Origin of the sequence: Streptomyces sp. NPDC059248, from assembly GCF_042753905.1 — a bacterium.
In the GTDB taxonomy this organism is placed as follows: domain Bacteria; phylum Actinomycetota; class Actinomycetes; order Streptomycetales; family Streptomycetaceae; genus Streptomyces.
The window spans coordinates 1-57,671 of record NZ_JBHYZV010000044.1 but is presented as its reverse complement, the minus strand read 5'-3'; the positions used below and the strand labels follow the sequence as shown (position 1 = coordinate 57,671).

45 protein-coding genes and 1 riboswitch (1 of these 46 running past the window's edge) are annotated in these 57,671 nt (G+C 73.5%); of the genes, 23 read left to right on the top strand and 22 right to left on the bottom strand.

Annotated elements, in window-relative coordinates:
• From ACFXG1_RS20115 to ACFXG1_RS20100, 4 genes are all read right to left on the bottom strand, one after another.
• On the bottom strand, window positions 1-521 hold the 5' portion of the coding sequence (locus ACFXG1_RS20115) for an ABC transporter ATP-binding protein (RefSeq protein ID WP_384716075.1). The gene continues 466 nt to the left of window position 1, outside the view; only the first 521 of its 987 coding nucleotides appear in the window; it begins with the start codon at window positions 519-521; the stop codon falls past the left edge of the window.
• On the bottom strand, window positions 518-1,000 hold the full coding sequence (locus ACFXG1_RS20110; protein WP_384716078.1) for a septum formation family protein: 483 nt from the start codon (window positions 998-1,000) through the stop codon (window positions 518-520). Before ACFXG1_RS20110 ends, ACFXG1_RS20115 begins: the two co-directional genes overlap by 4 nt.
• A 110-nt stretch (window positions 1,001-1,110) precedes the next feature.
• Window positions 1,111-1,428, bottom strand: coding sequence for a hypothetical protein (locus tag ACFXG1_RS20105; RefSeq protein WP_384716080.1), 318 nt, complete (start codon window positions 1,426-1,428; stop codon window positions 1,111-1,113).
• Window positions 1,429-1,955: 527 nt separating this feature from the next.
• Window positions 1,956-2,297 (bottom strand): hypothetical protein, encoded by a 342-nt coding sequence (locus ACFXG1_RS20100; protein ID WP_384716083.1) that lies wholly within the window; start codon window positions 2,295-2,297, stop codon window positions 1,956-1,958.
• Between the two features lie 452 nt (window positions 2,298-2,749).
• Here ACFXG1_RS20100 and ACFXG1_RS20095 point away from each other — a divergent pair, with 452 nt between their 5' ends.
• Together ACFXG1_RS20095 and ACFXG1_RS20090 are read left to right on the top strand one after the other, a co-directional pair.
• Window positions 2,750-3,577: an MOSC domain-containing protein gene (locus tag ACFXG1_RS20095; RefSeq protein ID WP_384716086.1), complete on the top strand. Its 828-nt coding sequence runs from the start codon at window positions 2,750-2,752 to the stop codon at window positions 3,575-3,577.
• A 245-nt stretch (window positions 3,578-3,822) separates the two neighbouring features.
• Window positions 3,823-4,170: a PRC-barrel domain containing protein gene (locus ACFXG1_RS20090; RefSeq protein ID WP_384716089.1), complete on the top strand. Its 348-nt coding sequence runs from the start codon at window positions 3,823-3,825 to the stop codon at window positions 4,168-4,170.
• A gap of 61 nt (window positions 4,171-4,231) precedes the next feature.
• Here the strand turns inward: ACFXG1_RS20090 and ACFXG1_RS20085 are convergent, their stop codons facing one another.
• A complete protein-coding gene (locus tag ACFXG1_RS20085; protein WP_384743882.1) occupies window positions 4,232-5,422 on the bottom strand; it encodes an erythromycin esterase family protein in 1,191 nt (396 codons plus the stop codon).
• 58 nt (window positions 5,423-5,480) lie between these two features.
• On the opposite strand from ACFXG1_RS20085, the gene ACFXG1_RS20080 reads away from it, so the two are divergent.
• Window positions 5,481-6,212, top strand: coding sequence for a TioE family transcriptional regulator (locus ACFXG1_RS20080; RefSeq protein WP_384743880.1), 732 nt, complete (start codon window positions 5,481-5,483; stop codon window positions 6,210-6,212).
• Between the two features lie 47 nt (window positions 6,213-6,259).
• Here the strand turns inward: ACFXG1_RS20080 and thrS are convergent, their stop codons facing one another.
• Window positions 6,260-7,495: a threonine--tRNA ligase gene (thrS, locus tag ACFXG1_RS20075; protein ID WP_384721316.1), complete on the bottom strand. Its 1,236-nt coding sequence runs from the start codon at window positions 7,493-7,495 to the stop codon at window positions 6,260-6,262.
• A gap of 416 nt (window positions 7,496-7,911) precedes the next feature.
• On the opposite strand from thrS, the gene ACFXG1_RS20070 reads away from it, so the two are divergent.
• The 4 genes from ACFXG1_RS20070 to ACFXG1_RS20055 all read left to right on the top strand — a co-directional run bounded on the left by ACFXG1_RS20070 (window position 7,912) and on the right by ACFXG1_RS20055 (window position 18,325).
• Entirely contained in the window at window positions 7,912-13,467 is a 5,556-nt protein-coding gene (locus ACFXG1_RS20070) for a glutamate synthase-related protein (protein WP_384743877.1), read from the top strand.
• A complete protein-coding gene (locus ACFXG1_RS20065) occupies window positions 13,464-15,290 on the top strand; it encodes a sulfite reductase subunit alpha (RefSeq protein ID WP_384743875.1) in 1,827 nt (608 codons plus the stop codon). Before ACFXG1_RS20070 ends, ACFXG1_RS20065 begins: the two co-directional genes overlap by 4 nt.
• A 2-nt stretch (window positions 15,291-15,292) precedes the next feature.
• Entirely contained in the window at window positions 15,293-16,219 is a 927-nt protein-coding gene (locus ACFXG1_RS20060) for a hypothetical protein (protein ID WP_384716624.1), read from the top strand.
• Window positions 16,220-16,471: 252 nt separating this feature from the next.
• Complete coding sequence (locus ACFXG1_RS20055; protein WP_384743873.1) at window positions 16,472-18,325, top strand: transketolase; 1,854 nt, start codon at window positions 16,472-16,474, stop codon at window positions 18,323-18,325.
• A 294-nt stretch (window positions 18,326-18,619) separates the two neighbouring features.
• Here the strand turns inward: ACFXG1_RS20055 and ACFXG1_RS20050 are convergent, their stop codons facing one another.
• Window positions 18,620-18,775 carry a DUF6131 family protein gene (locus ACFXG1_RS20050; RefSeq protein WP_384722445.1) on the bottom strand — a complete coding sequence of 52 codons (156 nt, stop codon included), beginning with the start codon at window positions 18,773-18,775 and terminating at the stop codon, window positions 18,620-18,622.
• 299 nt (window positions 18,776-19,074) lie between these two features.
• Between ACFXG1_RS20050 and ACFXG1_RS20045 the strand changes: the two genes are divergently transcribed.
• The 4 genes from ACFXG1_RS20045 (at window position 19,075) to cobM (ending at window position 22,491) form a co-directional block, all read left to right on the top strand.
• Window positions 19,075-19,863, top strand: a complete 789-nt coding sequence (locus ACFXG1_RS20045) for a SigB/SigF/SigG family RNA polymerase sigma factor (protein WP_384722448.1) — start codon at window positions 19,075-19,077, stop codon at window positions 19,861-19,863.
• A gap of 161 nt (window positions 19,864-20,024) precedes the next feature.
• Window positions 20,025-20,276, top strand: coding sequence for a hypothetical protein (locus tag ACFXG1_RS20040; RefSeq protein ID WP_384722451.1), 252 nt, complete (start codon window positions 20,025-20,027; stop codon window positions 20,274-20,276).
• A 182-nt stretch (window positions 20,277-20,458) separates the two neighbouring features.
• Complete coding sequence (cbiE, locus tag ACFXG1_RS20035) at window positions 20,459-21,745, top strand: precorrin-6y C5,15-methyltransferase (decarboxylating) subunit CbiE (protein WP_384743870.1); 1,287 nt, start codon at window positions 20,459-20,461, stop codon at window positions 21,743-21,745.
• Window positions 21,742-22,491, top strand: a complete 750-nt coding sequence (gene cobM / locus ACFXG1_RS20030) for a precorrin-4 C(11)-methyltransferase (protein ID WP_384743868.1) — start codon at window positions 21,742-21,744, stop codon at window positions 22,489-22,491. Before cbiE ends, cobM begins: the two co-directional genes overlap by 4 nt.
• Before the next feature lie 64 nt (window positions 22,492-22,555).
• Here cobM and ACFXG1_RS20025 read toward each other — a convergent pair whose 3' ends face one another.
• Window positions 22,556-23,674 carry a cobalt-precorrin-5B (C(1))-methyltransferase gene (locus ACFXG1_RS20025; RefSeq protein ID WP_384723672.1) on the bottom strand — a complete coding sequence of 373 codons (1,119 nt, stop codon included), beginning with the start codon at window positions 23,672-23,674 and terminating at the stop codon, window positions 22,556-22,558.
• Window positions 23,675-23,721: 47 nt separating this feature from the next.
• Here ACFXG1_RS20025 and ACFXG1_RS20020 point away from each other — a divergent pair, with 47 nt between their 5' ends.
• Window positions 23,722-24,603, top strand: coding sequence for a cobalt-precorrin-6A reductase (locus ACFXG1_RS20020; protein WP_384743866.1), 882 nt, complete (start codon window positions 23,722-23,724; stop codon window positions 24,601-24,603).
• Here the strand turns inward: ACFXG1_RS20020 and ACFXG1_RS20015 are convergent.
• Genes ACFXG1_RS20015 through ACFXG1_RS20005 form a run of 3 tightly spaced genes read right to left on the bottom strand, consistent with a single transcriptional unit; the run spans window position 24,588 to window position 28,080 of the window.
• Window positions 24,588-26,108 carry a precorrin-2 C(20)-methyltransferase gene (locus ACFXG1_RS20015; RefSeq protein ID WP_384743864.1) on the bottom strand — a complete coding sequence of 507 codons (1,521 nt, stop codon included), beginning with the start codon at window positions 26,106-26,108 and terminating at the stop codon, window positions 24,588-24,590. The two genes, ACFXG1_RS20020 and ACFXG1_RS20015, sit on opposite strands and share 16 nt — an antisense overlap.
• On the bottom strand, window positions 26,105-26,776 hold the full coding sequence (locus ACFXG1_RS20010) for a precorrin-8X methylmutase (protein WP_384743862.1): 672 nt from the start codon (window positions 26,774-26,776) through the stop codon (window positions 26,105-26,107). Before ACFXG1_RS20010 ends, ACFXG1_RS20015 begins: the two co-directional genes overlap by 4 nt.
• Entirely contained in the window at window positions 26,773-28,080 is a 1,308-nt protein-coding gene (locus ACFXG1_RS20005; protein ID WP_384743860.1) for a cobalamin biosynthesis protein CobG, read from the bottom strand. The genes ACFXG1_RS20010 and ACFXG1_RS20005 overlap by 4 nt, the downstream gene beginning before the upstream one ends.
• Before the next feature lie 103 nt (window positions 28,081-28,183).
• A riboswitch (cobalamin riboswitch) is annotated at window positions 28,184-28,261 on the top strand.
• A 52-nt stretch (window positions 28,262-28,313) separates the two neighbouring features.
• Between ACFXG1_RS20005 and cobN the strand changes: the two genes are divergently transcribed.
• Window positions 28,314-31,931 carry a cobaltochelatase subunit CobN gene (gene cobN / locus ACFXG1_RS20000; RefSeq protein ID WP_384743858.1) on the top strand — a complete coding sequence of 1,206 codons (3,618 nt, stop codon included), beginning with the start codon at window positions 28,314-28,316 and terminating at the stop codon, window positions 31,929-31,931.
• Between the two features lie 71 nt (window positions 31,932-32,002).
• Here cobN and ACFXG1_RS19995 read toward each other — a convergent pair whose 3' ends face one another.
• The 10 genes from ACFXG1_RS19995 to ACFXG1_RS19950 all read right to left on the bottom strand — a co-directional run bounded on the left by ACFXG1_RS19995 (window position 32,003) and on the right by ACFXG1_RS19950 (window position 42,350).
• Window positions 32,003-33,448, bottom strand: coding sequence for an aldehyde dehydrogenase (locus ACFXG1_RS19995; protein WP_384743856.1), 1,446 nt, complete (start codon window positions 33,446-33,448; stop codon window positions 32,003-32,005).
• 325 nt (window positions 33,449-33,773) lie between these two features.
• Window positions 33,774-35,426: a sigma-54-dependent Fis family transcriptional regulator gene (locus ACFXG1_RS19990; RefSeq protein ID WP_384743854.1), complete on the bottom strand. Its 1,653-nt coding sequence runs from the start codon at window positions 35,424-35,426 to the stop codon at window positions 33,774-33,776.
• Window positions 35,427-35,477: 51 nt separating this feature from the next.
• Window positions 35,478-36,338 (bottom strand): alpha/beta fold hydrolase, encoded by an 861-nt coding sequence (locus ACFXG1_RS19985; protein ID WP_384724098.1) that lies wholly within the window; start codon window positions 36,336-36,338, stop codon window positions 35,478-35,480.
• Window positions 36,339-36,370: 32 nt separating this feature from the next.
• Window positions 36,371-37,579: a thiolase family protein gene (locus ACFXG1_RS19980; RefSeq protein WP_384743852.1), complete on the bottom strand. Its 1,209-nt coding sequence runs from the start codon at window positions 37,577-37,579 to the stop codon at window positions 36,371-36,373.
• Window positions 37,576-38,220 (bottom strand): 3-oxoacid CoA-transferase subunit B, encoded by a 645-nt coding sequence (locus ACFXG1_RS19975; protein ID WP_384723929.1) that lies wholly within the window; start codon window positions 38,218-38,220, stop codon window positions 37,576-37,578. The genes ACFXG1_RS19980 and ACFXG1_RS19975 overlap by 4 nt, the downstream gene beginning before the upstream one ends.
• A 79-nt stretch (window positions 38,221-38,299) precedes the next feature.
• Complete coding sequence (locus ACFXG1_RS19970; protein WP_384743850.1) at window positions 38,300-39,055, bottom strand: CoA transferase subunit A; 756 nt, start codon at window positions 39,053-39,055, stop codon at window positions 38,300-38,302.
• A complete protein-coding gene (locus ACFXG1_RS19965; protein WP_384723441.1) occupies window positions 39,055-39,339 on the bottom strand; it encodes a muconolactone Delta-isomerase in 285 nt (94 codons plus the stop codon). Before ACFXG1_RS19965 ends, ACFXG1_RS19970 begins: the two co-directional genes overlap by 1 nt.
• A gap of 2 nt (window positions 39,340-39,341) precedes the next feature.
• Window positions 39,342-40,226, bottom strand: a complete 885-nt coding sequence (gene catA / locus ACFXG1_RS19960; RefSeq protein ID WP_384723444.1) for a catechol 1,2-dioxygenase — start codon at window positions 40,224-40,226, stop codon at window positions 39,342-39,344.
• 46 nt (window positions 40,227-40,272) lie between these two features.
• The gene (locus ACFXG1_RS19955) at window positions 40,273-41,376 is read right to left on the bottom strand and encodes a mandelate racemase/muconate lactonizing enzyme family protein (protein ID WP_384743847.1); all 1,104 of its coding nucleotides are present in this window, start codon (window positions 41,374-41,376) and stop codon (window positions 40,273-40,275) included.
• Window positions 41,373-42,350 carry a LysR family transcriptional regulator gene (locus ACFXG1_RS19950; RefSeq protein ID WP_384743845.1) on the bottom strand — a complete coding sequence of 326 codons (978 nt, stop codon included), beginning with the start codon at window positions 42,348-42,350 and terminating at the stop codon, window positions 41,373-41,375. The genes ACFXG1_RS19955 and ACFXG1_RS19950 overlap by 4 nt, the downstream gene beginning before the upstream one ends.
• A 254-nt stretch (window positions 42,351-42,604) precedes the next feature.
• On the opposite strand from ACFXG1_RS19950, the gene benA reads away from it, so the two are divergent.
• The 10 genes from benA (at window position 42,605) to ACFXG1_RS19900 (ending at window position 55,644) form a co-directional block, all read left to right on the top strand.
• Window positions 42,605-43,957 carry a benzoate 1,2-dioxygenase large subunit gene (gene benA, locus ACFXG1_RS19945; protein WP_384722966.1) on the top strand — a complete coding sequence of 451 codons (1,353 nt, stop codon included), beginning with the start codon at window positions 42,605-42,607 and terminating at the stop codon, window positions 43,955-43,957.
• Window positions 43,954-44,511, top strand: a complete 558-nt coding sequence (benB, locus tag ACFXG1_RS19940) for a benzoate 1,2-dioxygenase small subunit (protein ID WP_384722968.1) — start codon at window positions 43,954-43,956, stop codon at window positions 44,509-44,511. Before benA ends, benB begins: the two co-directional genes overlap by 4 nt.
• 34 nt (window positions 44,512-44,545) lie before the next feature.
• Window positions 44,546-45,580, top strand: a complete 1,035-nt coding sequence (gene benC, locus ACFXG1_RS19935; protein ID WP_384743842.1) for a benzoate 1,2-dioxygenase electron transfer component BenC — start codon at window positions 44,546-44,548, stop codon at window positions 45,578-45,580.
• The gene (locus ACFXG1_RS19930; protein WP_384723770.1) at window positions 45,577-46,350 is read left to right on the top strand and encodes a 1,6-dihydroxycyclohexa-2,4-diene-1-carboxylate dehydrogenase; all 774 of its coding nucleotides are present in this window, start codon (window positions 45,577-45,579) and stop codon (window positions 46,348-46,350) included. The genes benC and ACFXG1_RS19930 overlap by 4 nt, the downstream gene beginning before the upstream one ends.
• A gap of 164 nt (window positions 46,351-46,514) precedes the next feature.
• A complete protein-coding gene (locus ACFXG1_RS19925; protein ID WP_384743840.1) occupies window positions 46,515-49,352 on the top strand; it encodes an AAA family ATPase in 2,838 nt (945 codons plus the stop codon).
• A 175-nt stretch (window positions 49,353-49,527) separates the two neighbouring features.
• Window positions 49,528-50,478 carry an IS701 family transposase gene (locus tag ACFXG1_RS19920; RefSeq protein ID WP_384743838.1) on the top strand — a complete coding sequence of 317 codons (951 nt, stop codon included), beginning with the start codon at window positions 49,528-49,530 and terminating at the stop codon, window positions 50,476-50,478.
• Window positions 50,479-50,756: 278 nt separating this feature from the next.
• Entirely contained in the window at window positions 50,757-52,325 is a 1,569-nt protein-coding gene (locus ACFXG1_RS19915; RefSeq protein ID WP_384714003.1) for an MFS transporter, read from the top strand.
• A gap of 335 nt (window positions 52,326-52,660) precedes the next feature.
• On the top strand, window positions 52,661-53,794 hold the full coding sequence (locus ACFXG1_RS19910; RefSeq protein ID WP_384743836.1) for an acyl-CoA dehydrogenase family protein: 1,134 nt from the start codon (window positions 52,661-52,663) through the stop codon (window positions 53,792-53,794).
• Entirely contained in the window at window positions 53,791-55,287 is a 1,497-nt protein-coding gene (locus ACFXG1_RS19905; protein WP_384743834.1) for an amino acid adenylation domain-containing protein, read from the top strand. The genes ACFXG1_RS19910 and ACFXG1_RS19905 overlap by 4 nt, the downstream gene beginning before the upstream one ends.
• Window positions 55,288-55,350: 63 nt before the next feature.
• On the top strand, window positions 55,351-55,644 hold the full coding sequence (locus tag ACFXG1_RS19900) for an acyl carrier protein (protein ID WP_384743832.1): 294 nt from the start codon (window positions 55,351-55,353) through the stop codon (window positions 55,642-55,644).
• A gap of 46 nt (window positions 55,645-55,690) precedes the next feature.
• Here ACFXG1_RS19900 and ACFXG1_RS19895 read toward each other — a convergent pair whose 3' ends face one another.
• Window positions 55,691-57,481 (bottom strand): gamma-glutamyltransferase family protein, encoded by a 1,791-nt coding sequence (locus ACFXG1_RS19895; RefSeq protein WP_384723211.1) that lies wholly within the window; start codon window positions 57,479-57,481, stop codon window positions 55,691-55,693.
• Window positions 57,482-57,671 lie beyond the last annotated feature (190 nt).

Sequence of the window (57,671 nt, the reverse complement as noted above, 5' to 3'; positions counted from 1 at the left end):
GGGTCGAGGCCGTTCATCGGCTCGTCCAGCACCAGCAGATCCGGGGAGGGCAGCAGTGCGGCGGCGACACCGAGCCGCTGCTTCATCCCCAGGGAGTAGCCGGCGTAGGGGCGTCGCGCGTCCCGGGTGAGGCCGACGAGGTCGAGAGCTTCCGCGACCGTCCTCGCGCCGACACCGTGCAGGGCGGCCAGGAGTCGCAGGTTGTGCTCGCCGGTCAGCGACGCCGTGAACGCGGGACCTTCGATCAGGGCGCCCATGCGGTGCGCCACCCGGTGCTGCTCGCGCGGCAGGTCGTGTCCGAAGGCGCGGATGGTGCCCTCGACCCGGATGAGGCCGAGGAGGGCCTTGAGCGCGGTGGTCTTGCCGGACCCGTTGGGGCCGAGCAGTCCGACGATGGAACGGGCCGGGATCGTCATGGAGAACCGGTCGAGTGCGGTCTGGCGGCGTGCCCGTGCGGTGCGGTAGTGCTTCACAAGTCCGTCGAGGTGTGCCAGCGGTTCGTGGCGGACGCCGGTGGTCACTTGCGCACCGACCCGGTGGCGGGCTCCGGGAAGGTGACGGCGCAGTAGCCGGTGCGGTTCCCGCTCTCCCAGGACTCCTTGTCGAAGGGCAGCAGCTGCATGCCGATGCGGCCGCCGGGGGGAGCGGCGGCCAGCACCGGTTCGAGGGCGGGGTCGCAGAGCTTGGTGAGCGTCTTCACCAGAGGGTTCTGTCCGGGGAAGGGCGCGTTCGCGGCCTCGGGGATGCGGACCTTGGCGAGGATCTCCAGGCGGTGCGGGGTCGTGCAGTCCACGACACCCACCTTGTCGGCGGCGGTGACCGCACCGTCGTCGTTGGAGCACATGCCGACGGCGAGCGACGAGTACGGGACGGGTCGGCCTTCGGGTAACCCCTTCATCGCGTCGGACTGCTTCCGCGGCTCTTTTGCCGAATCCGCCGGATCGTCCGCGCTGGTGGTTGTGCAGCCGGCGACCAGGGCCACGGCCGTGAGGGCGGTCATCAGACGGAGCGAGGGAAAACGGCGCATTCAGCACTCACTTTCGGGTGTCAGAAATTCGCCCGGGCGGGCCGACACGCGGCCCGCCCGGGAATGCTCAGAAGGCTGCTCGGTCAGCAGACCCGGGTGCCGTAGTACGAGTCCCAAGTGTCGCCGTCGTCGCCGCCGTTGTGGTCCGCCCACCATTCGACCACGAGGTTCCCACCCGTGTTGGTCACCTTCTTGACGTAGTGGTTGCCCGTGCGGTGGGTGTGGCCGGAAGCGTACGACGGCCGCTCGGCTCCGGGATTGCCGTTGATCCGGATGGTGCCCCAGTCGCATCGGGTGTCGGCCTGGGCGGTGGTGGCGGTGCCCCCCAGGATGAGGACGGCTCCGACCATGGCGGCCGCCGCTCCCGTGGCGCTGAGGCGCTTCACTGTCTTCCCGAACATCGCGATCTCCCCTGTCGAACGTGTGTTCCATGGAGTTGGTGCGCCATCAACGTAGGTTCGTCCGCTGATGCCATCAACGGAGATGCCCCGGGAGTGTCCAGAAGCCTCTGGTGTACCTGTGAGGGATCAAGGTGTCACTCACCGTGGAGCGCTGATTCCGGAAGGCTCGGCATGCCCGTACGGGAGTCGGGGGTGAATCGCCTGCGATGTCGATCCCCTTGCCTATCGGCGATTCCCGGCTCCGCCCCGCACTCCGGATCCCACCCGGTGGACCGCGGCCGGACCGCCGTCGTGGTATGACCAGCACGAGTGCGAGGCTGCAGCGGCAGCGGCCGCACCACCGGCCCGGAACCGCAGGTAACGTTGACGAGGTTGCGGGCGCCACGCCGTCCCGGACACCTCCCGGTGCGGTGTGGTGAAGTTCGCCCCTCCGCTCTCCATCAAAGGGAACTACCCACTTCGCATACCCGGCCGACGGGGCGAATCCGTGATTGGCGCGAAAGTCGACTCGGCCCCGGGTGGCTGGCTCAGGCGCGCAGTTTTGGGTCGATGATTTGTTCGTAGGCGGTGGTGAGTTCGTCTTTGGTGAGGGTGCCTTCGGGGTGGGGGTGGTAGACGGGAACGGGCTTTCCGTAGTCGGAGATGTCTATGGTGATGATCAGGTCGCCGTCTCGCATCTTGAGTCTGTGTACCGTCGGGTTCGGTCCGGTGGTGACGTAGAGCTCCCCGGTCTCGCCGCTGTCCTGAATGGCGAAGCGCAGGAGGCGTTGTCCGTTCTCGGTGACGGTCTCGACCGCGGTGGCTTCGGTCTGCTTCTCGAACGAGGGCTTGAGCAGTACTTCGTTCCGGAACTCGCATGTTCGCGTCATTTTTTCACCGGCCTGGTCGGCTGGGCGGGACTCCGCATCCAGCGGTCCGCGAACAGCTCGACTTCGGCTGCCACCCGTTCCGGGCCCGCACCGGCGGGGCGGAGACGGGCTGGGCGGCGGGCGGGTTGAAGGTGTCGCGTGGCCGGGGTCTGATGTAGTCGGCCGCGTTCGCCGTCCTGATCGGCCACGCCTTGACCGGATGGCGGTAGCCGTACACAAGGAGGCGGCGCCGCAGTCCCGGGCGGAGCCGCACGTTGTGGCAGTCGTGGAGCGGCAGAGCCGGGTGAGGTGCGACGGGGATCCCGAGCCCCGCGACCGATGACGTCCGGCGCGGGCCGGTGGCGGTGATCCTGGCCGGATATCGGTCTGTGTCCGGAAAGCGCTTGTCCGTGCCTCGGGCCCGGCCGTACGGTCGGGCTGGATCCGACCAGGTGCGGCGGTGAGGGAGACGGGTGGCCAGGGTCGTCGAGTTGTCGTATTACCCCGTCAAAGGCTGTGCCGGTGTCCCGGCCGACGACGCCGATGTGACGGTCGCCGGGCTCGCGTACGACCGCAGTTTCATGGTCGTCGACGACGAGGGCGTGTTCCGCAGTCAGCGCCGTGACCCGCGGCTCGCGCTGGTCCGGCCCGGGGTCGGCGCGGGTGGGGAGCGGCTGTTGCTGCGGGGGCCCGGTCTCGCCCCGGTGGACATCGCCGTGGACACCACCGGCGCGCGGCGGGGCGTCATCCTGTTCGGCGCCCCCTTCACCGGCATCGACCAGGGCGACGAGGCCGCCGGATGGCTGTCGGAGTTCCTCGGCGCGCCGTGCAGGCTGGTCCGCGTACCGCCGGAGCACCACCGGGTCACCGACGGCCGGACGCCCGGTACCTCGGGCTACGCCGACAGCTGCGCCGTCCATGTCCTCTCCCGGGCGTCCCTCGCGCTGCTCAACGCGCGGATGGCCGAACGCGGGGGCGCTCCGCTGCCCATGGACCGCTTCCGGGCGAACATCGTCGTCGACGGGTGGGACGAGCCGCATACGGAGGACCTGATCCGGCGGGCCGCCATCGGCGATGTGGAACTGGCCTACGCCAAACTCGCCGGGCGCTGCGCGGTCACGACCGTCGACCAGACGACGGCGGGGAAGGCGGGACCCGAGCCGCTCCGTACGCTCGCCGACTACCGGCGCGCGGCGGCCGGCGGTGTCGTCTTCGGCGCGAAGTTCGCCGTAGTACGGCCCGGCAAGCTGTCCGTGGGCGACGAGGTGGACGTCGCGTCCTGGGGCGCGTCGGAGCTGTAAGGAGTCACCGTCCGCCTCCTTCTTCCGCCCCGTCGCCTGCTTGAGCTTCGCCTTCGTCCAGCCCGTCGTTCCCAGTCCCTCCGGTCGTCCGCAGGGGCGGGGCCGTACGGCGGACGCATGATCCGGATGGGCCCGGGCAGGCGCTTGATCGAGACGGTGCCGGGCCCGCGAAACCAGCGGTCGGGCGGCGCCAGCCGCCGCACCGCACCGTCTCGGATCGTTGTCCCGGACGAGAGGAATCCGTCATGACCGAGAACAGGTGGAACTATTCGCCCACGGCCGGTGTCGTCGCCGGAGCCGACCTCACCGGCTTCAAGGTCGAGGCGCTGGACGGCGGTATCGGGAAGGTCGACAAGCACAGCGCCGACGTGGACGAGGCATGTCTCGTCGTGGACACCGGGCCGTGGATCTTCGGCAAGGAAGTGCTCATACCGGCCGGGGCGGTCACCCGGCTGGAACCGGACGAGCGGAAGCTGCACGTCGGTCTGACGAAGGATCAGATCAAGGCCGCGCCGGAGTTCTACCGGGAGACCCATTACGCCGACCCCGGGTACCGGGACATCCTGAGCGCCTACTACTGGCCGCGGATGTGAGCGGAAGCGCACGGCGTCCCCGGCACGCGGGTGGGGCGGTCCGGCCGGGCCGCCCCACCCGTCAGTGCTCCGGGACGTCCTTGAGGAACACGATCCCGTCGTACGCCGCCCGGTGCGCCGGGTCCAGCGGGGCGTAGCCGAACCAGGGCGAGACCCGCGGGACGAGGGGTACGGCCGGGCGGGCCCCGGCGGCGACGACGCAGCGGTCCTCCGGGAGCGCGTACAGGAGCCCTTCGACCGTGTCCGGCGGCGGGGTGTCCACGCCCCGGTGCCGCATCGTGCCCAGGGCCGTGGCCAGGAAGGCGTACTCCTCGCCCAGCAGGGCGCTCAGCCGTGCGCCGGCGCTCCACCACTCCAGCGACGTCCCGCCCATCCGTATCGTGCTCAGGTCCCGCTGGAGATGGCTGTTGTGGGCGAAGACCAGCGCCGGGCCCCGTTCGGCGATCGCGAGGAGGTTGTCGGCCATCATCGAACCCCGCAGCCCCAGCAGCCGCGTCATCCGGCCCGGTGAGGGGTCGGCCGTCCAGAAGTGGTAGCGCAGCAGGCCGGTGGCGGTACGGCCGTACAGGCGGGCGCGGTCCCACTCCGCCCGGGACGTCCCGGCGATCAGCTCGGGCGACCGCTCGTCCAGCAGTGCCACCAGATCGTCCGCGACGAGCCGCAGCTCACGGGCCTCGGGCGACCGGCCCGCCGACAGGGCCGGATCCATCATGGCGGCCGGATGGATCCACCCGGCGTCCGTGCCGAGCAGCCGGTCGAGCTCGTCCGCGGTACGGGGGAGCAGCCGCGGGTCCAGCCGGGCCGCGAGAAAGCCGTGAAGCGCCATGAGGGCCTCCCGGGGCGCGGCGGCGCCGGTGATCTCCAGCGGACCGTCGAAACCGGCGAACCGGAGCCGTTCGGCCGCGGGCAGGTCACGGTTGAAGGCGCGCATCCAGCGCACCAGTTCGCGATTGGCGGCGGAAGCGCCGAATCCATGGCTGAACCCGTGTGCCATGACGTCGTCGAGCGTGCCCGTGCCCGAGGCGACGTAGTCGTCGACGGCCAGGCCCATGAGGCAGTCGCTCTCGATCGCGATCGTCCGGTAGCCCTCCTCCTCGACGAGCTGCCGGAACAGCTCGTTCCGAAGGTCGAGCAGGGTGTCCTCGCCGTGGGTGGGTTCGCCCAGGGCCAGCAGCCGCGGCCGGGCCGGGAACAGCTTCATGACGGCGCCGGCCTCGACCGGGTGTACGGAGTCCGTGATGCCGATATCCATGCCTTCAAAGGTATCGCTGAACAACCGGTTGAGACTTTGCCGCGATATCTTGGGCTCCATGGGGCAAAACCTTCAAAGCCGTGACCGGCTCAGGCCGGTCGATCTGGCGCGGGCGCACGGTCTTTCGACACAGGCGGTCCGGAACTACGAGGAGGCGGGCATCCTCCCGGCCGCCGATCGCACCCCCCACGGCTACCGCGCCTACACCCCGCTGCACGCGCGGGCGCTGAGCGCCTTTCTCGCCCTGGTCCCGGGACACGGCCACCGGACGGCCGCGGCGATCATGCGCGCCGTGAACCTGGGCACGACGGAGGAGGCGTTCCGCCTCGTCGACGAGAGCCACGCCCAGCTCCTGGAGGACCGCGGGACCCTCCGGGCCGTGGAGCGCGCCCTGCGCGATCTGGACACCGCCGCGATGTCCGTGCCGACGGAGCCGGACGGGCCCGGCGGGACGTTCATCGGCCCGCTGGCCGAACGGCTCGGTATCCGGCCCGCGACCCTGCGCACCTGGGAGCGCGCCGGCCTGGTGACCCCGCGCCGTGACCCGGGGAGCGGTTACCGGGTCTACGACCAGGCGGATGTACGGGACGTCCGACTGGCCCATCAGCTCCGACGCGGCGGCTATCTGCTGGACGAGATCGCCCCGCTGATCGCCCGCGTCCGCGCGGCCGGCGGCCTGGAGCCGCTGGAGGCCGCGCTGGACGACTGGCACGACCGGCTGTCCGCCCGGGGGCGCGCGATGCTGACCGGAGCCGCCGCCCTCGACACCTACCTGCGCGCCCGCGGTTAGGGCGTGTCCGCAAAGTAGCGTCGTCCGCCCGCGCGGGGTCCGGTGCGCTATGAGGTGGCGTCGGTCCACAGGGTGGTGCTGTGGGCTCCAATGAGATCGCTGATGCGGGTGAGTGCGTCACCGGCCGGCTGCGGGTCGAGTCGGCGTCCGTCGCGCAAGCGCAGGGCGACGTGGTCGTCAGTGGCCTCCTTGGCGCCGATGACGGCTTGGTAGGGGACCAGGCGGGCGTCTCGGATGCGGGCGCCCAGGCTGCCGCGGTCCGGTCCCGCGATCCGGGTACGCAGTCCGAGAGGGGTACAGCGTCGGGCGAGGGCTTCGGCGTTCGGCAGTTCGGTGTCGGAGATCGGGAGGATCACCAGCTGGGTGGGGGCGAGCCAGGCGGGGAAGGCGCCGCCGTGCTGTTCGACGAGGTGGGCGACGGCTCGCTCCACGCTGCCGATGATGCTGCGGTGGACCATGACCGGGCGGTGTTTGGCGCCGTCCGCGCCGATGTAGTGCAGGTTGAACTGTTCGGGCTGGTGGAAGTCGACCTGGATGGTGGACAGGGTGGACTCCCGGCCGGCGGTGTCGGTGACCTGGACGTCGATCTTGGGGCCGTAGAACGCGGCTTCTCCCTCGGCGGCCTCGTAGGGCAGGCCGGAGCGGTCGAGGACGTCGGTCAGCAGGGTGGTGGACCGTTGCCACTTCTCGGGTGCGGCGATGTACTTGCCGCCGGGGCCCGGGAGGGAGAGGCGGTAGCGGGTCGGGGTGATGCCGAGTGCCTTGTACGCCCGGCGGATCATCTCCAGTGCCGCCCGCGCTTCCTCGGCGACCTGGTCGAGGGTGCAGAAGATGTGCGCGTCGTTGAGCTGGATGGCCCGTACCCGGGTCAGCCCGCCGAGTACGCCGGAGAGTTCGGAGCGGTACATGCCGCCCAGTTCGGCGATGCGCAGGGGCAGGTCGCGGTAGCTGTGGGAGCGGGAGCGGTAGATCACCGCGTGGTGGGGGCACAGGCTGGGCCGCAGGACGAGCTGCTCTCCGCCGAGGTCCATCGGGGGGAACATGTCGTCGCTGTAGTGGGCCCAGTGTCCGGAGATCTCGTACAGTTCCCGCTTGCCGAGGACGGGTGAGTACACGTGCTGGTAGCCCGCTCGCCGTTCGGCGGCGCGGATGTACTCCTCCAGGGTGTGCCGCACGGTCGCGCCGTCGGGCAGCCAGTACGGCAGGCCGGCGCCGATGAGCGGGTCGGTGTCGAACAGGCCCAGTTCACGGCCGAGTTCACGGTGGTCGTGCTTGGTGGTCATCGTGGTCTCCTGCTGGGTGGGGAGCAAGTGACCGGGCCTACGACGAAGCCCCGGGGCACTTGCCCCGGGGCTTCGGATCAGATCGTCTGTCAGCGCGCCGGGACACTCTCCGGCGTCGTCGTTATAGCGGCGCGCTTCATATCGCCGACGGTAGCAGGGTGCGGCGATGTCCACACGGTCATTCCTCGGCAGAAGCACCCGGGTCGCGCCGCGATCGTCATGCGCAGGTCCCTCAGCAGGGCGTCCAGCAGGCCGACGGGTAGGATCGGTCACACTTGCGGGAAAGGTTAGGCAAGCCTTACCGTACGCATTCGCACCACTCGGGGCTCGGCCGGTACACCCGGCCCGCCCGCGGCGAGCGCTCCACCGACGCAGCCTGGCCGTCCGCTGCCGGATTTCTCGCCGACAGGACCCATGTGAATCACTCCGCCTCCGGTCTGTACGACCCTGCCCGCGAACACAGCGCCTGCGGCGTGGGCTTCCTCACCCGTCTCGACGGGACGCCGAGCCATGACGTCCTCCGCAAGGGCGACGAGGCGCTCCGCGCCATCCCGCACCGCGGCGGCAAGTCCGCCGATGGCGTCGGTGACGGCGCGGGCGTGAGCGTCGATCTGTCGGTGGAGTTCTTCGGCGCGATCACCGGCGAGGAGCTGTGCCCCGGACACTTCGGGGTCGCGAACTGCTTCGTCCCCACCGACGCCGCCCGCCGTGACGGCGCGCTGGACCTCGTTCGCCGCGGTATCGCCGCGGAGGGCTTCGAGATCCTGCTGGTCCGCGACGTCCCCGTGGACCACTCCGTCGCCCGGCCCGCGGCCGAGCGGTACCAGCTGCCCGTCGTGCAGTGGGTGTTCCGGGCGCCGGGGGAGTGGGAGCGTGCCGACGTCGACGCGGCCGCCCATCGCGCCCTGCTCGCCGTCGAGGCCGCGGCCTACGCCGACGACGCGTACGCCGGTCTCTATCCGCTGTCGCTGAGCGCGCGGACCCAGGTCCTCAAGGGGCGGCTCAACTCCCACGAGGTGATCGGCTACTTTCGCGACCTCGGCGACCCCCGGCACTCCGTCCGGTCGCTGTACTTCCACACCCGGTTCTCCACCAACACCGAGCCGCACCCGACCATGGCGCAGCCGTTCCGGCTGATGGCGCACAACGGCGAACTCAACACCGACCGCAAGAACCGGCTGTCCGACGAGGCCCTCGCCCGCGCCCGCGCCCGGCGGATCGTCCGGCCGCCGGGGCAGTCGGACTCCAGCAGGCTCGACCAGACCCTCCAGAGCCGGGTCCACGACGACGGGCTCGACATCGTCGAGGCCGTGGTGTCCCTGATGCCGCCCGCCTGGGAGAACGACCGTACGCTGCCCGCCGCCGTCCGGGACATGCTGGAGTACTTCTCGCTGTACGAGGAGAAGAACGACGGACCGGCCGCCGTGATCTTCAGCGACGGCGATGTCGTCGGCGCCCGGCTCGACCGGCTCGGGCTCCGCCCGCTGCGTACCGTCGAGACTGCCGAGTACCTCATGGTGGCGTCCGAGGCCGGCCAGGTCGCGTTCCCCGACGACGAGGTCGTCCGCCGGGGTCGGATCGAGGCCGGTGGCATGCTCGTCGTCGACCACCGCACCGGCCGCCGGATGCGGACCCGCGAGGTGCTCGCCGAACTCGCCGCGCGACGGCCGTACGCCGAACTGCTCGCCGAGGCCCGGGTGGACCTCGACGAGCTGCCCGCCCCCGGGGAACCCGGCACGACACCCCCGTACGACGGCGACCTCACCCTCTCCGGACGGTACGTGGCCTACGCGCTGAACCAGGAGAGCTTCCGGTTCCTGCTCGACCCGATGCTCGCCCACGGGTCGGAACGCATCTCGGCCATGGGCTACGGCAACGCCATCAACGCGCTCAGCGACACCGAGGGCGGGATGGCGAAGTACTTCTCCCAGCGCTTCGCCCAGGTCACGAACCCGCCGCTGGACAGCATCCGCGAGGCCGACGGCATGAGCCTGCGGGTCGCCCTCGGACCCAGGCCCGACGGCACCCGGCACACCGGGGGACGGCACACCGCGGGACGGCAGATCGTGGTGCCGTCACCCGTACTCGGCCCGCTCGACCTGGCGCGCCTGCGCGAGCAGCGGATCGTGCCGCTGAAGACGTTCGACCTGCTGTACGAGCCCGTGCCCGGCGACGCGACCGCGAACGCCGACGCCCTCAGGGCCGCGCTCGGCCGGCTCTGCGACGGCGTCGAGCGGTTCGCCGCCGACAGCGGCGGTATCGCGCTCCTCACCGACCTCGCGATCTCCTCGACCCGCGCCCCGCTGCCCGTGATCCTCGCCGTCGCCGCCGTGAACCAGCGCCTCATCGAGACCGGGCTGCGCCCGCGGCTCTCGATCGTCGCCGAAAGCGGCCAGCTCCCCTCGTCGCACCATGTCGCGACCGCGCTCGGCTTCGGCGCCTCCGCCGTCCTCAGCCTCAGCGCGTGGCTGCGCGCCGCCGAGAAGCACCCCGGCGCCGCCACGGACCCCGACGGCACCACCGAGGCCGGCCGGGCCCTGGCCCGCTTCCGCAAGGCGGCCGAGAAGTCCCTCGCCAAGACCATGGGCCGGGTCGGACTGTGCACCGCCGAGAGCTATATCGGCGGCGAGTTCTTCGAACCCAACTACCTCGACACCCGCGACGACGACCTCGCCCGGATCTTCCCGCATCTCCGGGCACCCGTCGGCGGAGTCGGGTTCACCCGGATCGCACAGGCCGCGACGGACTGGCACCAGCGGGCCCTTACGGTCCGGGCCGAGCAGCAGATCCCCCTGCTCGGCCTGTTCAAGGAACGGTCCGACGGCGCCGGGCACTCCTTCGGCGTCAACTCCGTACGCGGCTTCGGCGGGATGACCGCCGAACGGCCCGGCTTCGGCCGCGACGACGACTCCGACGCGCTCCGCCTCCTCACCCTCGGCCAGCTCGACGACGCGTTCGGGATCACCGACACCGCGTACCGCAGCACCGGCTACGACGCGCTCGACGACACCGAGATCGACGCCTTCCGGATCACCCCCGGATACCGCGACTTCGTCCGGACGACGTACGAGGAGCGGGCCCGCCGCCCCTCCGCGCTCCGCGACGTACTCGCCCTGCCCGCCGATGTCACCGGGCTGACCACCCCGGAGGACTTCGCCCGCGAACTGGGCCGCTTCTCCACCACCGGGAACGCGTCCGTCACGGTCCGCGGCGCCGCCGTGTCCGTCATGGACCGCACCACCGGGACGATCACCGTACGGCTGCGTCTCACCGACCCCGACCCCGGCCCCGACGGCGCCGGGCGGCACGCCGCGCTCGCCGCCGGGCTCGCGCTCGCCCACCCCGGCGAGACCGAGACCCTCGACACGGCCGCCGACGGCGTCGTCGTCACCGCGACGGGCACCGCGGCGCGGCTGCTCGCCCTCTTCGACGAGGCGCCCGGGCCCGTCCCCGTCGACGAGGTCCAGCCCGCGCACCGGATCACCGGCGCGCTCGCCTCCGGCGCCATGAGCCACGGCGCGCTCGTCGCCACCGCCCACGAGGCCGTCGCGCACGGCACCAACATGGTCGGCGCCCTGTCGAACAGCGGCGAGGGCGGCGAGCACCACTCCCGCTACGGCACCATCCGCGGCTCCCGCATCAAGCAGTTCGCGTCCGGCAGGTTCGGCATCTGGGCGGGCTATCTCGCCGACCCGATGCTCCGCGAGCTGGAGATCAAGATCGGTCAGGGCGCCAAGCCGGGCGAGGGCGGCCAGCTGCCGGCGCCGAAGGTCACCGTCGACATCGCGGCGGCCCGCGGCGGGACCCCCGGTATCGAACTCGTCTCACCGCCGCCGCACCACGACACATACTCGATCGAGGACCTCGCCCAGCTCATCCACGACTGCAAGGCCGCCCGCGTCCGGGTCGTCGTCAAGCTCGTCTCCTCCGAGGGCATCGGCACCATCGCGGTCGGCGTCGCCAAGGCCGGCGCGGACGTCATCAACGTCGCCGGAAACACCGGCGGCACCGGCGCCGCCGCCGTCACCAGCCTCAAGTACGCCGGGCGGTCCGCGGAGATCGGCGTCGCCGAGGTCCATCAGGCGCTCGTCGCCAACGGGCTGCGGCAGAAGGTCGTCCTGCGCTGCTCCGGCGCCCACCAGACCGGCGGCGACGTCGTCACCTCGGCCCTTCTGGGGGCCGACAGCTTCGAGTTCGGGACCACGGCGCTGATGATGCTCGGCTGCGTCATGGCGAAGAACTGCCACCAGAAGTGCCCCGCCGGACTCACCACCAACCCCGAGGCGTTCGAAGGCGACCCGCGCGCGCTCGCCCAGTACCTGCTGAACATCGCGCACGACGTCCGGCACATCCTCGCCCGCCTCGGACTGCGGTCGCTGCGCGAGGCCCGGGGCCGCTCCGATCTGCTCCAGCTCCTCGACCACCCCGCGAGCACCGGCCGGCTCGACGTCCGCCGGCTGCTCGCCCGCGTACCCGAGAAGACGGTCCACGACCCGGAGTACCTGGAGAAGGACTTCACCACCGACGACGCGCTCGTCGACCTCGTCCGGGCCGCGCTGATCGACCGGCGCGAGCCGCGGGTGCTGGTGGACGACGTCCGGCTCGGCAACGGCGACAAGTCGGTCGGCGGACAGCTCGGTATCGACCTGGAGCGCGTCCTCAACCACGAACTCGGCGCCGACGACCTGGCCGGCGCGCCCGCGGTCGTCACCGACGACCGGGGCCGCCGCCGCCTCGCGGACGACGCCGTCCTGATCCGTACCACCGGCTCCGCCGGACAGTCGTACGGCGTGTTCTGCAACGACGGCATCACCCTCGAACACACCGGTACCGCCAACGACGGCGTCGGCAAGAGCCAGAGCGGCGGCCGGATCGTCGTCCGCGCCCCGGGCGGCGGCGCGGCGGCCGAGCACGGCGGCAACGTCCTCATCGGGAATTTCGCCCTCTTCGGTGCGACCGGCGGCCGGACGTTCGTCCAGGGCGAGGCCGGTGACCGGTTCGCCGTACGGAACTCCGGCGCGACCGCCGTCGTCGAGGGCCTCGGCGACTTCGGCTGCGAGTACATGACCGGCGGCGCCGTCCTCAACCTCGGCGGCTTCGGCAAGGGCCTCGGCAACGGCATGAGCGGCGGATTCCTCTACCAGTACGACCCCACGGGCGAGCTGCCCGGCCGGGTCAGCGCCGACTCGCTGCTCGTGTTCCCGGTGACCGCCACCGAACACGGCGCCTTCCACGAGGAAGCCGTACGGCTCCTGCTGCGCTGGCACGTGGAGGCCACCGGCTCCCCGTTCGCCGCCCGGCTGCTGGCGGACTGGGCGGACGAGCGGCGGCACGTCTACTGCGGAATGCCCCGGGCGCTGCTGCTCTACCAGGACGCCACCGAGATCCTCGCCGCCGCCACCCGTAACGAACTGCTCGACGAACTCGCCACGTCGATCGCCACGGACAAGCTCCGCGCGTTCAAGGTCGACTACCGCGACCGCCGTACCGTGCTCGGCGGCCGGGCCCCGGCGCTCGGCGACCCGGACGGCGACGACATGTTCTCCCTCCTGTCGTCGTACACGGTCCTCGGCGTCGCTCAGGACCTCGCCGTCCGGCGGGTGCCCGGGGCGACGGGGCTCGACGACCCCCGGGTCGCGGAGGCCGTCCGGCATCTCGTGCTCACCGAGGACCACGCCGTCAAACAGCGCGTCGTGAAGTACCTCCGCGGCACCCTGGAGCGGTTCGCCGACGACGAACTCGCCACCCTCATCGCCATCAAGCGCCTCGACGACTACAAGCGGGCGCTGCGGCAGCGGAACAACGCCAGCATGGACGCCCCCGGGACGTACGGCTGGATCCTCCACCAGAACACCAAGAACGCCGGGCGCGTCCGCGCCGCCCGGTTCGACGAACTGCTCGCGACCGCGGCCCTGGAAGACATCGCCGCCCGTCGCTCCCCGCAGACCCCGACCGAGGCGGTGACCGCGTGACGCTCCTCTCCCCGACCGGCCCCCTCTCCCCGACCGGCTCCCTCTCGCCGACCGGCTCCCTCATCCCGGCCGACGCCCCCTTCTCCGCCGAACAGGAGGCATGGCTCGCCGGATTCATCGCCGGGATCTCCGCCGCCGGACGCCGGGACGCCGCCGCCCCGGGCGGCGCCCCCGCCGCGACCGTCGACATCCTCTTCGGCACCCAGACCGGGACCGCCGAACTCCTCGCCGGGGAGGCCGTCGCCGGGGCCCGCGCCCGCGGCCTCGGCGCCACCGCCACCCCGCTCGACGACATCACACCCGAACGGCTCGCCGCCTCGTCCCTCCTGCTGATCGTCGTCTCGACCTACGGCGAGGGCGAGATGCCCGACAACGCCGGACTGTTCTGGGAAGCGCTCGCCGCCGACGGCGCGCCGCGCCTCGAAGGTCTCCGCTACGCCGTCCTCGGCCTCGGCGACCGCGGCTACGACGACTTCTGCGGGGCCGCGAAGCTCATCGACACCCGGCTCGCCGGACTCGGCGCCGTCCGGCTGCACGACCGCGTCGACTGCGACGTCGACTACGAGGAGCCCGCCGCGGCCTGGACGGCCACGGTCCTGGACCGCCTCGCCGCCGAGACCGGCGCGACGGTCGGCGCGACGGCCGGCGCCTCCGCGAACGGAGCCGCGGCACCGGAGACGCCCGCGACGCGCTCACCCTGGAACAAGCGGAACCCGTACCGCTCCCGCCTTCTCGTGAACCGGCTGCTGTCGTCGCCCCAGAGCGCCAAGGAGATCCGCCACTACGAGTTCGACCTCGGCGACAGCGGCATCACCTACCAGGCGGGCGACGCCCTCGCCGTCGTACCCGTCAACGACGACGCGCTCGTCGGCGCGCTCCTCGACCACCTCGGCGCCCACGGCGACGAGGACGCCGGAGGGCAGCCGCTCGCCGAGGCGCTGCGCACCGGGCGCGAGATCCGCACCCCCTCCAAGGACCTCGTCGCCGAACTGGCCGAACGCGCCCCTTCGAGCGATCTCGCCGCCCTCGTCGCCCGCGGGGACAAGTCCGCCCTCGACGCCTGGCTCGACCGCCGGGACGTACTCGACCTGCTGCGGGACGCCGGATCCGCCGCCCCGGGCACCGCCGAACTGCTGCCGCTGCTGCGCCCCCTGACGGCACGGCAGTACTCGATCTCGTCGAGCCCGCTCGCCCACCCGGGCCGGATCCATCTGACCGTCGCCTCCGTCCGCTACGACACCGGGGACCGCCGCCACGGGGGCGTCGCCTCCACCTATCTCGCGGACCGGCTCGGCGGTGGCGCGGACGGCGCGGATGCCGCCGGCGCCGCCGTCTATCTTCAGCCGAACGCATCCTTCGGCGTCCCGGCCGACGACGACACCCCGATGATCATGATCGGCCCCGGTACCGGGATCGCGCCGTTCCGCGGCTTTCTGCACGAGCGCGCCGCGCGGGGCGCCGCAGGACGCAACTGGCTCTTCTTCGGCGACCAGCACCGCGCGACGGACTTCGTCTACGAGGACGAACTCGCCCAACTCCGGGACCGCGGGGTGCTGACCCGGCTCGACCTCGCCTTCTCCCGCGACCAGGCCGAGAAGGTCTATGTACAGACGCGGATGCGGGAACAGGCGCGCGAGCTGTACGGCTGGCTGGAGGACGGCGCGTACGTCTACGTCTGCGGCGACGCCTCCCGGATGGCGAAGGACGTCGAGGCGGCCCTCCTTGACGTCATCGCCGGCCGGCGCGGCCGCGGCGCCGACGACGCCGCCCGGTATCTGGCCGATCTGCGCCGGGCCAAGCGCTACGTACGGGATGTGTACTGAGCATGATGGACCACCATCCCGAGCCGTGCGCCCCCGGCGGCCTCTGCGCCTTCGACGAGCGCTGCGGCCGGCGCGGCAGCACCGTACGACCGATCGACCCGCGGATGCCGGAACTCGCCCGCTGTCTGACGCTCTTCCAGTACGTCCAGGCCGTCACCGGCGGCCCGGTCGCCCGGATCGAGCAGGCGGGCAGCTACGCGGTCCCCAGCCTGCGCGGCGAGGCCTTCGCCGTCCGCCCCGGCTCGATCGCGCTCCGCGTCGACGGTGCGGGACTCGGCTCCGCCGGGGTCGTCGATGACCGGGACACCGGCGGTGTCGCCCTGCACCTGTACGACACCGAAGGCCGCACCGCGCACCGGGGGAGTCTGCTGTCCGAGGGCGACCGGCTGCTGGCCGGACTGGCCCGCACGGCCGCCCCCGGCGCGCTCGCCGCCGCCCCGCCCCCGGCCGCCGCGACGACGTCGTGGGAGGACGGCGACCAGCTCGCCCAGCTCGACGAGATCCTCGTGGACGGCGGTATCGCCCGGCGCGCCGCGTTCGACCGGTACCGGGGCGGGCACCGGGCCGTCGACGCCGGTGTCGTCCCCGACGTACTGGACTACGTCTGCTCCGCCGGACTGCCCGTGGGGATCGCGGTGTTCGCCCCGGCGGCCGCCATGCAGGCGAGCTCCGGCCGGATCCATGTCACCGACCGGACCGTCGGCGGCCGGGTCTTCGCGGCGATCGCGGAGAGCACGGTGGAGATCGACCTCCCGGGCGTCCGGGCGTGCCGTCTCGTCCGCACCCGGGCCGCCCACGGCCCGACCTCCGCGATCGAACTCGACGACGCCGACGGCCGGTGCGTGGCCGTCATCACCCAGTTCGGGATCGTCGGCGAGCGGGTGCACACGGACTGGGAGCACCTGGCGGCGTCCCTGCCGGACGCCTGAGGGCCGGACGCCTGAGGGCGGGGCGGGGGGTCGGTCGCCGCGCGGGGCTCGCACGCCTTCTCGGCGGGGGCGGGCATGTTTCGAGGGCGTGCGCGGGGGCACCCGGGGCGTGGCGGAGGGGCCCGCGACGGCGCGGGCCGACTCCGGCCGTCGTCACGTGTGGTGACGGCCCGGTCGCTCCGGGCGGGTCCCGGTACGGGACCCGTACCGAGGCGTCACGGAACCGATCCGGGGGAGGACGGGGAGTGCACGATGCGCACCGAGGAACTCGCCGAACTGGGTCAGCAGCTGCGGGTCGACGCGGTCCGGGCGGCCGAAGCGGCGGGGTCGGGGCATCCGACGTCGTCGATGTCCGCCGCCGATCTCGCCGCCGTCCTGCTGGCGCGGCATCTGCGCTACGACTTCGACCGGCCCGACCACCCCGGGAACGACCGGCTGATCCTCTCCAAGGGGCACGCGTCCCCGCTGCTCTACGCCCTCTACCGGGCGGCGGGTGTGATCGACGAGGCCGAGCTGCTCACCTTCCGGCACGACGGCAGTCCCCTGGAAGGCCATCCGACGCCCCGGCTGCCGTGGGTGGACGTGGCCACCGGGTCGCTCGGGCAGGGGCTGCCGATCGGCGTCGGGATGGCGCTGGCGGGGGAGCGGCTGGACCAGGTGCCGTACCGGGTGTGGGTGGTGTGCGGGGACAGTGAGATGGCCGAGGGGTCGGTATGGGAGGCGGTGGAGTCCGCCGCGTACGAACGGCTCGACCGGCTGACCCTGATCGTCGACGTCAACCGGCTCGGCCAGCGCGGCCCCACCCGTGAGGGCTGGGACCTGGACGCCTACCGGCGGCGGCTGGACGCCTTCGGCTGGCACACCGTCGAGGTCGACGGGCACGACGTCGCCGCGATCGACGCGGCCTACGAGGAGGCCGCGGCGACCACCGGGCGGCCCACCGCCGTACTCGCCAGGACGCAGAAGGGCCGGGGCGTCGCCGAGGTCGAGAACAAGGAGGGCTTCCACGGCAAGCCGCTGCCCCATCCGGGGCGGGCCGTCGAGGAGTTGGGCGGGGTCCGGCACATCCGGGTCGACGTCGACACCCCGCCGCCGCTCCCGGCCAGGACCGCACCGCCCGCCTCGCCCGCGCGGGACGCCGAACCGCCCCGGTACCGCGTCGGCGACGAGGTGGCGACCCGGGACGCCTTCGGGGCCGCGCTGGCGGCGCTGGGCTCCGTACGCGGCGATGTCGTCGCCCTCGACGGGGAGGTCGGGGACTCCACCCGGGCCGCGGCCTTCGCCGACGCCCACCCCGACCGCTACTTCGAGTTCTACATCGCCGAACAGCAGCTCGTGGCCGCCGCCGTGGGCATGCGGGCCCGCGGCTATCTGCCGTTCGCCACCACCTTCGCCGCCTTCCTCACCCGGGCGCACGACTTCATCAGGATGGCCGCCGTCAGCGATGCCGGGATCCAGCTCTGCGGCTCCCACGCCGGTGTGGCCATCGGCCCCGACGGCCCGTCGCAGATGGGTCTGGAGGACCTCGCGATGATGCGCGCGATCCACGGCTCCACCGTCCTCTACCCCTGCGACGCCAACCAGGCCGCGTGCCTGGTCCGGCACATGGCGCAGCTGCCCGGCATCGGCTATCTGCGGACCAGCCGCGGCGCCGCCCCCGTCCTGTACGGCCCGGGTGAGGACTTCCCCGTCGGCGGTTCCCGGGTCCTGCGGTCCGGGGACGGGGACCGGGTGACCGTGGTGGCCGCCGGGGTCACCGTCCACGAGGCGCTCAAGGCCGCCGACGCGCTGGCGGGCGCGGGCATCGGGATCCGGGTGATCGATCTGTACTCGGTCAAGCCGGTGGACGTGGCGGCGCTGGAGGACGCCGCCGACGCGACGGGCTGTCTGATGACGGTCGAGGACCACCGGCCCGAGGGCGGCATCGGGGACGCCGTCGCCTCCGTCTTCGCCGACGGCCGGCCGCAGCCGAGGCTGGTCCGGCTCGCCGTCCGGACCATGCCCGGCTCCGCCGACCCCGAACAGCAACTGGCGCACGCGGGTATCGACGCCGCCTCGATCGCCGCCGCGGTCCGGCTGCTGGTGGGGGAGGCGGTCGTCGCCTGAGCCGCGGCTCACCGTCATCGGTCCGGTGCCGCTGCCGTGCGCGACGGCCCCGGCGCCCGCTGCTCGTGCCGCGGGCGCCGGGCTCCGCGCTCCGTGCTCCGTGACGCTCTCGCCGTCCGGCTGCTCGTACCCGTGGTGGTCTGGTTCGTGCCGTGCCGGGTCCTGTGCCGGTCGTCCTGCCGCTGTGGACCCGGCCGCGGTCCGAGCCCACGAGCGGCGGGGAGCCGACGGAGGACGACCGCTCCTGAGGCGGCGGCGCGCCCGTCGTCCTTCCGCGCATGTGCGGAACGGCTCCTACCAGTAGTGGCGGCGGCCGCCGACGGCGCGGCCCATCGCGCCCAGGAGCCACAGGCCGGCCCCGATCGCCAGCAGGACCACGCCGATCGTCGACAGAATGCCGAGGCCGGTGATCAGTCCCACGATCAGCAAGACGATACCAAGGGCGAACATGGACCCTCCCGGGGTTCAGTTGGGGGATTGTGCTGTCTCGGGTGCCCCGATTCCCGGGCCGCATGCCTGGCCCGTCGGGGACCCGCCGGGCCGGGCCGGACCGGGCACGGGGTGCGAAGGCGGCCGCGGTTTGCCACGGTGGGAGGGGGGCAGGCGCGCCGGTGCCGCGCCGGACGGCCCACCGCGACGGCTCGCCGGACCGTCCGCCCGCGGGCGGCGCCGTACGGCGCCGAGGCGTCGAACCCCGTCACCGGGGGTGACGCCGTGTGACCACCCACCCCTCTGCTTGGGAACAGGTGATGAGCGTGACCTGCCGAAGGCACCCGCACCACGACGCCCCGGACACCGCCGCGGACTTCCGCCGACTGGCCGTTCTGCCCGACGGGCCGGAGCGCGACGCCCTGCGCGACCGGGTGGTACGTGCCTGGCTGCCCATGGCCCACCGGATCGCCACCCGCTACCGCAACCGCGGCGAACCCCTCGACGATCTGCGGCAGGTCGCCGCGCTCGCCCTGGTCAAGGCCGTGGACGGCTTCGATCCCGACCGCGGGGGAGCCTTCGAGAGCTATGCGGTCCCGACCATCTCCGGTGAGGTCCGCAGGCACTTCCGGGACCATACGTGGATGCTGCGGGTGCCCCGCCGCACCCAGGAGCTGCGCGGCCGGGTCCGCGGTGCCTACCGGGAACTCGCCCAGTCCGGCCGGGAACCCTCGGCCGACGAGATCGCCGCCAGGACCGAACTGGGGGCGGACGACGTCCGGGAGGGCCTGTCGGCGCTGCACGCCTACGCCGCGCTCTCCCTCGACGCCGAACTGGCCCCCGGGGCGCCGGGCGAGCGGCTGACCCTCGCGGACACCCTCGGCGCCCCGGACCCCGATCTGGACACCGTGGTCGACCGGGAGGCCGTGAAGCCCCTGATCGAGGCGCTGCCCGAGCGCGAGCGGCGGATCCTGTACCTGCGGTACTTCCGGGGTATGACACAGAGCCGGATCGCCGAGGAGTGCGGCATCTCGCAGATGCACGTCTCCCGGCTGCTCACCGACACCTGTTCACAGATCAGGCTCCGGGCCCTGTCCGAGGCGGCCTGACCCGGCGGGCAGTGTTCCCACAGCGGGGCGCGCCTCGCGGAAACCCTCGGGGCGGAGGACCCCGGCCTTCCAGAGCCGGGGCGGACGAGGCGTGTTCGGGCCCGGACGGGGTAGCCGCCCCTTGGAAGGAAGTGAACCGACGAGACGACAGGAGTCCGATCGTGTACGCCTCCAAATTCCTCACCCGTTCCGGCGCCCACTCCCGCGCCACCGCGCTCGCGCTCGTCAGTGTGGCCTGCGGGGTGCTGGGCTTCTTCCTCCTCAGCCTGCTGCTGGGCCCGCTGGCGATCCTGACCGGCTATCTGGCGCTGCGGCAGCGCGGCACGCACGCCGTGGCCCCGGCGAAGGCCGGCATCGTCCTGGGCGCCTCGGTCCTCATCATCTACGCGATCCTCCTGGCCGCCCGGACCTGACCGCGCCGACGGGAGCACCGCCGGGGCCCGGAGCCGGTCCGTCCCGGCCCGTCGTGCCGCGGCCCGCGCGACCCCGCCGACCTCGGGCGACGTCATCGGCACACCCGGCAGGACCGCCCCCGGCGGCGCCCCGTAAAGTGCGTCTCCTTCGCCCTTTCCGAGCCGCCCCGAGGTACCGCGCAGTGACGTCCGACCACGCCGCACCGAGCCCCGCCGTGACCGTCGTCGGGATCGGCGCCGACGGATGGGCGGGGCTCACCGACGCCGCCCGTGCGACCCTGCGCGGGGCCGAGGTCGTGATCGGCGGGCCGCGACAGCTCGCACTGCTGCCCGTGGAGTGCCCGGGGGAGCGGATCGCCTGGCCGTCGCCGCTGCGGCCCGCCGTACCGGGGCTGCTCGCCGCGTACACCGGGCGCGCCGTCGCCGTACTGGCCAGCGGGGATCCCATGTTCTACGGCATCGGGCGCGCCCTCACCGAGGTCCTCGGGCCCGGCGCCGTACACGTGACGCCGCATCCGTCGTCCGTCTCGTACGCCTGCGCCCGCCTCGGCTGGCCGCTGGAGGACGTCGAGGTCGTCACCGTCGTGGGCCGTCCCGTCGCCCGGGTCGCCGCCGTCCTGCACGACGGGCGGCGCCTGCTGGTGCTGAGCGCCGACGCCGAAACCCCCGGCGAGGTCGCCGCCCTGCTGCGGGACCGGGGCTTCGGACCGAGCCGGATCCGGGTCCTGGAGCGGCTCGGCGCTTCGGAGGAACGGACCACCGAGCCGGTCCGCGCCGACGACTGGCCGCCGGAACGGCCGCCCGGCGACCCGCTGAACATCGTCGCCGTCGAATGCGGGCGCGCCCCCGGCACCCCGCACATCGGCGCCGTACCCGGGCTCCCCGACGACGCCTACGAGCACGACGGCCAGCTCACCAAGCGGCATGTCAGGGCCGCCACCCTCGGCGCGCTGGCCCCGGCACCCGGCGAACTCCTGTGGGACGTCGGCGGGGGCTCCGGATCGATCGCCGTCGAATGGCTGCGGACCCATCCCGCCTGCCGGGCCCTCACCGTCGAACGCGACCCGGAGCGCGCCGCCCGGATCGCCCGCAACGCCGAGAGGCTCGGCGTCCCCGGACTGCGGGTCGTGACCGGAGCCGCGCCCGCCGCGCTCGCCGGACTCCCGCGCCCGGACGCCGTCTTCGTCGGCGGCGGACTGACCGCCCCCGGACTGCTCGCGGCGTGCTGGGACGCCCTCCCCGCCGGCGGCCGGCTGGTCGCCAACACCGTCACGCTGGAGTCCGAGGCCCTGCTCGCCGACGCCTACCGCCGCCACGGCGGCGAACTGGTGCGGCTGGCCGTGGCCCACGCCGTACCCGTCGGCGCCTTCACCGGCTGGCGCCAGGCCATGCCGGTGACCCAGTGGGCCGTACGGAAGTCCGCAGACCCCTTCGAAACCCCCGCAGCGACCGCAGGAGCCGACAGATGACCGTGTACTTCATCGGAGCCGGTCCCGGCGCCGCCGACCTGATCACGGTGCGCGGCGCCCGGACCCTCGCCGCCTGCCGGGTCTGCCTCTACGCGGGCAGCCTCGTCCCCCGCGAACTGCTGGCCGAGTGCCCGCCGGACGCTCGGCTCGTGGACACCGCCCAGCTCGATCTGGACCGGATCACCGAGGAGTTCGTCCGCGCGCACGAGGCCGGGCACGACGTGGCCCGGCTGCACTCCGGCGACCCCTCGGTGTTCAGCGCCGTCGCCGAGCAGATGCGGCGGCTGGACGCGGCCGGGATCCCGTACGAGGTCGTCCCCGGCGTCCCCGCCTTCGCCGCCGCCGCCGCGGCCCTGAAACGGGAGCTGACCGTGCCGACGGTCGGCCAGACCGTCGTCCTCACCCGCGTCGCCCAGCGGGCCACCGCCATGCCGGAGGGCGAGGACCTCGACACCCTCGGCCGCAGCGGCGCCCTGATCGTGCTGCATCTGGCCGCCGCGTATGTGGACCGGGTGGTGGCCGAACTCATGCCGCGCTACGGCGCCGACTGCCCCGCCGCCGTGGTCGCGTACGCCTCCCGGCCCGACGAGCTGATCATCCGCGGCACGCTCGACGAGATCGCCGGGAAGGTACGGGACGCGGGCGTGGTGCGCACCGCGGTGATCATGGTGGGGCGGACCCTCGGTGCCGAGCACTTCCGGGACAGCCACCTCTACTCGGCGGAGCGGGACCGGCACGACTGCTGAAGATCCGGCACGATTGTGGAAGACCCTGGCCGGGCGCGCCGCTCAAGCGCCGCCCGCGCCCGGCTCACCGCACCGAACTGCGGCCCACCACCGTCCCGGCCCGGTCGATGCAGATCACATCGACCACCACCGGCGCCCCGCGCAGCACGGCCAGGGCCTCGTCCCGGGCCACCGTCGCGACCAGATCGCCCAGCGGCACTCCCGCGGCCCGGCAGAGCTGAAGGGCCGCGAGACCCGTGTTGGCGCCGGCGATCTCCGCGGCCAGCGCCTCGTCCGCGCCGCCCCGCCGGGCGAGCGCCGCGAGGAACCCCTTGTCGACCTGGGAGCGGGCGGAGTGGAGATCGAGATGGCCCGCGGCGAGCTTGGACAGCTTGGCGAACCCGCCGCAGATCGTGAGGCGGTCCACCGGATGCCGGCGGATGTACTTCAGTACGGCGCCCGCGAAGTCGCCCATGTCGAGCAGGGCGTCCTCGGGCAGACCGTACTCGGCGACGACCGTCCGCTCCGACGTCGACCCCGTGCACCCGGCGACATGCGTCCGGCCCACCGCCCGTGCCACGTCGACGCCGCGCCGGATGGAGTCGATCCACGCCGAGCACGAGTACGGCACCACGATCCCCGTGGTGCCCAGCACGGAGAGCCCCCCGACGATGCCGAGCCGCGGATTCCAGGTGGAGCGCGCGATCTCCTCGCCGTGGTCGATCGAGACCGTGATCTCCACATCGCCGCCGTCGCCGTACCGCGCGGCCACCTCCGCGACATGGTCCCGCATCATCTGCCGGGGCACCGGGTTGACGGCGGGCTCCCCGACGGGCAGCGGCAGCCCCGGCCGGGTGACGGTCCCAACCCCGGGCCCGGCCCGGAACACCACCCCGGACCCGGCGGGCAGCCGCCGTACGGCGGCCCTGACCAGCGCCCCGTGGGTGACGTCCGGATCGTCACCGGCGTCCTTCACCACCCCGGCCATGGCACGCCCTTCGCCCAGCTCCTCGACGGCGAGCGCGAACGACGGCGTCTGACCCCGGGGCAGTGTGATCGTCACCGGGTCGGGGAAATCGCCGGTGAGCAGCGCCGTGTACGCGGCCGTCGTCGCCGCGGTCGCACAGGCGCCGGTCGTCCACCCGGGCCGCAGACCGGTGTGCTTGAGTTGGGCCCCGCGGCCCCCCTCGGCCTTGCTGTTCATGGCGCGCTCACGGGAAAGGGCAGCGATATGCCGGAAACGGATCCGAAGTGCATGTACTGATTCTTGGCGGAACCACCGAAGCCCGCCGCCTGGCCGGACTGCTGGCGGCCGGGGAGGTGCCGGGCGCCCGCGTCACCAGCTCCCTCGCGGGACGGGTCGCCGCGCCCCGGCTGCCGCCCGGTGAGGTCCGGATCGGCGGCTTCGGCGGAGCCGACGGCCTCGCCGACTGGCTGCGGACGCACGCCGTGGACCTGCTCGTCGACGCCACCCACCCCTTCGCCGGCACGATCAGCTTCAACGCGGCCGCGGCCGCCGCCTCCGCCGGGGTGCCGCTGCTGGCGTTGCGGCGGCCCGGCTGGGACCCGGTCCCGGGGGACGACTGGCACGAGGCCGGATCGCTCGACGAGGCGGCCGGACTGCTGCCGGGCCTCGGCCGCCGGATCTTCCTGACCACCGGCCGGATGGGACTCGCGGCCTTCGCCCACCAGGACGACCTGTGGTTCCTCGTCCGCTCCGTGGACGCGCCCGGAACCCCGCGCCCCGCGCGTACCGAGGTCCTCCTCGACCGCGGCCCGTTCACCCTCGACGGGGAGCGTGCCGTACTGCGCGCCCACCGGATCGACGTCCTGGTCACGAAGGACAGCGGGGGAGAGGCCACCGCGCCGAAGCTGACGGCCGCCCGCGACGCGGGTCTGCCGGTCGTCGTGGTCCGCAGACCGCCGGTGCCCGACGGGGTGCCCGTCGTACCCGGACCCGAGGCGGCGACGCGCTGGATCCGGGAGACGTACGGACTCGGTACGCCCCCGGCCCACGACCTCGCCGCCGGGGGACTTCCGGACACGCCCCCGGACCCCGGCCCGGCCGCCGCCGGGGGACCTCCGGAGCGGCCCGCCGGGGGCGGGAACCCGGGGAGTCACGCCTCCGGGTAGCGGCGGGGCGTCCAGACGACCTCCTCGCCGTCGCCCCGCCGTACGACCCGGGTCTGCGAGGAGCCGACGAGCAGGATCGTGCGCATATCGACCTCGGCCGGGTCCAGCTCCCCGAGCCGGACGATCCGCACCCGCTCGCCGGCGCCGCCCACATCCCGCGCGACGACGACCGGTGTCTCCGGCGTCCGGTACTCCAGCAGCAGGTCACGGGCCTTGCCGACCTGCCAGGTCCGGCTCCGGGAACCGGGGTTGTACAGCGCCAGCACCAGATCGGCGCCCGCCGCCGCGCGCAGCCGCTCCTCGACGACGTCCCAGGGCTTCAGCCGGTCCGACAGGGACACGGTCGCGTAGTCGTGCCCCAGCGGTGCCCCGGCCCTGGCGGCGGCCGCGTTGGCGGCGGTCACCCCCGGCAGTACCCGTACCGGTACATCGGCGTACTCCTTCTCCGACGCCACCTCCAGGACCGCCGTGGCCATGGCGAACACCCCGGGGTCGCCGCCGGAGACGACGGCGACCCGCCTGCCCTCCCGGGCCAGCCGCAGGGCGAACTCGGCGCGCTCGGCCTCGACCCGGTTGTCCGAGCCGTGTCTGCGCTGCCCCGGCCGGACCGGGACCCGCTCCAGATAGGTGGTGTAGCCGACCAGGTCGTCGGCGGCGGCGAGCGCGCCCCGGGTCTCCGGCGTCAGCCACAGCGGCCCCGCGGGCCCCGTCCCCACCACGACGACCTCACCGGCCGACTCCGGCTCCGAATCCGCCCCCGACCCCGGCGCCTTTGCCGGACGCACCGCGTCCACCCGGCTCGGCAGGACCGCCACCGAGAAGTACGGCACGGACTCCTCGGCCACGTCGGCGAGCGGGGCCAGCCGCTCCCCGGCCATCGTGGCGCGCTCCACATAGCGGGCGTCCGCCAGCCGTCCCGCGCCCTCCAGGGCCCGGCGCACCTTGGGGAAGGTCCGCCCCAGCTTCATCACCACGGCCGCGTCGGTCGCGGCGAGCCGTGCGGTGAGCTCCTCCTCGGGCAGCGTGCCCGGCAGGATCGTCAGCACCTCCTCGCCCTCGGCGAGGGGTGTGCCCAGCCGGGCCGCGGCGGCCGAAACCGAGGTGACACCGGGGACCACCTCGGTGTCGTAGCGGTCCGCGAGCCGCTTGTGCATATGCATGTAGGAGCCGTAGAAGAGGGGATCGCCCTCGGCGAGGACCGCGACCGTGCGCCCCGCGTCGAGATGGACGGCGAGCCGGGCCGCCGCCTCGGTGTAGAAGTCCTCCATCGCGCCCCGGTAGCCGCCGGGATGGTCCGTGGTCTCGGTGGTGAGCGGATAGACCAGGGGCTCCTCGATCTGGTCGGCGCGGAGGTGCCCGGCCGCGATGGAGCGCGCGATGGAGCGTCCGTGCCGGGCGCTGTGATAGGCGACCACATCGGCCCCGGCGATGACCTCGACGGCCCGGAGTGTCATCAGGGACGGGTCGCCGGGGCCGAGCCCGACACCGTACAGCTTGCCGCTCATTCTTCCTCGCTCGCGATCGCGTTGAGGGCGGCGGCGGCGATGGCGCTGCCACCGCGACGGCCCCGGACGATCAGGTGTTCGAGACCGGACGGGTGGGCGGCCAGGGCGTCCTTGGACTCCACGGCGCCGACGAAGCCGACCGGTACGCCGATGACGGCGGCGGGCCGCGGCGCGCCCTCCTCGATCATCTCCAGCAGCCGGAAGAGGGACGTGGGCGCGTTGCCGACGGCGACCACGGAGCCTTCGAGGCGGTCGCGCCACAGCTCCATGGCGGCGGCGCTGCGGGTGGTGCCGAGCTTCGCGGCCAGCCCGGGCACGGCCGGGTCGGAGAGCGTGCACACCACGTCGTTGCCGGCGGGCAGCCGCTTGCGGGTCACCCCGCTGGCCACCATCTGCACGTCGCAGAGGACGGGCGCCCCGGCGAGCAGGGCGGCCCGGGCGCTCGCGACCACATGCGGTGTGTGGACGATGTCGCGGACCAGGTCGACCATGCCGCAGGCGTGGATCATGCGGACCGCGACCCGGCCGACGTCGTCGGGCAGGGCCGAGAGGTCCGCCTCCGCGCGGATGGTGGCGAAGGACCGGCGGTAGATGGCCGCGCCGTCCTTCTCGTATGCGTACGGGGTCACGGTGGTGTTCTCGCTGCTCTCGGTCGTCGTACGGGTCATGGGGCGATCGCCGCCAGGGCGGCGGCGAGCCGGGAGGGGTCTTCCAGGAAGGCGGTGCGCGGCGCCTGCCGCGGACCGGTGGTGGTGAGGTGGTAGCCGCCGTCCGGGGCCGCGACCGCGTCGATCCGGTCGCCCGGGGGGCGGCCGCAGCGCCGCTCGCACCCGGACCAGTACAGCGGCAGCGGGGACCGGCCGGCGGCGGACAGGGCCCGGGCCGCGTCCGCCCGTACGTCGGACCGGGACTTGGCGCAGCCGGGGCTGCCGATGCAGGCGCCGACCCGTAGCCAGGGGGATTCGGGCCCGGTGACGAGCCCCGTGCCGGCCAGTCCGCGGAGGGCGTCGGCGGCGTCCCGGGGGCCGAGCCCCCGGACGGGGACGACGGCCCCGCGCCACGGCGTCAGCCGGAGTTCGCCGTCACCGGCCCCGGCCGCGGTCTCCGTCAGCGCGAGCCACTGGTCCGCCGTGAGACGGCCCAGCGGGGCGTGGACGACGAGGGCGGAGCCCACGGCACCGGGTGGCGGCGGCCCGGTCGTGGCACGGTCCCGGGCCACCGGCTCCGCCGCGATACCGCGGGCCGCGAGACGCTCCCGGATGGCACGTGTCAATTCGTCGGGTGGTACGGGGAGTTCCGCGACGCGCCACACCGGCGCGCCGCCCTCCCGCGCCAGCTCCAGAAACACCTCGGCGGCCAGCAGCGCGGCCCGCGGCGCGTCCTCCGCGGACACCGAGAGCGCCTCGTCCGAGGCGCCCGCGCCGAGTTGCGCGCCGCCCCCGGCCCCGGCCCGTACCGTCAGATCGGCGCCGAGCGCCGCCACGTCCCCGCGGCCGTCGTCGAGCGCGAACAAGAACCGGCCCGACAGCTCCCGGGCCGCCGCGCTCCCGCACAACTCCGCGTCCAGGGCGGCCGGCCAGTTCCGGACATCCCAGAACCCCCGCCCGTCCAGACCGGACAAAGGGGACGCGACGATATTGCGGACCCGTTCATGACCGTACGAGGGCAGCAGCCCGGCCGCGTTCAGCTCCGCCGCCAGCTCCGCGCCGCAGCCGTCGGGCAGCCCCCGCAGCTGGACATTGCCCCGGGAGGTCAGATACAGCGCCCCGTCGCCCCGCTCCCGGGCCGCCGCCAGCAGGACCGACGCCTGCGGGACGGTGAGCACACCCCCGGGGAGCCGGATCCGCGCCAGCGCGCCGTCGTCGGCCGCGTGCAGCCGCAGCGTCCCCGGGCAGGCGTCGCCCCGGTCCCGTGGGACCGCTGTGGCCTGGGACGACGAAGGGAGAGGCGCCGTGGACATGGCGGCGAGCATACCGACCATCACACCGGACGCACTCTCCGCCCTTTGCGGACGCGACCCTTACTATGCTCATCGGTGGATCATCCGATCCGCCATCGCCGCGACGGCGACAGGGGAGGAAGCCCGGTGCGAATCCGGCGCGGTCCCGCCACTGTGAGCCCGGCTCCCACGGAGCCGGGTGAGCCAGGAACTCCCGCCGTCCGACACCACCCGGGGCGCGGACCCCGAGGAAGGCCAGGCGCCGCATGATCCTGCTCCTGTCGACGTCCGACACCGACCTGCTGAGCGCACGGGCGGCGGCCGGTCCTGTGCCGTACCGTTTCGCCAACCCCTCCCGGCTCCCGCTCGACGACCTGCCCGCCCTCCTCGACGGCGCCGACCTCGTCGTCGTCCGCCTCCTCGGCGGCGTACGCGCCTGGCAGGACGGCCTCGACCTGCTGCTCGCCGAAGGCCGCCCCGTCGTCGTCCTCACCGGCGAACAGGCCCCCGACGCCCAGCTCATGGCCGCCTCCACGGTGCCCGTCGGCATCGCCGCCGAGGCGCACGCCTATCTCGCCCACGGCGGCCCCGCCAACCTGGAGCACCTCGCCCGCTTCCTCTCCGACACCGTGCTGCTCACCGGGCACGGCTTCGACGCCCCGGCGCCCGCGCCCACCTGGGGGCCGCTGGAGCGGACGGCACGCGCCGGCCAGGAGGGCCCGACCATCGCGGTGCTCTACTACCGCGCCCACCACATGAGCGGCAACACCGGCTTCGTGGACACCCTCTGCACGGCCGTGGAGGACGCGGGCGGCCGGGCCCTGCCGCTGTACGTGGCGTCCCTGCGCGCCCCCGAGGCCGAGCTGATCGAGGAGCTGCGGGCCGCCGACGCCATCGTCACCACGGTCCTCGCCGCGGGCGGCACCAAGCCCGCCGACGCGTCCGCGGGCGGCGACGACGAGTCCTGGGACGCGGGCGCCCTCACCGGCCTCGACGTACCGATTCTGCAAGCCCTGTGCCTGACCGGTTCGCGCAGCGTCTGGGAGGAGAACGACGAGGGCGTGTCCCCGCTGGACGCGGCCAGCCAGATCGCCGTACCCGAGTTCGACGGCCGGCTCATCACCGTGCCGTTCTCCTTCAAGGAGATCGACGCCGACGGCCTCCCGGCGTATGTCGCCGACCCCGAGCGCGCGGCGCGCGTCGCCGGGATCGCCGTACGCCACGCCCGGCTGCGCCATATCGCGCCCGCCGACAAGCGCATAGCGCTCGTGCTCTCCGCCTATCCGACGAAGCACTCCCGGATCGGCAACGCGGTCGGTCTCGACACCCCGGCGAGCGCCGTCGCCCTGCTGCGACGGCTGCGCGCCGAGGGCTACGACTTCGGGGACCCCGCAGACTCCGCCGACCCCGACAGCCTTGACATACCCGGCCTCGCGTCCGGCGACGGCGACGAGCTGATCCGCGCCCTGATCGACGCGGGCGGCCACGACCAGGACTGGCTGACCGACGAGCAGCTGGCCCGCAACCCGGTCCGGGTCCCGGCCGCCGACTACCGCCGCTGGTTCGCCGCCCTGCCGGAGCAGCTGCGGACCGCCGTCGAAGAGCACTGGGGTCCCGCTCCGGGCGAGATGTTCGTGGACCGGAGCCGCAACCCGGAGGGCGATATCGTCCTCGCGGCGCTGCGGTACGGCAATCTGCTCGTCCTCATCCAGCCGCCGCGCGGCTTCGGCGAGAACCCCATCGCCATCTACCACGACCCCGATCTGCCGCCGTCCCACCACTATCTGGCCGCCTACCGCTGGATAGCGGCCTCCCGGGCCGACGGCGGCTTCGGCGCCGATGCCATGATCCACCTGGGCAAGCACGGCAATCTGGAGTGGCTGCCCGGCAAGAACGCCGGACTCTCCGCCGCCTGCGGCCCCGACGCGGCCCTCGGCGATCTGCCGCTGGTCTACCCCTTCCTGGTCAACGACCCGGGCGAGGGCACCCAGGCCAAGCGGCGCGTCCACGCCACCCTCGTCGACCACCTGGTGCCGCCGATGGCCCGGGCCGACTCCTACGGCGACATCGCCCGCCTCGAACAACTCCTGGACGAGTACGCCCAGATCTCGTCGATGGACCCGGCGAAACTGCCCGCGATCCGGGCCCAGATCTGGACCCTGATCCAGGCCGCGAAGCTCGACCACGACCTCGGTCTCGCCGACCGCCCCGACGACGACGGCTTCGACGATTTCCTCCTCCACGTCGACGGCTGGCTGTGCGAGGTCAAGGACGCCCAGATCCGCGACGGGCTGCACATCCTGGGTGCCCCGCCCGCCGGGCCCGACCGGGTCAACCTCGTCCTCGCCATCCTGCGCGCCCGCCAGATCTGGGGCGGCACCACGGCCCTGCCCGGACTGCGCGAGGCCCTCGGGCTCGACGAGTCCGCCGCGACCCGCACCACGGCCGACGCCGCGGAGGCGAAGGCCCGTGCCCTGGTCGAGGCCATGGAGGCCGCCGGCTGGGATCCGGCGGCCGTCCCCACCGAACACGGCGAGGAGGTCGCCGCCGTACTCGACTTCGCCGCCCGCGAGGTCGTCCCGCGGCTCGCCGCGACCACCGCCGAACTCGACCACACCGTCCACGCGCTCGCCGGCGGCTTCGTCCCGGCGGGCCCCTCGGGATCGCCCCTGCGCGGGCTGGTCAACGTCCTGCCGACGGGCCGCAACTTCTACTCCGTCGACCCCAAGGCGGTCCCGTCCCGGCTGGCCTGGGAGACCGGGCAGGCCCTCGCGGACTCCCTCCTCCAGCGCTACCGCGACGACAACGGCGAGTGGCCCACCTCCGTCGGCCTGTCCCTGTGGGGCACCAGCGCCATGCGCACCGCGGGCGACGACGTCGCCGAGGCCCTCGCCCTGCTGGGCGTCCGCCCCGTCTGGGACGACGCTTCGCGCCGGGTCACCGGCATCGAGGCCGTCCCGTACGAGGAGCTGGGCCGCCCCCGGGTCGATGTCACCCTCCGGATCTCCGGCTTCTTCCGGGACGCCTTCCCGCACACCATCGGCCTCCTCGACGACGCCGTCCGGCTGGTCGCGGCCCTCGACGAGCCCGCCGAGATCAACCACGTCCGCGCCCATGTCCGCGCCGACCTGGCCGACCACGGCGACGAACGCCGCGCCACCACCCGGATCTTCGGCTCCCGCCCCGGCACCTACGGCGCCGGAATCCTCCAGCTCATCGACTCCCGAGACTGGCGCACCGACGCCGATCTGGCGGAGGTCTACACGGTCTGGGGCGGCTACGCCTACGGCCGCGAACTCGACGGCCGCCCGGCCCGGGACGAGATGGAGACCGCGTACCGCCGGATCGCGGTCGCGGCGAAGAACACGGACACCCGCGAACACGACATCGCCGACTCCGACGACTACTTCCAGTACCACGGCGGCATGGTCGCCACGGTCCGCGCCCTGCGCGGCACCGCCCCCGAGGCGTATATCGGCGACTCGACCCGTCCCGAGACGGTCCGCACCCGCACCCTGGTGGAGGAGGTCTCCCGGGTCTTCCGCGCCCGGGTCGTCAACCCCAAGTGGGTCGAGGCGATGCGCCGCCACGGCTACAAGGGCGCCTTCGAACTCGCCGCCACCGTCGACTACCTCTTCGGCTACGACGCCACCACGGGCGTCGTCGCCGACTGGATGTACGACAAGCTCACCGAGACCTACGTCCTCGACCCCACGAACCGAGCCTTCCTCCAGGAGGCCAACCCGTGGGCCCTGCACGGCATCGCGGAACGGCTGCTGGAGGCCGAGTCCCGCGGTCTGTGGGAGAAGCCGGACCCGGCGGTCCTGGCGGCCCTGCGCGAGGCGTATCTGGCGACGGAAGGCGATCTGGAGGACGAGGACTGACGTACGGGAGCCGGGGGCGGATCGTGCCCGCCCCCGGCCTTGGCCGGACTACCGTTCGCCCGGCACCCCGGTCACAGGTAGATCGTCTGCGTCTGCTGGTACGCCGCCAGGGCCTCCGGGCCCAGCTCACGGCCCAGACCGCTCGACTTGACGCCGCCGAAGGGGGCCGCCGGGTCGGGGATGTACCGGTTGACGCCGATGGTGCCGGTACGGACCCGGCGGGCGATCGCGGCACCGCGGGCCGGGTCGGCGGTCCAGACCGTACCGCCCAGACCGAAGTCGGAGTCGTTGGCGATCCGGACGGCGTCGTCCTCGTCGTCGTAGGCGATCACGGCCAGCACCGGGCCGAAGATCTCCTCCTGGGCGATCGCCGAACGGTTGTCGACGTCCGCGAAGACCGTCGGCTGGACGAACCAGCCCCGCTCGAGACCGGCCGGGCGGCCGCCGCCGGTCGTCAGCCGGGCGCCTTCGTCGAGACCCTTGGCGATGTACGACTCCACCCGCTCGCGCTGCCGGGGCGTGGCCAGCGGTCCGATCCGGGTGGCGGGGTCGGCGGCGTCGCCCACGGGGAGGGAGGCGGCGAACGCGGTGAAGGCGTCGACCACCTCGGTGTAGCGCCGGCGCGGTGCCAGGACGCGGGTACCGAGGAAACAGGTCTGGCCGTTGTTGAGGAGGGTGGCGCCGAACAGGCCCTCACCGATCCGCCCCAGGTCCAGATCGGCGTCGTCGAGGACGATCGCCGCGGACTTGCCGCCCAGCTCCAGCGTGACCGGACGCAGCAGCCGCCCGCACGCCTCGCCGATGGCGCGGCCCGCCGCGGTGGAGCCGGTGAAGGCGACCTTGTCGACGTCCGGATGGGACACCAGATGGGCACCGGCCTCCCGGCCCGCCGGGACGATATTGACCACACCGGCCGGTATCCCCGCCTCCGCCACGGCCTCCGCCAGCAGATAGGCGTCGAGCACGGTCTCCGGCGACGGCTTGATCACGAGCGTGCAGCCGGTCGCCAGGGCGGGGGCGAGTTTGAACATCGTCAGGGCCTGCGGGAAGTTCCACGGGACGATCGCCGCGACGACACCGACCGGGGCCTTGCGGACCTCGATCGAGCCGCCGAAGAACCCCGGCCGGGTGTCCGAGACCGACAGCTCCCGGGCGAGACCGGCGTAGAAGCGGAGGATGGCGCTCGGATAGCCGGTCTCCAGCTGGCGGGCGACCGCGACCGGCATACCGTTCTGGGCGCTGACCCGCTCGACGAAGCCGTCGGACCGCCGGTCGATCGCGTCGGCGAGCCGCTCCATCACCTCCGCCCTGCGGGCGGGCTCCCAGGCCGCCCAGCCCGACGGGTCGTCGGACGCCGCGCGGGCGGCGGCGACCGCCCGGTCGATGTCCGCCTCCGTGCCCTCGGGTACCGAGCCCAGCGGTGCCTCGGTACTGGCGTCGACGGGCGTGATCGTCCGGCCGGTGGCCGGGCGGACCCATGCGCCGCCGATGAAGAAGGTGTCGTAACGCAGATCCATCACAGGGCTCCTCGGTGCTGCGGGTGACGCGTGCCAGGGGTGGGGGAGACCGGCAGGGCCCGGCGGCGGGCCGCGTCGGGGCCCGGGGGCGCGTACGTCCACCGAGGGGCGGCCGCTCGGGCACACCCCTCCCCGGGGCGCGCGGCGTCGCTGCGCATGGTGCGGCTCCTTTGCCGAAAGGTTTCCGTTCGGCACAGTAGGGCCGCGCGCGCCGCGCGAACTGTTCGGATCCTGGACACCCGCCGGGCGCCCCGCGGCCCGTCGGACGGTGATACGGGCCGCCGGACGGTGGGGTGGTACGGGCCGCCGGGTGCCCGGCCGCCCGTCAGACGGTGATACGGAGGACGCGCATCCGGCTGTAGAGGGTGGTGCGGCTGATGCCCAGCCGCCGCGCGGCCCGGAGCTTGTTGCCGTCGCACGCCCGCAGCGCCGCCGTGATCGCGTCGTGCTCGGCGCGCTCCAGCGGTGTCAGGGCCCGGGCCCTGGGGGCGTTCCGGTACCCCTCGGGCAGATCACGGGGAGTGATGTCGCCCGCCGAACGGCGCTCGGCGGCTGCGCGGACGACGGTCCGCAGCTCCCGCAGATTGCCGGGCCACGGCTGGCCCGCCAGGGCGGCCAGCGCCGCGGGTGTGAACCGCAGCCGTTCCGCGGCGCCCAGCTCCGCCAGGACGGACCTGACCAGACCGGGCAGCTCACCGGCGCGCTCCCGCAGCGGGGGCAGCTCGATCCGGTCCGGGCAGGCGGCGGCGAGCGCGGCGCCGGATCCGGTCAGCTCGGCGACGGGGGCGCCCGTCAGCACGATCCAGGGGCCGGGCCGTTCCTCCACGGCCCGCCGCACCCGGAGGGAGCAGATATCGGGGAGGACCGGCGCGTCCTCGACGATCAGCAGCTCGGGCCGGCCGGCCAGGGCCCGCTCCCAGGCCGTCAGCCAGGCGGCCTCGCCCCGTACGACCGCGTCCGTCGCGTCGAGGACGACGGTACGCGCCGGATCGGCACCGGCCTGGGTCCTGGCCTCGGTGGTCCGGCCGGTGCCGGGTTCGCCGCCGAGATAGACCGGGGTGCCGGGCACGGGTCCGTCGGACGGCCCCGCCGCCGAACGGCGCCGGGGCCCGGCCTCGCGCGGGGCGTCGAACTCGACGAGCACCCCGTCCGAACCGGGCGCGACGGCCCGGAACGTCACCGAGACCGTACGGCCCGACGTGAGCGCCACGGCGGGCAGCCGCCGCTCCTCGGTCGAGCCGCCGCCCGTGCCGAGGCCGAGGCCCGCAGCCGTCTCGCGCAGCCGGGCATGGTCGACGGGGTCGAGCAGCTCCACCGCCTCCGGGTCGGCCAGGACCACCCCTTCGCCCAGGACCAGGACCGGCCGGCCGCGGCCCGCCGCCGCCCGGAAGGCCGCGAGCATCCGCTGCTCGGCGGCGCGCGCCGTCTCCAGCAGCCGCTCCTCGATATCGCGGACGGCCCGCGCGACGAGCGGGGCGAGCAGCGGGGAGTCGTGGTCGCTGGGGCAGGTGATGTCGAGGACGCCGACCAGTCGGCGGGTCACGGGATGGCTGATGGGATGCCCGTAACAGCTGAACCCTTTGAACGGCTCCAGATAGTGCTCCGTGCCGTGGACGGCGACGCCCCTGCGCAGTTCGTGGGCGGTCGCGATCGAGTTCGTCCCGGTGGTCTCCTCCAGGAACACCCCGCCCGCGACCACGCCCAGGGCCTCCAGCCGCTTCCGGAGCGGGCGGGCCGTGACGGACACGTCGACGATCCGGGACGCGCGGTCGGCGAGGACGACACAGAAGTCCGTGTCGCCGAGCTGGCGCGCCAGCTCGGCGAGTACCGGTTCGGCGGCGTCCGCCAGCCGGCCGCGCGGGTCCACCGCGTCGGGTTCGAGACGCAGATTCGGCGCCGCCGGGCTCAGCCCGCTCCGCTCGGAGCGCCACCAGGAGTGGGCTATCTCCGGGCGCAAGGCGGTGTCACCGGAACGCACAGCGACCTCCCACAAGGTGTTCCACACGGCCTACGCGCAGGATAAAACGGTTCAATCGGGGAGGGGAAGCCGCCCCCCGCCCGGGGCCGGAACCGCGCCGTCCCGGGCCGGTGCCGCGCCGTCCGGGGCCGGGACCGCGAGGAGGTGGGCGGTGAGCGCGTCGGCCAGCTCCAGGGGACGCTCCACGGCGAGATGGCCGCAGTCGAGCACCGTCAGGGACGCGTACGGGATGCCCGCCGCCAGCTCCTCGGCGTGCGCCAGGGGCGTGGCCGTGTCGTGACGGCCGCCGACGACGAGGGTGGGGACGGTGATCCCGGCCAGCTCGGGCCGCAGGTCGTAGCGCGCGATGGCGTCGCAGCAGGCCGCGTAGCCGGCCGGGTCGGCGGCGGCGAGCGCGTCGAGCAGGGTCCGGCCGAACGGAGTCCGGCCGAACGGGGTCCCGGCGGTGGAAGGCGCGGCGAACCACCGGCCGGGACTCGTGGCGAGCAGGGGCGCGGTGCCCCGCCGCCGTACCAGCTCGGCCCGCTCGTACCAGGGCTCCGGGGGCCCGAAGCGCGCGGACGAGCAGACCAGCGCGAGCGATGCCACCCGCCGTCCGTGGCGGGCGGCGAGCAGGGCGCCGACGGCGCCGCCGAGAGAGATGCCCGCGTAGTGGAAGCGCTGCCAGCCGTGGTGGTCGGCGACGGCGAGGACGAGGGCGGCGAGATCCGCGACCGTCGTCCGGCCCGGCCCGGTGGCGGGCAGCAGATCCGCCGCCGAGCCGCCGTGCCCCGGCAGATCGAAGCGGAGCACCCGGAAACGGCGGGACAGGGATGCCAGTACGGGCTCCCAGACCGCCGCCGATGTGCCCAGGGACGGGCCGAGGACGAGCGGCGGCGCTTCGGGCGGCCCGCTGAGGTGATGGTGCAGCACGGGTACTCCTGCGATGTACTGGACGGGCGGTGTCAGCGTTCGAGGACGAGGGCGAGGCCCTGGCCGACACCGACGCAGAGGGTGGCGACCCCGACGCCCGCGCCGCGACGCGCCAGTTGATGGGCGACGGTCCCGGCGAGCCGGGCGCCGGAGGCACCCAGGGGATGACCGAGGGCGATCGCACCGCCCCACGGGTTGAGGACCCCCGGGGTCAGCTCGGGCCAGGCGGCGAGACAGCCCAGTACCTGGGCGGCGAACGCCTCGTTGAGTTCGAGGACGTCGAGATCGGCGAAGGTCCGGCCGGCCTTCGCGAGGGCCCGGTCGACGGCCTCGACCGGGCCGAGCCCGAAGAGGTGCGGGTCGACACCGCTGAGGCCGGTGGCGGCGATCCTGGCCAGGGGTTCCCGGCCGGTGGCGGCCAGGCCGGCCTCGTCCACCAGGAGCAGGGCCGCCGCGCCGTCGCTGAGCGGTGAGGCGTTGCCCGCGGTGACCGTGCCGCCCTCGGTACGGAACGACGGCCGAAGCCCGGCCATCGCGGCGAGCGACGCGTCCGGCCGTACGCACTCGTCGTCGGCGACGACCTTCGGCCCGCCCTTGCGCCGCGCCACCGCCACCGTCACCGGCACGGTCTCGGCGTCGAACAGCCCCTCGGCCCGCGCCAGGGCCGCCTTGCGGTGGCTCTCCAGGGCGTAGGCGTCCTGCCGCTCGCGGTCGATGCCGTGCAGCTCGGCGATCAGCTCCGCCGACTCGCCGAGCGGCACGGTCCACCGGGGATCCATCGCGGGGTTGACCATTCGCCAGCCCAGGGTCGTCGAGTACAGCCGGGCGTCGCCCGCCGGGAACGGCCCGTCGCTCTTCGGCAGCACCCACGGTGCCCGGGTCATGGACTCGACACCCCCGGCGACGACCACCGACGCGTCACCGCAGGCGACGGTACGGGCCGCCGAGACGACGGCCTCCAGACCGGACGCGCAGAGCCGGTTGACGGTGACACCCGGCACGGACGTCGGCAGCCCGGCGAGCAGCGCGGCCATCCGGCCGACGTTCCGGTTCTCCTCACCGGCCCCGTTGGCGTTGCCGAAGCAGACGTCGTCGACCCGGGCCGGGTCAAGTCCCGGCGTACGGCGCATCAGCTCCCGGACGGTGTGCGCGGCCAGGTCGTCGGGGCGGACGGCGGCCAGCGCGCCGTCGTACCGCCCGATCGGGGTGCGTACGGCATCGACGACGTAGACGGTCCTCACGGTGTTTCCTTCCGTACGGTCACTTCGGCCCCGGTCCGCTCCGCGATCTCGGCGGTGGAGACCCCGGGCGCGGTCTCGACCAGCACCAGACCGTCGCCGGTGACGTCGAGGACGCCGAGATCGGTGACGATCCGGTCGACGCACGCCCGGCCGGTGAGCGGCAGCGAGCATGCGGTACGGATCTTCGGGGAGCCGTCCTTGGCGGTGTGGGTCATCACCACGATCACCGTCCGGGCCCCGTGGACCAGGTCCATCGCCCCGCCGATCCCGGTGACGAGCTTTCCTGGGACCGCCCAGTTCGCCAGGTCGCCCCGGGCGGAGACCTCCATCGCGCCCAGCACGGCGACGTCGATATGCCCGCCGCGGATCATCCCGAACGACAGGGCCGAGTCGAAGAACGACGCCCCCGGCAGCACCGTGACGGTCTCCTTCCCGGCGTTGATCAGATCGGGGTCGAGCGCGTCGCGAGCCGGGTACGGGCCGGTGCCCAGGATCCCGTTCTCGCTCTCCAGCACCACCTCCACCCCCGGCGGCAGATGGTTGGGGATCAGGGTGGGCAGCCCGATGCCCAGATTGACGTACTGCCCGTCGCTCAGTTCGCGCGCGGCCCGCGCGGCCATCTCGGCCCGTGTCCACGCCATCAGTCGCTCACCGTCCGCATCCGTCGCTCACCGTCCGCATCCGTCGCTCACCATCCGCATCAGCCGCTCACCTTTCGCATCACTCGCTCACCGTCCGCCGCTCGATCTCCTTGTCGGCCGCCTGCCCGGGGGTGAGAGGCAGCACCCGCTGGACGAAGATCCCCGGCAGATGTACGGAGTCCGGGTCCAGTTCGCCGGGCTCCACCAGCTCCTCGACCTCGGCGACGGTGATCCGTCCGGCCGTCGCCGCCAGCGGGTTGAAGTTCCGGGCCGATCTGCGGAAGACGAGATTGCCGTGGCGGTCGCCCTTCGCGGCCCGGACCAGCGCGTAATCGGTCCGGATCCCGCGTTCGAGTACGTACTCCGTACCGTCGAAGGTCCGGACCTCCTTGGGCGGCGAGGCCACGGCGACCCCGCCGGAGCCGTCGTAGCGCCACGGCAGACCGCCGTCGGCGACCTGGGTGCCCACCCCGGCGGGGGTGAAGAAGGCCGGGATCCCGGCCCCGCCCGCGCGCAGCCGCTCCGCCAGGGTGCCCTGCGGGATCAGCTCGACCTCCAGCTCACCGGCGAGGTACTGCCGGGCGAACTCCTTGTTCGCGCCGATGTACGAGCCCGTGACCCGGGCGATGCGCCCCGCGGCCAGCAGCACCGCCAGACCCCGGTCGAGCGCCCCGCAGTTGTTGGAGACCACCCGCAGTCCGCCGACGCCCCGCTCGTACACCGCCCCGATCAGCACGTCCGGCACCCCGCTCAGCCCGAACCCGCCCACGGCCAGGGACGCGCCGTCGGGCAGATCCGCCACCGCCTCACGGGCCGTCGCCACCGTCTTGTCCATCAGCCGGCCGCCGCATCGGACGGGTGCTGGGCGAGCGGGGTGACCTCGATCGTCAGATAGGGGAACAGGGGCAGGTCCCACAGGACCCGGTGCAGCGTCTCGTTGTCGGCGACCTCGAAGACGCTGAGGTTGGCGTACTGCCCGGCGCACCGCCAGATATGGCGCCAGACACCGGCTTCCTGCAACTCCCGGCAGTACGCCTTCTCCCGGGCCACGAGGTCGGCGCGGACCGCCGGGTCGAGACCGGCCGGGATCGCCACGTCCATCCGTACGGCGAACAGCATCGTCAGTTCTCCCGGTCGAGGGCGAAGTCGTAGCGCGCCCGGCGGCCGGATCCTTCGGCCGACGGCTCGGGGTCCAGGACCAGCTCGGGCTTGACGGCGGAGGCGATGTCGTCGTCGACGTGCCGCCCGCCCCGGAAGTACAGCTGGGTGGTGATCAGCCGGTGTCCCGGCGCCGACACCTTCAGATGGAGATGGGCGGGGCGCCAGGCGTGCCAGCCCGCCGCCGCGATCAGCCGTCCGCAGGAGCCGTCGGTGGGTATCCGGTACGGCGCCGGCTCCACGGTCCTGATCCGGAACCGGCCCTCGTCGTCGGCGACGACGGTGCCCCGCAGATTCCACTCGGGCAGACCGGGCGCGAACTGCGAGTAGTAGCCGTCGGCGTCGGCCTGCCAGATCTCCACCTCGGCGCCCGGGAGCGCCGTACCGTCGACGCCGGTCACCCGGCCCTCGAAGAGGAGCGGGGTGCCCTGCTCGCCGTCGCGGGCGGGGAGGACCGCGTCGGCGGGCAGCCGGGGCGAACCGGGTACGTAGTACGGGCCCTCGATGGTGCCCTTGTTGCCCCGCCGGTCCTCGTTGGCGACCTCCTCCACGACGTGCTCCAGCCATACGTCGAGGAAGAGCGGCCACTCGCCGTCCTCGCCGACCCCGATGAGCCAGGCCTTGAGGGCGTCGTACTCGGCGTAGGTCACCCGGTGGCGGCGGACGATGTCGTGCGCGGCGGCGAGCAGTTCGGAGACCAGGGTGTCGACGCGGGCGGTGTCGGTGTCGGCGGCGGCGGTGGTCCCGGCGGGTGTCTCCCGCCGGTCGCGGAACCGCTCGGTGGCGGCGGCCCCGGACGCGGCGGCGGTCGCCTGTTCGGCGGAGGTCTCGGTGACGATGTCGGTCATGACGGTCCCATGCCTTTTCGTGGAGGTCGGCGGAGGTCGGTGGAGGTCAGCTGTCCTGCCGGTAGCGGGCCAGCTTGTCGGGGTCGATACGGATGCCGAGCCCGGCGCCCTCGCGGACGCGCAGGGTGCCGCCGGTGATGGTCAGCGGCTCGGCGAGCAGGTCGTCGGACATATCGAGGAAGTTGGACAGCTCGCCCGCGTAGTGGGCCGACGAGCGGTGGGCGGCGCCGAAGGCGACCGAGCACAGGGTGCCGATCTGGCCGTCGATCTGATTGCCCATCACCACCTCCACGCCCAGCGCCTCACAGGTGTGCAGCACCCGCTGGGAGCCGGTGAAACCGGTCCGGGCGGTCTTGACGCTGATCGCGGTGGCGGAGCCGCCGAGCAGCTCCCGGGTCACCTCGGCGGGCCGGGTCGCGCTCTCGTCGGCGATGAAGGGGACCGGGCTGCGGGCGACCAGCCAGCGGCGGCCCAGCACATCGTCGGCGGGGCACAGCTCCTCGGCGAAGAGCAGCCCGAGATCGGCCATCTCGGCCAAGGCGCGCGCCGACTCGGCCGCCGTCCAGCCGCGGTTGCCGTCCACATACAGCCCGACATCCGGGCCGAGCGCCTCGCGCAGCGCCCGGCAGGCCGCGACGTCGTCCCGGTAGGGCCGCCGGCCGACCTTCACCTTGAAGGTGGTGATGCCGTACGTGTCACGGCACCGCTCGGCCTCCGCGACCATCTCGGCGGCCGGGGCGAAGCCGACCATATGGCTTACCCTCATCCGGTCGGCGAAGCCGCCGAGCAGTCCGGACACCGGCATTCCGGCGGCCTGGCCGAGGAGGTCCCACAGGGCCATGTCGAGCGCCGCCTTGGCCGTCGGATTGCCCACGGTCCGGTCCAGCCGGGCGTGGACCGTCTCCCGTTCCAGCACGGTCAGGCCCAGCAGCCGCGGCGCGAACAGCTTGTCGACGGCGGCGACGATCGACTCCTGGGTCTCGCCGTAGGTGTAGGGGCGGGGCGGTGCCTCGGCCGTTCCGACGAGCCCTTCGTCGGTACGCACCCGGATCAGGACATGGTCCGCGGTGCGCACCTCGCCGCTGGCGAAGGCCAGGGGCTTCGTATAGGGGATGGCGAAGGGGATCGCCTCCACCCCGATGATCTTCATATCGTTCCTTGGGGTCCTTGGGGGCCGCTGGATCCTTGGGGTTCGTTGGGTCCTTGAGGTCGGTGGGGATCGCCCGGGTCCGGCCCGGGGAAGAAGCCGTCGCGCTCCAGCGCCGCGGGGAAGTTCCGCAGCAGCGGGGAGCCTCCGTCCTCCGCGCGCCAGGCGAGGGCCAGCGGTACGGACACGGCGTCCGTCAGCTCCTCGTACCGCACGCCCTCGCGGGGCGCGGAACGGACGGAGTCCGGCAGGACGGCGATCCCGAGCCCCGCGGCGACCAGGGCCAGGGCGGCGGAGGTCTCGGCGACCTCGTAGGCGAGGCGCGGTGTGAATCCGGCGGCCGTACAGCTGCGGACGACCGCGTCGTTGACGACCGAGCCCAGGCCGGCGCCGTACATCACGAAGTCCTCGTGGCGCAGCCCGCCGACCGGGACACCACCGGCTCCGGCGAGCCAGTGCTCCGCGGGGACGGCCACCACCAGCGGCTCGTCCGCCAGCGGCCGGTGGGCGATGCCCTCCCGGCGCACCGGCGGGCGCAGCACGCCGACGTCGAGGCGCCGCTCGACCAGTCCGAGTTCCTGGGCCGGGGTGAGCAAGTCGGTATGCACCTCCATCATCACGTGCGGCAGTTCGCGTTTCAGCAGCCGTGCCAGGGCGGGCAGTTGCCGGTACGAGGCGGAGCCCGTGAGGCCGACCCGCAGGACGCCCTCCACACCCGAGGCGAAGCGCCCCGCCCGCGCCACCGCCTCGTCGACGGCCCGCAGAATGCGCGCCACATCGGTACGGAACACCTCACCCGCCCCGGTCAGGGCGACCTGCCGGGTGGTACGGGTGAACAGCTCCACCCCCAGCTCCGCCTCCAGTCGGCGAATGGCCTGGGAGAGCGGCGGCTGGGCCATGTGCAACTGCTCCGCCGCCTTTCCGAAATGGCAGGTCTCGGCGACGGCCGAGAAATACCGAAGATGCCGCAATTCCACCGGGGCTGCCTCTTTCCCGTTCGACTTCCCGACCGGCGGGGCCCTCGATTGCGCTTCAGCGTAGGAAGCGGCCCCCATATCCCGCAAATATCTGATCGCAGGGTATTGAGACGCCGGAGATATCAATACCCCCCTGGGTCAACCCTGGGGGAATGTCCGGGGCCGGGAGTTCACCCCGCTGTCATCGTGCTGAACAGCAACGGCAACGAAGCCGCCGGCCGGGCGGCCTGGGACCAGAGGTGAGAGGGGCGGCCATGACCGATCTCCGCAGCCGCGCACGGAGCATCCTCGAAGACGCGCTCGTCGAAGACCCGGACACCGGTGTGTACCGGGTCCGCCGGAGCGTCTTCACGGACGAGGAACTGTTTGAACTGGAGATGAAGTACATCTTCGAGGGGAACTGGGTCTATCTGGCGCACGAGAGCCAGCTCCCGGAAGTCGGGGACTATTTCACGACGTATATCGGACGCCAGCCGGTGGTGATATCCCGCGACAAACAAGGCGAGCTGCACTGTCTGGTCAATGCCTGTAGCCACCGCGGCGCGATGCTGTGCCGCCGCAAGACCGACAACCGGACCACCTTCACCTGTCCGTTCCACGGCTGGACGTTCAGCAACACGGGACGGCTGCTGAAGGTCAAGGATCCGCGCGAGGCCGGCTACCCCGAGCAGTTCAACACCGAAGGATCGCACGATCTGACCCGGGTGCCCCGTTTCGAGAGCTACCGGGGCTTCCTCTTCGGCAGCCTCAACCCGGATGTGAAGCCGCTCCGGGAGCACCTCGGCGACGCCGCGGTCGTCATCGACATGGTCGTCGACCAGTCGCCCGACGGTCTGGAGGTGCTGCGCGGGGCGTCCACGTACCACTACGACGGCAACTGGAAGCTCCAGGCGGAGAACGGCGCCGACGGCTACCACGTGTCCGCGACCCACTGGAACTACGCTGCCACCCAGGCCCGCCGGACCTCCGGCGAGTCCCGGAACGACACGAAGACCATGGACGCGGGCGGCTGGTCGAAGCAGAAGGGCGGCTTCTACTCGTTCGACCACGGCCATCTGCTGCTGTGGACCAAGTGGCTCGACCCGGCGAACCGGCCGCTGTACGAGCGCCGCGACGAGCTGGCGGCCGAGTTCGGCGAGGCCAAGGCCGACTGGATGATCGGTGTGTCGCGGAACCTCTGCCTGTATCCGAATGTGTATCTGATGGACCAGTTCAGCTCGCAGATCCGGCACTTCAGGCCCGTCTCCGTGGACAAGACCGAGGTGACCATCTACTGCATTGCCCCCAAGGGCGAACCGGCCGATGACCGGGCCCGGCGGATCCGCCAGTACGAGGACTTCTTCAACGCGACCGGGATGGCGACGCCGGACGATCTTGAGGAGTTCCGGTCCTGCCAGAAGACGTACCTGGCCGGCTCGGCGCCCTGGAACGACCTCAGCCGGGGCGCCGTCCACCAGATCGACGGTCCGGACGAGGACGCCAGGAGCATCGGCATCGACCCGATCGCCAGCGGGGTGCGCACCGAGGACGAAGGGCTCTATCCGATCCAGCACGGCTACTGGCTCGACACCCTGCGCAAGGCCCTCGCGACGGAGGAGGCGAAGTGACCACCGACACCACCGCCGATGTGGCGCTGCTCGAACGGGTCCGGGGGTTCCTCTACCGCGAGGCCCGCCATCTCGACGACCGCGAGTTCGAGCGGTGGCTGGAGTGCTACCACCCGGACGCCGAGTTCTGGATGCCGGCCTGGGCCGACGACGGCGAACTGACCACCGACCCCCGGCGTGAGATCTCCTTGATCTACTACCCGACCAGAGCCGGTCTTGAGGACCGCGTCTTCCGGATCCGTACCGACCGGTCCAGCGCCACCAGCCTCCCCGAACCGCGCACCGGCCACAACATCACCCAGGTGGAGATCGTCGGCCGGGGCGGCGAGACCGGCGGCACCGGTGACACGGGCGGCACCGGCGGCACCGGCGGAACTGTTGATATTCGGTTCAACTGGTTCACGCTCTACTACCGCTACCAGACGGTCGACACCTACTTCGGTACCTCGTACTACACCCTCGACCTCGGCGGCCCCGAACCCCTGATCACCCGCAAAAAGGTCGTGCTGAAGAACGACTACGTGCACCACGTCGTCGACGTCTACCACGTCTGAGCCGTCCGCCGGCCGTTCGGAAATGAGCCACAACATGTCCTTCCAGGTCGCCCTGAACTTCGAGGACGGCGTCACCCGCTTCGTCGAGTGCCGCCCCGGCGAGACCGTCGCCGAAGCCTCGTACAAGGCCCGTATCAACATCCCGCTCGACTGCCGCGACGGCGCCTGCGGCACCTGCAAGTCCCGGTGCGACGCCGGGCGGTACGACGGCGGTGACTACATCGACGAGGCGCTCACCGACGACGAGGCCGCGGACGGCTACTGCCTGCCCTGCCAGATGACCCCGCTGAGCGATCTCGTCCTGCGGATCCCGTCCTCGTCGGCCGCGGCGAAGACCGCGGCCGTCACCCACCACGCCACCGTCGCCGAGATCGTCCGGCACTCCCCGGGCACGATCGAGTTCACCCTCGACGTCGACGACCGGGACGCGCTGGACTTCCTGCCCGGCCAGTACGTGAACGTCGACGTCCCCGGCGCCGGCGTGACCCGCTCGTACTCCTTCAGCTCGGGACCCGCCCGGCGGCAGGTCTCCTTCCTGGTGCGGACCGTCCCCGGGGGCGCGATGTCCGGCTATCTCACCGAGCACGCCCGCGCCGGGGACCGGCTGACGTTCACCGGCCCCCTGGGCAGCTTCTATCTGCGCGAACTCACCCGCCCCGCGCTCCTGCTGGCGGGCGGAACCGGGCTCGCCCCGCTGCTCGCCATGCTCGACACCATGACCGGGGCACCGCCCGCCCCGCCGGTCAGACTGATCTACGGCGTCACCACCGACCGCGACCTGGTCCATCTGGACACCCTGGAGCACTACGCGCAGGCCCTCCCCTCCTTCACCTTCGACCACTGCGTCGCCGACGCGGCGAGCACCGCCCGCAACAAGGGCTATGTCACCGGGCTGATGGACGCGGGCACCCTGCACGGCGGCGACACGGACGTCTATCTGTGCGGGCCGCCCCCGATGGTGGAGGCCGTACGGACGCATATCGCGGCCCTCGGCGTGACCCCGGCGGGCTTCCACTACGAGAAGTTCACCCCCGCCGCCGCCGTACGGGAGACGGTGGGGGCGGCATGAGCGCGCACCCGGGCCGGTTCGCGGGCCGGACGGCGGTGGTGACCGGCGCCGCCCAGGGCATCGGCCACGCCGTCGCCCGCCGGCTGGCCGAGGAGTCCGCCGACGTGGTCCTGGTCGACCGCTCCGAGACCGTCCACGAGGCCGCCGCCGGACTCGGCGCCCGCGCCGTCGTCGCCGACCTGGAGGCCTACGAGGGCGCCCGGTCGGCGATCGGGGAGTCGCTGGCCGCGCTGGGCCGGATCGACGTCCTCGTCAACAACGTCGGCGGCACGATCTGGGCGAAGCCGTACGAGCACTACGCGCCCGACGAGATCGAGGCCGAGATCCGGCGGTCCCTCCTCCCCACCCTCTGGACCGTCCGGGCCGTACTGCCCCATCTCGTGGAGCGGCGCTCCGGAACCGTCGTCAACGTCTCATCCGTCGCCACCCGCGGCATCAACCGGGTCCCGTACTCGGCGGCCAAGGGCGGTGTCAACGCGCTGACCGCGTCGCTCGCCATGGAAGCCGCCCCCTACGGCGTCCGGGTCGTGGCCGTCGCGGCGGGCGGTACCGAAGCCCCGCCCCGGCGGGTGGCGCGGGGCCCCGCGCCGCGCGACGACCGGGAACGCGACTGGTACCGGCAGATCGTCGACCAGACCGTCGACTCCTCGTTGCTGAAGCGCTACGGCACACAGGAGGAGCAGGCCGCCGCGATCTGCTTCCTCGCCTCGGACGAGGCGTCGTACATCACGGGCACGGTCCTGCCGGTCGGCGGCGGCGACCAGGGCTGACGGTGCCCTCCGGGCGGGTGGTGGGGTTGGTTGCTGTGGTGCCTGCCGGGTGCGGTCGGGCCGGTCGGTCCCGTCCCGGCGAGGGGGGTGTCCGCCCGGCCACGGGTGTGCCGTCCCTGCCCCGCGCGGGGCCGCTCACCGGGCCGGGTGCTAGCGTCCGGCCCATGAACGACCGCCCCGAGCCGCAGGCGGGCCCGGTCGGGCGGGCCGGCGAGAGCGCCGCGATGATCCGCGCGATCGGGGCCGCGCACGCCGGGCGGCCCACGACCGTCCTGGTCGAGGGCGCGGCCGGGATCGGCAAGACGGCCCTCGTCGACCATGTGCTGGACCGGGTCGCGCACAGGTCCGCCGGGGACACCGGCCAGGAGTCCGGCGGGCCGCCGCCCGCCGTCCTGCGGGTCGGCGGGGTGCCCTGGGAGTCGGAGCTTCCCCTCGGCATCGCCCACCAGCTCCTGCGGGCCGGCGGGGACCACAACGACCCGCCCGATCCGCCGGGCCCGCCCGGGCCGGGAGCCGTACTCGACACCGGCCTCCTCCTCCACCGCCGGTGGCGGGACCGGCAGGAGCGCGAACCGCTGATCGTCGTCGTCGACGACGCCCACTGGGCCGATGCCGAGAGCCTGCGCGCCGTACGGTCGGCGCTGCGCCGGATGTCCACCGAGCGGATCCTGGTCGTCCTGGTCGCCCGGGACGATCCGGGCGAGTGCGCCGACCCGCACGGCCGGGACGTCGAACCGCCGCCGTCGGTCCTGGCCGCCCTGGAGGTCCTCGACGGCTGCCGCGACCACGTCGTACGGCCCGGACCGCTGACCGCGCCGGATGTCATGGGCCTGGCCCGCCGTGCCGCGGGGATCACCCTCGACCCGCCCACGGCCCGGCACCTGTGCCACCACACCCGGGGCAATCCGCGCGATGTGCTCCGGCTGCTGCGCGAACTGCCCCGCGACACCTGGCAGGAACGGCGCTCCGAACTCCCCGCGCCCGCCCGCCACACCGCGGCGGTACGCCACCGTCTGGCCCGCTGCGGCCCGGACGCCCGCGCCCTCGTGGAGGCGTGCGCGGTCATCGGCGAGGACGCCGAACTCGCCGAGGCCGCCGCGCTCGCGGACCTCGGCAGCCCGCTGCCCGCGGTGGACGAGGCGAGGGCCGCCGGACTGCTGACCGCCGCCTGCGAACCCGGGCTCGCCCTGCTGTCGTTCACCCGGCCCCTGGACCGGGCCGCCGTCCTCACCGGTATCGAGCTGACCCGCCGGGCCGCCCTGCACACCCGCGCGGCGCGGCTCACCGGGGACCGCGGACGGCGGCTCAACCACCGGGTGGCCGCGACCACGACGACCGACGACGCCCTCGCCGCCGAACTCGACGCGTACGCCGCGGAACGCGCCTGCGCGGGCGAGTGGTCCACCGTCGCCGACGCCCTCGTCCGCGCGGGACGGCTCAGCACCGGGCGCGCCGCGCGCGAGGACCGGCTGCTGCGGGCCGTCGACGCGATGATCGGCGCCGGGGACGTACCGCAGGCCACGGCCTTCGCGGCCGAGCTGGAGAGCTTCCCGGCGGGCATCCTGCGCGATGTCGTCCTCGGCTACCTCGCCCTGATGCGCGGACGCCCCGCGGAGGCGGACGCCTTCCTCACCGAGGCATGGCGGCGCTGCGACCCCGAACGCCACCACGACCTGATGGCCCGGATCTGCCAGCGGCGGGTGCTGCACGCCCTCGGCCGGTGGGACGGGCCCGACCTGGTCGCCTGGGCCCGCCGCGCGATCGAACTCGCCGACCCGGACGACCCCTCCGCGGTGGAGTCCCAGGCCGTGCTCGGCCTCGGCCTGGCCGCCGCGGGCCGCCCCGACGAAGCCCTCGCCGCCTACGAGTCGGCCGCCGACGCCCTCTCCGGCGGCGCCCAGCCCCAGCGCTTCCGGCTCGGCCGGGGCTGGGTCGATCTCGCGCTCGACGCCCCCGAGGCCGCGCGCCGAGAACTGGAGGCGGCCGTCCCCACGGGATTCCGGATGGGCTCCACCCGGATCTCGCTCTGGGCCCAGGGCTGGCTGGCCCGTACCCAGTTCGCGCTGGGCGCCTGGCCGGAGGCGCTTGAGACCGCGCAGCGGGCCGAGGTCCGGCTCGCCGAGTTCCGGATCGAGCCCGTACGCCCCCTGGTCCACTGGACCGCCGCCCAGATCCACGCCCTGCGCGGCGACTGGGAGAGCGCGGACCGCCATGTCGCCGAAGCCGCCGCCGAACGGCACCACTACGAGGTCATGCTCGTCCCGTCCTGCCTGGCCCGCGCCCAGGTGGCGGAGGCCCGCGGCGACTACGAGCGGGTCGTCGAGGCGCTGAACCCCCTGGCCCGGCTCGCCGCGCGCGACTCGATCGACGAACCCGGCTTCTGGCCCTGGCCCGACGTCTACGCCAACGCCCTCGTCCTCACCGGCCGCCTCGACGAGGCCGATGCCTTCCTCACCCCCTACGAGACCCTCGCCGCCCGCCGCGACCGCCGCTCCGCCCGGGCCCGGCTCGGTCTCGCCCGCGGCCGGCTCACCGCGGCCCGCGGCGATATCGACGCCGCCCGCGCCGAGTTCGACCGGGCCCTCGCCCATCTGGACCGCCTCCCGCTGCCGTACGACCGCGCCCGGGTGAACTTCGCCTACGGCCAGACGCTGCGCCGCGCCGGGAAACGCCGCGAGGCCGACACCGCCCTGAGGAACGCCCGGGACGCCTACGCCACCCTCGGCGCCCGCACCTATGTGGACCGCTGTGAACGCGAACTCCAGGCGGGCGGCGTCCACACCCCCCGCCGCACCCCCGGCCCGACGGCCCGCCTCACCCCCCAGGAACGCGCGGTGGCGATCCTGGTGGCCGCCGGCGCCACGAACCAACAGACGGCGCTGGAACTGTTCATCTCGGTCAAGACCGTCCAGTACCACCTGACCAACGTCTACGCCAAGATCGGCGTCCGCTCCCGAACCGAACTCGCGGCACGCTTCCGCGAAACGTCCCCGGACGGCTGACCCGCGACACGAACGGGTCCCGACCGAGGCGTGCCGGGCCCCGCCCGTGCCGGGCCCCGCCCGTGCCGGGCCCCGCCCGTGCCGGGCAGGGCGGCCGGAAGCCCTTGGTAGGGTCGCCGGGGCGGGGCGGCGGGGCCGTCGGGGTGAGGTGCGCAGGGGAAGGCGACGGTGGCGAATGACGGCGGAAGCTCCGGTCGTGGACGGGGGACCGGGTCCCCTCGACTACTTCTTCCAGTGGCTCGACGGCGAGTTCGGCAGAGCCGAGCCGCGCCGGCACGCCCTCCGTTATCTCCGCGGACTCCTCGAACCGGCCGGCGCCGGGGCGGCGGCGTCCGGTGCGGAGGACGGGCGGAACCGGCTGCTGACCACCGCCCAGTGGGACGAGGGCTCCGTCCGGGACCGGGTACGGGAGATGGTGCTCGCGTGCATGGGGTCGGACGAGTCCGTCCTCGTGGTCGCCGAGGACGGGTTCCTGAAGAAGGGAAACGGTTCGGCGGGTGTGGCCCGGCAGTACAGCGCCGCGTCCGGACGGATAGACAACTACCAGATCGGGCTGTTCCTGCTCCATGTGGACCCCCGGGGCACGGCCTGCGCCGTCGACCGGGAGCTGCTCGTACCGCAGAGCCGGGCCGAAGATCCCGTACACCGTGAGCGGACGGGGATTCCCGCGCGACCGGAGCTGTCCTTCCGGGAGGACCTCGCCCTGGCGATGGTGGAACGCGCCCTCGACGCCGGGGCGCCCGCGCGCTGGGTCACCGCCGACGCCCCCTACTACGGGGAGAACCCCGCCTTCCGCGCCGCCCTGGAACGGCGCGGGACGCCCTATGTGCTCCTCAGCCACACCAGCGGCCCGCCGGTGACCCGGACACCCGCCGACGACGGCTTCGCCCACTGGCGGCTGGGCCGCGAGGGCGGCGGATCGTATCTCTGCTACGCGCCATCCGACACCGGCGTCGACGAACTCGTCGCGGTCGCCGCACGACGGACGACTGCCGCCGGATATTTCGCGTCGGCGCGCCGTGAAGCGGGTCTCGACCGCTATTCCGTCAGGAAATGGCGGGCCTGGTACCGGCATATGACCCTCGCCATGTTCGCCCATGCCTTCCTGGCGGCGACCCGATCCTAGAGTTCTCCACGACTTCCCCCAAGGGCATCCCGGCATCGTGCCGGGGTGCCCTTTCTTCGCAGGTGGGGGCGGGTAGGACAGATGGCTCCTCGTTCCGCACTTGGGTTCCCCGATGCCAATTGACATCCCGTTATGCAATTGGCGGCGTTTATCGCGGAAGGAATTCACGGGACCGGAAATGCCTTACACTCGCAGTCGGTTCGAAAAGGCGATTCCGATATACGTCGGCACGTTTTTCGGGCCGGTCGGGTCGATGACTACGGGGAGGAAGAACCGCGATGACGCACGAGGCCCCCGCACGGGCCGGACGACGGGAATGGGCGGGCCTGGCCGTGCTGGCCCTGCCCACCATGGTCCTGTCGATGGATCTCACCGTGCTCCATCTGGCCACCCCCGGGCTGAGCTCCGCCCTCGCCCCCACCGGCGGCCAACTCCTGTGGATCCTCGACGTCTACGGATTCCTCGTCGCCGGGTTCCTGATGACGATGGGCACCCTGGGCGACCGGATCGGCCGCCGGCGGCTGCTGCTCGCCGGGGCCGCGGCCTTCGCCGCCGCCTCCGCGCTGGCGGCCCTCGCCGACACGGCCGAACTGCTGATCGCGGCCCGGGCGCTGCTCGGGGTCGCCGGGGCGACCCTGATGCCGTCCACCCTGGCCCTGCTGACCGGGATGTTCCGCGACCCGGCGCAGCGCACCTTCGCCTTCGCGGTCTGGATGACCTGCTTCACCGCGGGCGAGGCGATCGGCCCCCTGGTGGGCGGTGTGATGCTCCAGTACTTCTGGTGGGGCTCGGTCTTTCTGATCGGGATACCCGTGATGCTTCTGCTGCTGGTCGCGGGACCCCTGGTACTGCCCGAGCAGCGGCGCCCGGTCGCCGGGCGGTTCGACGTCCCCGGCGCCGTACTGTCGCTGGTCGCGGTGTTGAGCGTCGTCTACGGGGCCAAGCGCCTCGCCGCTTCGGGCGCGAGCCCGGCGGCCTTCGCCTGGATCGCCGGCGGACTGCTGGTCGGCGCGGTCTTCCTGCGCCGCCAACGACGTCTGGCCGAGCCCCTGGTGGACCCGGCGCTGTTCGCCCGGCCCGCCTTCGGCGCGGCGCTGGCGACCCAGACCCTCGCGGTCGCCGCGATGGCGGGCTCCCAACTCCTGGTGATGCAGTACCTCCAGGTCGTCCTCGGCCTCTCGCCGCTGGAGGCCGGGCTGTGGACGCTGCCGTCCGTCCTGTGCGGGATCGCCGCGACGCTCCTGGTGCCCCGGATCGTCAGCCGGGTCCGCCCCACGACGGTCATCGCCTGCGGCCTCGCGACGGCCGCCGCGGGCGCCGCCCTGGTCGCCGCCACCGCCACCCGGGCCGATCTCGCCCTCACCGTGGCGAGCTTCACGGTCCTCTACACGGGCGTCACCCCCGTACTCGCCCTGACCACGAACGCCATCGTGGGATCCGCCCCGCCGGAGCGCGCGGGCCTCGCGTCGGGGATCTCCCAGAGCGGCGCCGAACTCGGACTGGCCGCGGGCATGGCCTTCCTGGGCAGTGCCGCCATGGCCGTCTACCGGGGCCGGATCGGCGAAACGGCGCCCCCGGGCATCGGCACCGGAGCGCTCCACGAGGCCGAGGAGACGGCCGGCGGCGCCCTGGCCGTCGCCGACCGGCTCCCGGACGGGGTCGGCGACGCGCTCCGCGACGCCGCGGCGCTCGCCTTCGCCGACGGGCTGCGGGTCGCCGCCGTCCTCAGCGCGATCGGCCTCGCGGGCGCGGCCGTCCTCGCCGCCACCGTCCTCAAGAAATCCCCCGGCACCGACGCCGAGCCGAAGCAGGCGGACGACACGGAGCCCGCGGCCACCGGCGGCTGACGCCGCCGGTGGTGAGGGGCGGCTGATGAAGGGGCGGGTTGCGCGGGGAAGCGGGCTCCGGGAACGAAGTGACGTCTCCCGGGACTACTCCTGGCCCGGGCTGGGCATCTCATTGGTCAGCTCACCGTCGACGGCGGGAGTGGGCGGCCCATCCGCAGGAGCGAGTCCGTCCGGGTGCCGACGAAAGGTCTTGTCCGTGTCCGCGCAGAGCGCCCGGCCCGACCGTCCTCCGGTACGGGACCCCGGCGGCCCGCGCGCGCCCGGCCCCCCGCCATGACCCCGGCGGCGCCGCCGTACCGCACGTCCCTTCATCCCTTCACCAGCGGCGAGGTGTGATGTTCCTGGACTGGCAGCAGGATCAATCCGACGCGTACGACGCCATGCTCGCGGCCGTCGGGAAGACTCTGCGGGAACCCCCGGACGCCCGTTCCGAGCGGCGCGAGGCCTGGCGGCGCTGCGGCGAGCTGGGGCTGCTGGGCCTCTGCGTCCCGGAACCGTACGGCGGACGCGGCCTGGGCGCGCTCGACACCGCGCATCTCGTCGAGGCGTTCGGCCGGGGCTGCGAGGACACCGGGCTCGTCTTCGCCACCAGCGCCCATCTCCTCGCCTGCGCCGTACCGATCGCGGCCCACGGCTCCGATGAGTTACGCGCCCGGCTGCTGCCCGCGATGTGCGCCGGGACCGCGATCGCCGCCAACGCCATGACCGAGACCGAGGCCGGGTCGGACGTCTCCGCCATCACCACCCGCGCCGTACGCGACGGCGACACCTACGTCATCAACGGCTCCAAGTCGTGGGCCAGCAACGCCCCCGACGCCGATGTCTTCGTCACCTACGCGGTGACCGACCCCACCGCCGGATTCCTCGGGACCTCGGCCTTCGTCGTCGAACGCTCCGCGCCCGGCCTGCGCGTCGGCGAACCGCTCGCGAAGATGGGCCTCGACAGCTGTGCCGCGGGGGCGGTCCACTTCGAGGACTGCCGGGTGCCCGCCGGGAACCTCCTGGGGGCGGAGGGCGCGGGCGGCGCCGTCTTCCAGCACTCCATGGCCTGGGAACGGGCCTGCCTCTTCGCCGGATACATCGGCCTGATGGACCGGCTGCTCGACCGCTGTGTCGCCCACGCCCGGCGACGGAGGCAGTTCGGGCGCCGGATCGCCGACTTCCAGGCGGTGTCCCACCGGGTCGCGGAGATGAAGCTCCGGCTCGAAGGCGCGCGGCTGCTGCTGTACCGGGCCTGTTTCCGGCTCGACCGCGGCGACCACGGCGCCGCCGACAGCGCCCTCTCCAAACTCGCCGTATCGGAGGCCGCGGTCCGGGCGGCCTCCGACGCCCTGCGGATCTTCGGCGCCCGGGGCTATCTCGTCGACGAGGGGCTGGAAGCGGCGCTGCGCGACACCGTGCCCGCCCGGCTGTTCTCCGGCACGAACGAGATCCAGCACGAGCTGATCGCGAAGGGGCTCGGGCTGTGAACCTGGCGTCCCTGGTCGCCGACTCCGCGCGGCGCGCCCCCGGCGATCCCGCCGTCGCGGGACCCGACGGCGAACTGACCTACGGCGAACTGGACCGGGCCGCCGACCGCCTGGCGGCACGGCTGCGCGCGGACGGTGTGGGCCGCGGCGACCGGGTGGTGATCTGGCTGGACAAGTCGGTCGCCGCGGTCGTCGTCATGCAGGCCGTGCTGCGGCTCTCCGCGGTGTACGTACCGGTGGACGCCGCCAACCCGCCGCTGCGGACCGCGCTCATCGCCCGCGGCTGCGGCGCCGCCCTCCTCGTCACCGACCCGGCCCGCGCCGCGGTGCTCAAGGACGCGGGGCCCGGTACACCACCGGTCCACACCCTCGACCCGGACCCTCCGGAGGGTCAGGTCGCCGAGTCCGGGGTCCCGGAACCCGCCCGGCCGGACGATCTCGCCTACATCCTCTACACCTCCGGCTCCACGGGCGAGCCCAAGGGGGTGTGCGTCACCCATCGCAACGCCCTGGCCTTCATCCGCTGGGCCGCCGCCGAACTCGGCGCCGGCCGGCGCGACCGGTTCGCCAACCACGCCCCCTTCGCCTTCGACCTGTCGGTCCTCGACCTCTACGTCGCCTTCCTCACCGGCGCGTCGGTCCGGCTGGTCCCCGCCGAACTGGCCTACGCGCCCGGCCAGCTGACGGCGTTCCTCACCGAGGAGCGGATCACCGTCTGGTACTCGGTGCCCTCCGTCCTCGTCCTGATGATCCGGGACGGCGGGCTCTGCGACACACCCCGGCCGCCCGCGCTCCGCGCCGTCCTCTTCGCGGGGGAGCCGTTCCCCGCCGCCCCGCTGGCCCGGCTGTTCGGGCGGTGGCCCGGTATCCGGTTCCTCAATCTCTACGGCCCCACCGAGACCAATGTCTGTACGTTCCACGAGGTCACCGCGGACGATATCGGCGGCCCTGTCCCGATCGGCCGCGCCTGCTCCGGGAACGAGGTGTGGGCGGTCCGGCCGGACGGGCGGCGCGCCGGGCCGCTGGAGGAGGGCGAACTCGTCGTCGCCGGGCCGACCGTGATGGCCGGGTACTGGGGCCGCCCCGCGCACCGGGGCCCCTACCGGACCGGTGACCTGGTCCGGGTCGGGGCCGACGGCGCCTTCGACTACCGGGGGCGGCTGGACCGGATGGTCAAGATCCGGGGCCGGCGGGTCGAACTCGGCGAGATCGAGGCCGCACTCGCCCGTCATCCGGCCGTGAACGAGGCCGCGGTACTCGTCGAAGGGGAGGGGACCGCCGCACGGATCGTCGCCGTGGTCGTCCCCGACGGGACCGCCCCGCCGGGCCTGCTGGCGGTGAAGCGCCACTGCGCCGGGCTGCTGCCCCGCTACATGATCCCCGACGCCGTGGTGGCCGTCCCCGAACTGCCCCGTACCCGCAACGGCAAGACGGACCGCGCGCTGCTGAGCCGGGCCGTGCTCCCGCACCCCCCTGACCCCCGAGCCACCTGAGCCCCAGGCCCTCTGAGCCCCAAGCCTCCTCCCGAGCTTCCGAGGAAAGGACGAACGACGCCCATGGACCAGGCCGCCGCCGCCACGGAGATCGAGGGTTACATCCGTACCGAACTCCTCGACGGGGACCCCTCGGCCGAACTGACCGCCGAGTCACCGCTGCTGGAATGGGGAGTGCTCAACTCGATGAACATCACCCGCCTCGTCGCGTTCCTGCGCGAGCGGTTCGACGCCGATGTGACCCCCGGACATCTCGTCCCCGCCAACTTCCGGGACATCGGAAGCGTGGCGCGCCTGGTCGCCGGTCTCACCTCCGAACGGGCGGTGGACCGAGCCTCCGGTACGGCGGCGGACTGAGCCTCCGGTACGGCGGGGGGAGCCGTCCCCCGCCGTACCGGGCGGGTCAGCGGACCACCGCGTACGCCTGCCCGCCGCGGGGGCTCGCGGCGGCCAGCACCCCGCCGTGCGCGTCGACGCCGGTGACACAGACCTTGCCGAGGGAGAGCGGCGCCACCACCTTCAGCTCGTGCCCGCGAGCGCGCAGCCCGGCGAGGGTCTCATCGGGGAAGCCGTCCTCCAGTACCAGGGTGAGCGGACGGGCGGTGCGCGGGGTGAACGACGTCGGTACGTGATCGGTGTGGAAGGTGCGTTCCTCCACCGCCGCCTGCGGGTCGAGACCGAAGTCGAGATGGTGGACGAGGAAATTCAGCGTCCACTGGTCCTGCTGGTCGCCGCCGGGGGTGCCGAAGGCCAGCCGGGGGCGGCCGTCGCGCAGCAGCAGCGTCGGGCTGAGGGTCGTCCGGGGCCGCTTGCCCGGTGCCAGGGTGTTGTTGTGCCCCTCGTCGAGCCAGGCCATCTGGCCCCGGGTGCCGAGGGGGAAGCCCAGTCCCGGGACGACGGGTGAGCTCTTCAGCCAGCCGCCGCTGGGGGTGGCCACGACCATATTGCCGTCCCGGTCGGTGGCGCTGACGCAGGTCGTGTCGCCCTTGGCGGCGGTGCGCAGCAGCACCGTGGGGATACCGTCGCCGAGCTGGTCGAGCCAGTCGGGCCGCCCCGGGACGGGGGTGATGTCGCGGACCGGCGGGATCCACGGCTCCCGGCCGCCGGGCGATCCGGGCCGCAGCTCTCCTGACGCCCGCGGCCCGATCAGCGCCCTGCGGGCCGCCGCGTACTCGCGGTCCAGCAGTTCCTTCAGGGGTACGTCGGCGTGCTCGGGGTCCCCGTACCACGCCTCCCGGTCGGCGAAGGCGAGCTTCGCGGCCTCCACGACGGTGTGGAGGTGCTCGGCGCCGCCGCGCTCCACCGCCCCCAGGTCGAAGCCCTCCAGCAGGGCGAGTTGCTGGAGGAAGACGGGACCCTGCGACCAGGGCCCCGGCTTGTGGACCTGGTGGCCCCGGTAGTCGTAACTGACGGTGGGTTCCGAGCCCGCCCGCCAGGCGGCGAGATCGGCGCCGGTGAGCAGACCGCGGTGGTGCCGCCCGGTGGAGTCGATCATCTCCGTGGTGGTGAACCGGTCGATCGCCTCGGCCACGAACCCCTCGTAGAAGGCCTGGGCGGCGGCGTCGGCCTGGCCCTCGCGGTCGGACGTGGCGGCCTTGGCCTCGGCGAGGATGCGCCGGAAGACCTCGGCCAGGGCCGGGTTGCGCATCCGTTCCCCCGGTGCCGGGACCCGTCCGCCGGGCAGGAACGTGCGGCCCGACTCGGCCCACTCGTCCCGGAAGAGGGGGGCCATCACCTCGATCATGGCCGATGCCCTGGGCAGCAGGGGGTAGCCGCCGTCGGCGTATCCGATGGCCGGCTCCAGGACGTCCGCGACACGGAGCCGTCCGTGGTCGCGCAGCAGCCGCATCCAGGCGCCGAACGCGCCGGGGACGGGGGCCGCCAGCAGTCCGGAGCCGGGGACGGCGTCCAGACCGAGGGCGCGGAAGGCCGCCGGGGTGGCGGCTGCGGGCATCGGGCCCTGGCCGCAGATGACCCGGGTCTCACCGGTCGCCGCCTCGTACACCATGATCGGGACATCGCCCGCCGGGCCGTTGAGATGGGGCTCGACGACCTGGCACACCAGGGCGGCGGCGACGGCGGCGTCGAAGGCGTTTCCGCCGCGGTCGAGCATCGCCATGCCGGTGGCGGAGGCCAGCCAGTGACTGGCGGCGACGGCGCCCAGGGTGCCGTGGAGTTCGGGGCGGTGCAGCACGAGGGTCCTTCCGGGACAGGGGTAGTGGGTTCAGGGGGCCGGGGGCGGTGGGACGGCGATCGTGCCGTGGGCGACGGGTGCGACGTCCCCGGCCGCCGCGGCGTGCGCGGGCCGGCCGTCGACGACGGTGATCGCACAGTCGAGCCGGCCGGTACGGGGCGTTCCGGCACCCAGGTGGACGGTGTACCGG

Bases quoted from the DNA above. Each gene is read 5' to 3' on its own strand.
- ACFXG1_RS20110 (WP_384716078.1), bottom strand. From the start codon at position 1,000: ATGACCGCCCTCACGGCCGTGGCCCTGGTCGCCGGCTGCACAACCACC.
- ACFXG1_RS20105 (WP_384716080.1), bottom strand. From the start codon at position 1,428: ATGTTCGGGAAGACAGTGAAGCGCCTCAGCGCCACGGGAGCGGCGGCC.
- ACFXG1_RS20100 (WP_384716083.1), bottom strand. From the start codon at position 2,297: ATGACGCGAACATGCGAGTTCCGGAACGAAGTACTGCTCAAGCCCTCG.
- ACFXG1_RS20090 (WP_384716089.1), top strand. From the start codon at position 3,823: ATGACCGAGAACAGGTGGAACTATTCGCCCACGGCCGGTGTCGTCGCC.
- ACFXG1_RS20085 (WP_384743882.1), bottom strand. From the start codon at position 5,422: ATGGATATCGGCATCACGGACTCCGTACACCCGGTCGAGGCCGGCGCC.
- ACFXG1_RS20080 (WP_384743880.1), top strand. From the start codon at position 5,481: ATGGGGCAAAACCTTCAAAGCCGTGACCGGCTCAGGCCGGTCGATCTG.
- thrS (WP_384721316.1), bottom strand. From the start codon at position 7,495: ATGACCACCAAGCACGACCACCGTGAACTCGGCCGTGAACTGGGCCTG.
- ACFXG1_RS20060 (WP_384716624.1), top strand. From the start codon at position 15,293: ATGATGGACCACCATCCCGAGCCGTGCGCCCCCGGCGGCCTCTGCGCC.
- ACFXG1_RS20055 (WP_384743873.1), top strand. From the start codon at position 16,472: ATGCGCACCGAGGAACTCGCCGAACTGGGTCAGCAGCTGCGGGTCGAC.
- ACFXG1_RS20050 (WP_384722445.1), bottom strand. From the start codon at position 18,775: ATGTTCGCCCTTGGTATCGTCTTGCTGATCGTGGGACTGATCACCGGC.
- ACFXG1_RS20045 (WP_384722448.1), top strand. From the start codon at position 19,075: ATGAGCGTGACCTGCCGAAGGCACCCGCACCACGACGCCCCGGACACC.
- cobM (WP_384743868.1), top strand. From the start codon at position 21,742: ATGACCGTGTACTTCATCGGAGCCGGTCCCGGCGCCGCCGACCTGATC.
- ACFXG1_RS20025 (WP_384723672.1), bottom strand. From the start codon at position 23,674: ATGAACAGCAAGGCCGAGGGGGGCCGCGGGGCCCAACTCAAGCACACC.
- ACFXG1_RS20015 (WP_384743864.1), bottom strand. From the start codon at position 26,108: ATGAGCGGCAAGCTGTACGGTGTCGGGCTCGGCCCCGGCGACCCGTCC.
- ACFXG1_RS20010 (WP_384743862.1), bottom strand. From the start codon at position 26,776: ATGACCCGTACGACGACCGAGAGCAGCGAGAACACCACCGTGACCCCG.
- ACFXG1_RS20005 (WP_384743860.1), bottom strand. From the start codon at position 28,080: ATGCTCGCCGCCATGTCCACGGCGCCTCTCCCTTCGTCGTCCCAGGCC.
- cobN (WP_384743858.1), top strand. From the start codon at position 28,314: ATGATCCTGCTCCTGTCGACGTCCGACACCGACCTGCTGAGCGCACGG.
- ACFXG1_RS19995 (WP_384743856.1), bottom strand. From the start codon at position 33,448: ATGGATCTGCGTTACGACACCTTCTTCATCGGCGGCGCATGGGTCCGC.
- ACFXG1_RS19975 (WP_384723929.1), bottom strand. From the start codon at position 38,220: ATGGCGTGGACACGGGCCGAGATGGCCGCGCGGGCCGCGCGCGAACTG.
- ACFXG1_RS19970 (WP_384743850.1), bottom strand. From the start codon at position 39,055: ATGGACAAGACGGTGGCGACGGCCCGTGAGGCGGTGGCGGATCTGCCC.
- ACFXG1_RS19965 (WP_384723441.1), bottom strand. From the start codon at position 39,339: ATGCTGTTCGCCGTACGGATGGACGTGGCGATCCCGGCCGGTCTCGAC.
- catA (WP_384723444.1), bottom strand. From the start codon at position 40,226: ATGACCGACATCGTCACCGAGACCTCCGCCGAACAGGCGACCGCCGCC.
- ACFXG1_RS19955 (WP_384743847.1), bottom strand. From the start codon at position 41,376: ATGAAGATCATCGGGGTGGAGGCGATCCCCTTCGCCATCCCCTATACG.
- benA (WP_384722966.1), top strand. From the start codon at position 42,605: ATGACCGATCTCCGCAGCCGCGCACGGAGCATCCTCGAAGACGCGCTC.
- benC (WP_384743842.1), top strand. From the start codon at position 44,546: ATGTCCTTCCAGGTCGCCCTGAACTTCGAGGACGGCGTCACCCGCTTC.
- ACFXG1_RS19930 (WP_384723770.1), top strand. From the start codon at position 45,577: ATGAGCGCGCACCCGGGCCGGTTCGCGGGCCGGACGGCGGTGGTGACC.
- ACFXG1_RS19925 (WP_384743840.1), top strand. From the start codon at position 46,515: ATGAACGACCGCCCCGAGCCGCAGGCGGGCCCGGTCGGGCGGGCCGGC.
- ACFXG1_RS19920 (WP_384743838.1), top strand. From the start codon at position 49,528: ATGACGGCGGAAGCTCCGGTCGTGGACGGGGGACCGGGTCCCCTCGAC.
- ACFXG1_RS19915 (WP_384714003.1), top strand. From the start codon at position 50,757: ATGACGCACGAGGCCCCCGCACGGGCCGGACGACGGGAATGGGCGGGC.
- ACFXG1_RS19910 (WP_384743836.1), top strand. From the start codon at position 52,661: ATGTTCCTGGACTGGCAGCAGGATCAATCCGACGCGTACGACGCCATG.
- ACFXG1_RS19900 (WP_384743832.1), top strand. From the start codon at position 55,351: ATGGACCAGGCCGCCGCCGCCACGGAGATCGAGGGTTACATCCGTACC.